This is a genomic window from Tersicoccus phoenicis (assembly GCF_001968835.1).
GTDB lineage: Bacteria > Actinomycetota > Actinomycetes > Actinomycetales > Micrococcaceae > Tersicoccus > Tersicoccus phoenicis.
The window spans coordinates 113,961-169,518 of the sequence record NZ_MRDE01000064.1; the positions used below are offsets into that span (position 1 = coordinate 113,961).

Annotated in this window: 57 protein-coding genes, 1 pseudogene and 1 riboswitch (1 of these 59 running past the window's edge); of the genes and pseudogenes, 11 read left to right on the forward strand and 47 right to left on the reverse strand. The window is 71.8% G+C overall.

All coding sequences use genetic code 11. The features are described 5' to 3' along the window. The 3 genes from BKD30_RS09685 to rpsO form a co-directional block, all read right to left on the reverse strand. Nucleotides 1–591, reverse strand: partial view of a M16 family metallopeptidase gene (locus BKD30_RS09685; RefSeq protein WP_076704271.1) — the 5' portion only. The gene continues 726 nt to the left of window position 1, outside the view; the window shows 591 of its 1,317 coding nt (coding positions 1–591); its start codon is at nt 589–591; its stop codon lies beyond the left edge, outside the window. A 148-nt stretch (nt 592–739) separates the two neighbouring features. Further along, complete coding sequence (locus BKD30_RS09690) at nt 740–3,034, reverse strand: polyribonucleotide nucleotidyltransferase (RefSeq protein WP_076704272.1); 2,295 nt, start codon at nt 3,032–3,034, stop codon at nt 740–742. Between the two features lie 323 nt (nt 3,035–3,357). Then, nucleotides 3,358–3,627, reverse strand: coding sequence for a 30S ribosomal protein S15 (gene rpsO / locus BKD30_RS09695; protein WP_076704274.1), 270 nt, complete (start codon nt 3,625–3,627; stop codon nt 3,358–3,360). A 249-nt stretch (nt 3,628–3,876) separates the two neighbouring features. Here rpsO and BKD30_RS09700 point away from each other — a divergent pair, with 249 nt between their 5' ends. Continuing rightward, nucleotides 3,877–5,040, forward strand: coding sequence for a ScyD/ScyE family protein (locus BKD30_RS09700; RefSeq protein WP_235861594.1), 1,164 nt, complete (start codon nt 3,877–3,879; stop codon nt 5,038–5,040). A gap of 45 nt (nt 5,041–5,085) precedes the next feature. Here BKD30_RS09700 and BKD30_RS09705 read toward each other — a convergent pair whose 3' ends face one another. Genes BKD30_RS09705 through truB form a run of 6 tightly spaced genes read right to left on the reverse strand, consistent with a single transcriptional unit; the run spans nt 5,086 to nt 9,283 of the window. Then, nucleotides 5,086–6,102 (reverse strand): bifunctional riboflavin kinase/FAD synthetase, encoded by a 1,017-nt coding sequence (locus BKD30_RS09705; protein WP_076704277.1) that lies wholly within the window; start codon nt 6,100–6,102, stop codon nt 5,086–5,088. A gap of 46 nt (nt 6,103–6,148) precedes the next feature. Continuing rightward, entirely contained in the window at nt 6,149–6,745 is a 597-nt protein-coding gene (locus BKD30_RS09710) for a DUF4345 domain-containing protein (protein ID WP_076704278.1), read from the reverse strand. Between the two features lie 49 nt (nt 6,746–6,794). Further along, a complete protein-coding gene (locus BKD30_RS09715) occupies nt 6,795–7,457 on the reverse strand; it encodes a GNAT family N-acetyltransferase (RefSeq protein WP_159440564.1) in 663 nt (220 codons plus the stop codon). Next, a complete protein-coding gene (locus BKD30_RS09720; protein ID WP_076704380.1) occupies nt 7,450–7,947 on the reverse strand; it encodes a hypothetical protein in 498 nt (165 codons plus the stop codon). The genes BKD30_RS09715 and BKD30_RS09720 overlap by 8 nt, the downstream gene beginning before the upstream one ends. Further along, nucleotides 7,923–8,291, reverse strand: coding sequence for a hypothetical protein (locus BKD30_RS09725; RefSeq protein ID WP_076704281.1), 369 nt, complete (start codon nt 8,289–8,291; stop codon nt 7,923–7,925). Before BKD30_RS09725 ends, BKD30_RS09720 begins: the two co-directional genes overlap by 25 nt. After that, nucleotides 8,288–9,283 (reverse strand): tRNA pseudouridine(55) synthase TruB, encoded by a 996-nt coding sequence (truB, locus tag BKD30_RS09730; RefSeq protein WP_083956236.1) that lies wholly within the window; start codon nt 9,281–9,283, stop codon nt 8,288–8,290. Before truB ends, BKD30_RS09725 begins: the two co-directional genes overlap by 4 nt. Nucleotides 9,284–9,322: 39 nt before the next feature. Between truB and BKD30_RS09735 the strand changes: the two genes are divergently transcribed. Beyond that, a complete protein-coding gene (locus BKD30_RS09735) occupies nt 9,323–10,465 on the forward strand; it encodes a pyridoxal phosphate-dependent aminotransferase (protein ID WP_076704284.1) in 1,143 nt (380 codons plus the stop codon). 25 nt (nt 10,466–10,490) lie between these two features. Here the strand turns inward: BKD30_RS09735 and rbfA are convergent, their stop codons facing one another. The 5 genes from rbfA to BKD30_RS09760 all read right to left on the reverse strand — a co-directional run bounded on the left by rbfA (nt 10,491) and on the right by BKD30_RS09760 (nt 16,137). Next, the gene (gene rbfA / locus BKD30_RS09740) at nt 10,491–10,922 is read right to left on the reverse strand and encodes a 30S ribosome-binding factor RbfA (protein WP_076704286.1); all 432 of its coding nucleotides are present in this window, start codon (nt 10,920–10,922) and stop codon (nt 10,491–10,493) included. 128 nt (nt 10,923–11,050) lie between these two features. Further along, nucleotides 11,051–13,957, reverse strand: coding sequence for a translation initiation factor IF-2 (gene infB / locus BKD30_RS09745; RefSeq protein WP_076704287.1), 2,907 nt, complete (start codon nt 13,955–13,957; stop codon nt 11,051–11,053). A 137-nt stretch (nt 13,958–14,094) separates the two neighbouring features. Next, nucleotides 14,095–14,346: a YlxR family protein gene (locus BKD30_RS09750; protein ID WP_235861597.1), complete on the reverse strand. Its 252-nt coding sequence runs from the start codon at nt 14,344–14,346 to the stop codon at nt 14,095–14,097. Nucleotides 14,347–14,462: 116 nt separating this feature from the next. Then, complete coding sequence (gene nusA / locus BKD30_RS09755) at nt 14,463–15,527, reverse strand: transcription termination factor NusA (RefSeq protein WP_083956237.1); 1,065 nt, start codon at nt 15,525–15,527, stop codon at nt 14,463–14,465. 1 nt (nt 15,528) lies between these two features. After that, the gene (locus BKD30_RS09760) at nt 15,529–16,137 is read right to left on the reverse strand and encodes a ribosome maturation factor RimP (RefSeq protein WP_159440565.1); all 609 of its coding nucleotides are present in this window, start codon (nt 16,135–16,137) and stop codon (nt 15,529–15,531) included. 143 nt (nt 16,138–16,280) lie between these two features. Between BKD30_RS09760 and BKD30_RS09765 the strand changes: the two genes are divergently transcribed. Further along, nucleotides 16,281–17,012, forward strand: coding sequence for a VIT1/CCC1 transporter family protein (locus tag BKD30_RS09765; protein ID WP_076704290.1), 732 nt, complete (start codon nt 16,281–16,283; stop codon nt 17,010–17,012). 18 nt (nt 17,013–17,030) lie between these two features. Here the strand turns inward: BKD30_RS09765 and BKD30_RS09770 are convergent, their stop codons facing one another. The 4 genes from BKD30_RS09770 to BKD30_RS09785 form a co-directional block, all read right to left on the reverse strand. Continuing rightward, nucleotides 17,031–17,783 (reverse strand): TSUP family transporter, encoded by a 753-nt coding sequence (locus BKD30_RS09770; RefSeq protein ID WP_143588151.1) that lies wholly within the window; start codon nt 17,781–17,783, stop codon nt 17,031–17,033. A 108-nt stretch (nt 17,784–17,891) separates the two neighbouring features. Further along, nucleotides 17,892–19,694, reverse strand: a complete 1,803-nt coding sequence (locus BKD30_RS09775; protein WP_076704293.1) for a proline--tRNA ligase — start codon at nt 19,692–19,694, stop codon at nt 17,892–17,894. Between the two features lie 289 nt (nt 19,695–19,983). Continuing rightward, entirely contained in the window at nt 19,984–20,250 is a 267-nt protein-coding gene (locus BKD30_RS09780) for a type II toxin-antitoxin system RelE/ParE family toxin (protein ID WP_076704295.1), read from the reverse strand. Beyond that, nucleotides 20,247–20,546, reverse strand: coding sequence for a type II toxin-antitoxin system Phd/YefM family antitoxin (locus BKD30_RS09785; RefSeq protein ID WP_218189291.1), 300 nt, complete (start codon nt 20,544–20,546; stop codon nt 20,247–20,249). Before BKD30_RS09785 ends, BKD30_RS09780 begins: the two co-directional genes overlap by 4 nt. Before the next feature lie 103 nt (nt 20,547–20,649). Between BKD30_RS09785 and BKD30_RS09790 the strand changes: the two genes are divergently transcribed. Next, nucleotides 20,650–20,886 (forward strand): type II toxin-antitoxin system Phd/YefM family antitoxin, encoded by a 237-nt coding sequence (locus tag BKD30_RS09790; protein ID WP_076704296.1) that lies wholly within the window; start codon nt 20,650–20,652, stop codon nt 20,884–20,886. Next, a complete protein-coding gene (locus BKD30_RS09795; protein WP_076704298.1) occupies nt 20,883–21,308 on the forward strand; it encodes a type II toxin-antitoxin system VapC family toxin in 426 nt (141 codons plus the stop codon). The genes BKD30_RS09790 and BKD30_RS09795 overlap by 4 nt, the downstream gene beginning before the upstream one ends. A gap of 102 nt (nt 21,309–21,410) precedes the next feature. Here BKD30_RS09795 and BKD30_RS09800 read toward each other — a convergent pair whose 3' ends face one another. The 5 genes from BKD30_RS09800 to BKD30_RS09820 all read right to left on the reverse strand — a co-directional run bounded on the left by BKD30_RS09800 (nt 21,411) and on the right by BKD30_RS09820 (nt 23,708). Next, nucleotides 21,411–21,926 (reverse strand): RES domain-containing protein, encoded by a 516-nt coding sequence (locus BKD30_RS09800; RefSeq protein ID WP_076704299.1) that lies wholly within the window; start codon nt 21,924–21,926, stop codon nt 21,411–21,413. A 61-nt stretch (nt 21,927–21,987) separates the two neighbouring features. After that, a complete protein-coding gene (locus BKD30_RS09805; RefSeq protein ID WP_235861600.1) occupies nt 21,988–22,443 on the reverse strand; it encodes a GNAT family N-acetyltransferase in 456 nt (151 codons plus the stop codon). Between the two features lie 182 nt (nt 22,444–22,625). Then, nucleotides 22,626–22,958 (reverse strand): AAA family ATPase, encoded by a 333-nt coding sequence (locus BKD30_RS09810; RefSeq protein WP_328586904.1) that lies wholly within the window; start codon nt 22,956–22,958, stop codon nt 22,626–22,628. Between the two features lie 34 nt (nt 22,959–22,992). Beyond that, complete coding sequence (locus tag BKD30_RS09815; RefSeq protein ID WP_328586905.1) at nt 22,993–23,385, reverse strand: VOC family protein; 393 nt, start codon at nt 23,383–23,385, stop codon at nt 22,993–22,995. Between the two features lie 2 nt (nt 23,386–23,387). Next, nucleotides 23,388–23,708: an ArsR/SmtB family transcription factor gene (locus BKD30_RS09820; protein WP_076704303.1), complete on the reverse strand. Its 321-nt coding sequence runs from the start codon at nt 23,706–23,708 to the stop codon at nt 23,388–23,390. 139 nt (nt 23,709–23,847) lie between these two features. After that, a riboswitch (SAM riboswitch) is annotated at nt 23,848–23,944 on the forward strand. Between the two features lie 10 nt (nt 23,945–23,954). Here BKD30_RS09820 and BKD30_RS09825 point away from each other — a divergent pair. Together BKD30_RS09825 and BKD30_RS09830 are read left to right on the forward strand one after the other, a co-directional pair. Further along, nucleotides 23,955–25,241 (forward strand): acyl-CoA dehydrogenase family protein, encoded by a 1,287-nt coding sequence (locus tag BKD30_RS09825; RefSeq protein ID WP_076704304.1) that lies wholly within the window; start codon nt 23,955–23,957, stop codon nt 25,239–25,241. Between the two features lie 48 nt (nt 25,242–25,289). After that, nucleotides 25,290–25,784, forward strand: coding sequence for a hypothetical protein (locus BKD30_RS09830; RefSeq protein WP_076704305.1), 495 nt, complete (start codon nt 25,290–25,292; stop codon nt 25,782–25,784). 208 nt (nt 25,785–25,992) lie between these two features. On the opposite strand, the gene BKD30_RS09835 is transcribed toward BKD30_RS09830, so the two are convergent. The 5 genes from BKD30_RS09835 to BKD30_RS09855 all read right to left on the reverse strand — a co-directional run bounded on the left by BKD30_RS09835 (nt 25,993) and on the right by BKD30_RS09855 (nt 31,649). Next, nucleotides 25,993–26,889 (reverse strand): GNAT family N-acetyltransferase, encoded by an 897-nt coding sequence (locus BKD30_RS09835; protein WP_076704306.1) that lies wholly within the window; start codon nt 26,887–26,889, stop codon nt 25,993–25,995. Further along, a complete protein-coding gene (gene ispG, locus BKD30_RS09840; protein ID WP_076704307.1) occupies nt 26,843–28,009 on the reverse strand; it encodes a flavodoxin-dependent (E)-4-hydroxy-3-methylbut-2-enyl-diphosphate synthase in 1,167 nt (388 codons plus the stop codon). Before ispG ends, BKD30_RS09835 begins: the two co-directional genes overlap by 47 nt. 110 nt (nt 28,010–28,119) lie before the next feature. Next, nucleotides 28,120–29,457: a M50 family metallopeptidase gene (locus BKD30_RS09845; protein WP_076704308.1), complete on the reverse strand. Its 1,338-nt coding sequence runs from the start codon at nt 29,455–29,457 to the stop codon at nt 28,120–28,122. A 36-nt stretch (nt 29,458–29,493) separates the two neighbouring features. After that, nucleotides 29,494–30,675 carry a 1-deoxy-D-xylulose-5-phosphate reductoisomerase gene (gene dxr / locus BKD30_RS09850; protein ID WP_076704386.1) on the reverse strand — a complete coding sequence of 394 codons (1,182 nt, stop codon included), beginning with the start codon at nt 30,673–30,675 and terminating at the stop codon, nt 29,494–29,496. 236 nt (nt 30,676–30,911) lie between these two features. Next, the gene (locus BKD30_RS09855; protein ID WP_076704388.1) at nt 30,912–31,649 is read right to left on the reverse strand and encodes a sulfite exporter TauE/SafE family protein; all 738 of its coding nucleotides are present in this window, start codon (nt 31,647–31,649) and stop codon (nt 30,912–30,914) included. A 218-nt stretch (nt 31,650–31,867) separates the two neighbouring features. On the opposite strand from BKD30_RS09855, the pseudogene BKD30_RS16740 reads away from it, so the two are divergent. Then, nucleotides 31,868–32,035, forward strand: a pseudogene (locus BKD30_RS16740) (ClpP family protease); the annotation flags it as partial. A 24-nt stretch (nt 32,036–32,059) separates the two neighbouring features. Then, nucleotides 32,060–32,347: a ClpP family protease gene (locus BKD30_RS16745; RefSeq protein WP_328586907.1), complete on the forward strand. Its 288-nt coding sequence runs from the start codon at nt 32,060–32,062 to the stop codon at nt 32,345–32,347. A 75-nt stretch (nt 32,348–32,422) separates the two neighbouring features. Here BKD30_RS16745 and BKD30_RS09870 read toward each other — a convergent pair whose 3' ends face one another. The 10 genes from BKD30_RS09870 to pdhA are packed head-to-tail and all read right to left on the reverse strand — an operon-like array spanning nt 32,423 to nt 44,776. Beyond that, complete coding sequence (locus tag BKD30_RS09870; protein ID WP_076704313.1) at nt 32,423–33,376, reverse strand: sigma factor; 954 nt, start codon at nt 33,374–33,376, stop codon at nt 32,423–32,425. 16 nt (nt 33,377–33,392) lie between these two features. Next, complete coding sequence (locus BKD30_RS09875) at nt 33,393–34,193, reverse strand: HpcH/HpaI aldolase/citrate lyase family protein (protein WP_076704389.1); 801 nt, start codon at nt 34,191–34,193, stop codon at nt 33,393–33,395. 25 nt (nt 34,194–34,218) lie between these two features. After that, nucleotides 34,219–35,286, reverse strand: a complete 1,068-nt coding sequence (locus BKD30_RS09880; protein WP_076704314.1) for an NADP-dependent oxidoreductase — start codon at nt 35,284–35,286, stop codon at nt 34,219–34,221. Then, nucleotides 35,283–35,849, reverse strand: a complete 567-nt coding sequence (locus tag BKD30_RS09885) for a MaoC family dehydratase (protein ID WP_083956241.1) — start codon at nt 35,847–35,849, stop codon at nt 35,283–35,285. The genes BKD30_RS09880 and BKD30_RS09885 overlap by 4 nt, the downstream gene beginning before the upstream one ends. A gap of 2 nt (nt 35,850–35,851) precedes the next feature. Beyond that, entirely contained in the window at nt 35,852–37,045 is a 1,194-nt protein-coding gene (locus BKD30_RS09890; protein WP_076704316.1) for an acyl-CoA dehydrogenase family protein, read from the reverse strand. Continuing rightward, entirely contained in the window at nt 37,038–39,302 is a 2,265-nt protein-coding gene (locus tag BKD30_RS09895; RefSeq protein ID WP_076704317.1) for an acetyl/propionyl/methylcrotonyl-CoA carboxylase subunit alpha, read from the reverse strand. The genes BKD30_RS09890 and BKD30_RS09895 overlap by 8 nt, the downstream gene beginning before the upstream one ends. A gap of 5 nt (nt 39,303–39,307) precedes the next feature. Then, nucleotides 39,308–40,930 (reverse strand): carboxyl transferase domain-containing protein, encoded by a 1,623-nt coding sequence (locus tag BKD30_RS09900; RefSeq protein WP_076704318.1) that lies wholly within the window; start codon nt 40,928–40,930, stop codon nt 39,308–39,310. An 11-nt stretch (nt 40,931–40,941) separates the two neighbouring features. Next, complete coding sequence (locus tag BKD30_RS09905; RefSeq protein WP_076704319.1) at nt 40,942–42,558, reverse strand: dihydrolipoamide acetyltransferase family protein; 1,617 nt, start codon at nt 42,556–42,558, stop codon at nt 40,942–40,944. Then, a complete protein-coding gene (locus BKD30_RS09910) occupies nt 42,555–43,604 on the reverse strand; it encodes an alpha-ketoacid dehydrogenase subunit beta (RefSeq protein ID WP_076704320.1) in 1,050 nt (349 codons plus the stop codon). The genes BKD30_RS09905 and BKD30_RS09910 overlap by 4 nt, the downstream gene beginning before the upstream one ends. Beyond that, nucleotides 43,604–44,776, reverse strand: a complete 1,173-nt coding sequence (pdhA, locus tag BKD30_RS09915) for a pyruvate dehydrogenase (acetyl-transferring) E1 component subunit alpha (protein ID WP_235861602.1) — start codon at nt 44,774–44,776, stop codon at nt 43,604–43,606. Before pdhA ends, BKD30_RS09910 begins: the two co-directional genes overlap by 1 nt. Nucleotides 44,777–44,975: 199 nt before the next feature. On the opposite strand from pdhA, the gene BKD30_RS09920 reads away from it, so the two are divergent. Further along, complete coding sequence (locus BKD30_RS09920) at nt 44,976–45,455, forward strand: Lrp/AsnC family transcriptional regulator (protein ID WP_076704322.1); 480 nt, start codon at nt 44,976–44,978, stop codon at nt 45,453–45,455. Between the two features lie 77 nt (nt 45,456–45,532). On the opposite strand, the gene BKD30_RS09925 is transcribed toward BKD30_RS09920, so the two are convergent. The 8 genes from BKD30_RS09925 to rpsB form a co-directional block, all read right to left on the reverse strand. Beyond that, nucleotides 45,533–47,131, reverse strand: a complete 1,599-nt coding sequence (locus BKD30_RS09925; RefSeq protein WP_076704392.1) for a solute symporter family protein — start codon at nt 47,129–47,131, stop codon at nt 45,533–45,535. A gap of 32 nt (nt 47,132–47,163) precedes the next feature. After that, nucleotides 47,164–47,643 (reverse strand): DUF485 domain-containing protein, encoded by a 480-nt coding sequence (locus BKD30_RS15625; protein WP_408033373.1) that lies wholly within the window; start codon nt 47,641–47,643, stop codon nt 47,164–47,166. A gap of 344 nt (nt 47,644–47,987) precedes the next feature. Then, nucleotides 47,988–48,581 carry a DivIVA domain-containing protein gene (locus BKD30_RS09935; RefSeq protein WP_083956244.1) on the reverse strand — a complete coding sequence of 198 codons (594 nt, stop codon included), beginning with the start codon at nt 48,579–48,581 and terminating at the stop codon, nt 47,988–47,990. Between the two features lie 81 nt (nt 48,582–48,662). Beyond that, the gene (locus tag BKD30_RS09940) at nt 48,663–49,640 is read right to left on the reverse strand and encodes a phosphatidate cytidylyltransferase (protein WP_083956246.1); all 978 of its coding nucleotides are present in this window, start codon (nt 49,638–49,640) and stop codon (nt 48,663–48,665) included. Nucleotide 49,641: 1 nt separating this feature from the next. Further along, entirely contained in the window at nt 49,642–50,199 is a 558-nt protein-coding gene (gene frr, locus BKD30_RS09945) for a ribosome recycling factor (RefSeq protein ID WP_076704323.1), read from the reverse strand. Between the two features lie 90 nt (nt 50,200–50,289). Next, nucleotides 50,290–51,033 (reverse strand): UMP kinase, encoded by a 744-nt coding sequence (gene pyrH, locus BKD30_RS09950; RefSeq protein WP_076704324.1) that lies wholly within the window; start codon nt 51,031–51,033, stop codon nt 50,290–50,292. A 137-nt stretch (nt 51,034–51,170) separates the two neighbouring features. Beyond that, nucleotides 51,171–52,007 (reverse strand): translation elongation factor Ts, encoded by an 837-nt coding sequence (gene tsf / locus BKD30_RS09955; RefSeq protein ID WP_076704325.1) that lies wholly within the window; start codon nt 52,005–52,007, stop codon nt 51,171–51,173. A 146-nt stretch (nt 52,008–52,153) separates the two neighbouring features. Then, the gene (rpsB, locus tag BKD30_RS09960) at nt 52,154–53,098 is read right to left on the reverse strand and encodes a 30S ribosomal protein S2 (RefSeq protein ID WP_076704326.1); all 945 of its coding nucleotides are present in this window, start codon (nt 53,096–53,098) and stop codon (nt 52,154–52,156) included. A gap of 399 nt (nt 53,099–53,497) precedes the next feature. Between rpsB and BKD30_RS09965 the strand changes: the two genes are divergently transcribed. Further along, entirely contained in the window at nt 53,498–54,121 is a 624-nt protein-coding gene (locus BKD30_RS09965; protein WP_083956247.1) for a M23 family metallopeptidase, read from the forward strand. 75 nt (nt 54,122–54,196) lie between these two features. Here the strand turns inward: BKD30_RS09965 and BKD30_RS09970 are convergent, their stop codons facing one another. Next, nucleotides 54,197–55,384, reverse strand: coding sequence for an acyl-CoA dehydrogenase family protein (locus tag BKD30_RS09970; protein ID WP_076704329.1), 1,188 nt, complete (start codon nt 55,382–55,384; stop codon nt 54,197–54,199). Nucleotides 55,385–55,558 lie beyond the last annotated feature (174 nt).

Sequence of the window (55,558 nt, forward strand, 5' to 3'; positions counted from 1 at the left end):
CCGGTAGTAGCGCCGGTAGTGCGCGGCCACGGAGTCGCGGCCCACACCGCGGATGATCTCCGGCGTCCCGCCGATCGGCCGGCCCAGGGGGTGCTCCCCGAGCACGGCCGCGGCGAAGCGTTCGTGCGCGACGTCCCCGGGATCATCGCCCGCCATCGCCAGTTCCTCGAGGATGACGGTGCGTTCCTGCTCCAGCTCGTCGGGGTCGAGGGACGCGGAGGTGACCATGTCGGCCATCGTCTCGATCGCCATCGGCAGGTGCTCGTCCAGCACGTGCGCGTAGTAGCAGGTGCTCTCCTTCGCCGTCGCCGCGTTGGACTCACCGCCGACGGCGTCGAAGGCCGCGGCGATGTCCAGAGCGGACCGGGTCGGGGTGCCCTTGAAGAGCAGGTGCTCGAGGAAGTGGGTGGACCCGTACTCGCCGGGCGCCTCGTCCCGGGAGCCGACGGCGATCCAGAAGCCGACGGTGACGGCGCGCTGGCCGGGCATCGCCTCGGTCAGCACGCGCACGCCGCCGGGCAGCACGGATCGCCGCACCGGCGCGTCGGACGCGGTGGGCCAGCCGGGGCCGGAAGTCGAGGTGGTGGTCATGGTCGCTCCTGGGAATGGGTGGAGAGGGCTGGCAGGGATCCGGTCCGGTCCGGGCCTGCCCCGGCGGGAAAACGACGGGAGGCCCGCCGCACGTGGCGGCGGGCCTCCCGCACGGTGCCCTCGATCAGGGGGCGAGTCGGACGGCGGATCAGCCCTCGGCCGGAGCCTCCGCGTGGACCCGTTCGGCGGTGTTGCCGGACCCGGCGTCACCGGATCCCGCGCCGTCGTCGTCGACCACGGGCGCCAGGGACAGCTTGCCGCGATCGTCGACCTTGGTGATCTCGACCTGGACCTTCTGCCCGACGCCGACGACGTCGTCGACGTTGTCGACCCGCTTGCCGCCGGCCAGCTTGCGCAGCTCGGAGATGTGCAGCAGACCGTCCTTGCCCGGCGTCAGGGAGACGAACGCGCCGAACGTGGTGGTCTTGACCACGGTGCCCAGGTAGCGCTCCCCGATCTCCGGGACCTGCGGGTTGGCGATCGCGTTGATCGCCGACCGCGCAGCCTCCGCGGACGGGCCGTCGGTGGCGCCGATGTACACGGTGCCGTCGTCCTCGATGGAGATGTCCGTGCCGGTGTCGTCCTGGATCTGGTTGATCATCTTGCCCTTGGGCCCGATCACCTCGCCGATCTTGTCGACCGGGACGCGGACGCTGATCACGCGCGGCGCGAACTCGCTCATCTCGTCCGGGCCGTCGATCGCGGCGGCCAGCACGCTGAGGATGTGCAGGCGAGCCTCGCGGGCCTGCTTCAGGGCCGCGGCCAGCACCGAGGCGGGGATGCCGTCGAGCTTGGTGTCCAGCTGGATCGCGGTGACGAACTCACTCGTACCGGCGACCTTGAAGTCCATGTCGCCGAACGCGTCCTCGGCGCCGAGGATGTCGGTCAGGGCCGCGTACCGGGTCTGACCGTCGACCTCGTCGGACACCAGGCCCATGGCGATACCGGCCACCGGGGCGCGCAACGGCACACCGGCGTTCAGCAGCGACAGGGTCGAGGCGCACACGGACCCCATCGACGTCGAACCGTTGGAGCCGAGCGCCTCGGAGACCTGGCGGATCGCGTAGGGGAACTCCTCACGGGACGGCAGCACCGGCACGATCGCGCGCTCGGCGAGGGCGCCGTGCCCGATCTCGCGCCGCTTGGGCGAACCGACCCGGCCGGTCTCACCGACGGAGAACGGCGGGAAGTTGTAGTTGTGCATGTACCGCTTGCGCTTCACCGGGGACAGCGAGTCGATCTGCTGCTCCAGCTTGAGCATGTTCAGCGTGGTGACGCCCAGGATCTGGGTTTCGCCGCGCTCGAAGATCGCCGAGCCGTGCACCCGCGGGAGCACCTCGACCTCGGCGGTCAGGCTGCGGATGTCGGTCAGGCCGCGGCCGTCGATGCGGACCTGCTCGCGCAGGATCCGCTGCCGGACGACCTTCTTGGTCACCGCGTTGAACGCACCGGCCACCTCCTTGCCGCGGCCCTCGAACTGCGCACCCTCACCGGCCAGCCGGGCGACGGTGGACTGGACCAGCTCGTCCGAGGCCGCCTCCCGCTCCTGCTTGGCGGCGATGGCGAACACGCGGGCGACGTCGTCGGACGCCTCGGCGGCGACGACGTCGTACACGTCCTGCTCGTAGTCCGTGAAGATCGGCAGCTCGATCGCCGGCTTCTGGGCGCGACCGGCCAGATCGGACTGCGCATCGCACAGCGCGCGGATGAACGGCTTGGCCGCCTCCAGGCCCTCGGCCACGGTGTCCTCGGTGGGAGCGGGGGCGCCCTGCTCCTTGATCAGCGTCCAGGCGTTGTCGGTGGCCTCCGCCTCGACCATCATGATCGCGACGTCGTCACCCGCACCGTCGGAGACCATACGGCCCGCCACGACCATGGAGAACACGGCGTTCTCCAGTTCGGAGTGCTTCGGGAACGCGACCCACTGGGCGCCGCCGGAGCCGTCCGTCACCAGCGCCACGCGGACGCCGCCGATCGGGCCGGAGAACGGGGCACCGGTCAGCTGGGTGGACATGGACGCCGCGTTGATGGCCACGGCGTCGTACAGCTCGTCCGGGTTGACGGACATCACGGTGATGACGACCTGGACCTCGTTGCGCAGGCCCTTGGTGAAGGCGGGGCGCAGCGGGCGGTCGATCAGGCGGCAGGCCAGGACCGCGTCGGTGCTGGGCCGGCCCTCACGCCGGAAGAAGGAACCGGGGATGCGGCCGGCGGCGTACATCCGCTCCTCCACGTCCACGGTCAGGGGGAAGAAGTCGAAGCCCTCGCGTGGCGATTTGCCGATCGCGGTGGCCGACAGCATCGACGTGTCGTCGTCGATGTAGACCATCGCCGACCCGGCGGCCTGCTGGGCCAGCCGTCCGGTCTCGAAGCGGACCGTGCGCTTGCCGTAACGGCCGTTGTCGATGACCGCCTCGGCGTACTTGATCTCGGGACCCTCCATGAAGGAAAGTCACCTCCGTTTCTGTGATCGTGGCCGCGCCGCCGGCACACGCGGGAGTCCGCGCGTGTGGCACCCGGTCTTCGATCGAGATCCCCGGGGCTGATCCGCGTCGTGTGGACGCGGTGTGCCCGGAGATCACTACCGAGGACCGCAGCTGCCGTCCGGGAGCGCTGGCCGGGATGATTTCGGGTTCCCCCGATCCCGTGTCGGGATCGGAGTGGAACGGGAAAGGCGGCCGGCACCGGTTCCCGGACCGGCGGTGGAGCCGCCGGTCCGGACACGATGGTGTCCAGCCGCCTTCCAGTGTATCGGTGCGGACGCGCTCAGCGGCGCAGGCCGAGCCGTTCGATCAGGGACCGGTACCGCGTGATGTCGGTGTCGTGCAGGTAGGTCAGCAGCCGGCGACGCCGACCGACCAGGGCCATCAGACCACGGCGGGTGTGGTGGTCGTGCTTGTGCACCTTCAGGTGTTCGGTCAGATCCCGTATCCGCTTGGACAGCAGAGCCACCTGCACCTCCGGCGAACCGGTGTCGCCCTCGGCGGTGGCGTACTCCGTCATGATCTGCTGTTTGGTGGCGGCATCGAGTGCCATGGATAACTCCTGTCGAGTCAGTACCGTGTCAGGTCGGGTGCCGGGCCGGACGGCACGTCACCACGCGGGCGACGAAGCGGGCCGAGAACGGCGCGGGCCCGGCAACCACGGACTGCAGCCGGACCCAGCGAACCAGTCTACCAGCGCAGGGGTACCCGTCAGCACCGGTCCAGTCGGGAGAGCTTTGGGCACCGTTGCCTGTTGAAGGTCTCGTCGTCCTCGACCTCGGAGTCACTCATGCGCCGGACCATGACCATCCTTGCCACCACCCTGGCCCTCGCCCTGGCCGGCGGCGCAACCGCCGCCCCCGCCCAGGCCAGCACCCGTCATCCCGCCCCGGGCAGCCCCACGCCCGTCACCGCAGCGAACCTGCTCACCCCGCTGTCCGTCGCCACCGGACGCGGCTCATCGGTCCTGTTCAGCCAGAACTTCAGCGGCACACTGAGCCGGACGGACGCCCGCGGCACGGTACGCACCGTGTACCAGTCCCGCACCCCCGGCGCGGAGGTGGGGGCGGTGTCCTACCGCTTCGGAACCACCTTCTTCGCCGAGAACACGGGAGCCGGACCGGACCCGGCGCCCAACACCGGGCTGATCAGGTCGATCTCGGGGGACGGCAAGGTCCGCACCCTGGCCGACGTCGCGGTCCACGAGGCCAGACGCAATCCCGACGGCAACGTCAGGTACGGCTTCCGGGACGTGTCCGCCTCCTGCCGGGCCCAGCTGCCCGCCGCAGTGCCGGGCGCCTACCGGGGCGAGGTCGACTCCCACCCGTACGCCACCGAACCGGTCGGCGACGAGGTGTTCGTCGCCGACGCGGGCGGCAACGACATCGTCGCCGTCAACCGGTGGACCCACCGGGTTCGCACGGTCGCCGTGCTGCCGCCGTCGGTCACCCGGGTCACCGCGGCGATCGCCGCGGGCATCGGCCTGCCGGCCTGCACGATCGGTCACGACTACTACTTCGAGCCGGTGCCGACGGGCGTCAAGCGAGGCTGGGACGGCTGGCTCTACGTCTCCACCCTGCCGGGCGGCCCGGAAGGCCCGGCTCTGGGCGCCCGCGGCGTGGTGTATCGGGTCAACCCGTGGAACGGTCGCGTCCAGCGCTTCGCGGCCGGCCTGCTCTCGCCCACCGGCCTCGCGTTCAGCCCGCGCGGCGACCTGTACGTCGCGGAACTGTTCGCCGGGCGGGTCTCGGTGATCCCGCGCGGCTCGCACACCGCACGGCCGTACGCGTCGGTGCCGTTGCCGGCCGATGTGGCGGTGAAGGGCGGCACGCTGTACGTGAGCACCAACGCGCTGCCGGCCGAGGGCGCTCCTCCCGCCGGGCAGCTCGTCTCGTTCCGGCTCGGCCGGGACCGCGACGGCCATGACCAGGACGGCCAGGTCGGGCCGAACCAGGACGCCGACTGAGGCCCCGCCCCGCGCGGGGGCCCGGGTGATCGAGCAGCGCCCCGGTCACGCCCGCTGGGCGTGACCGGGCGTCCGCGCGCCGTGCAGCACCGTCCGGGTCGCCGCGATGTCCAGGTGCATCTGCTCGATCAGCGCGTCGACGCCGGCGTACGCGACCATCCCCCGCAGCCGGTGAACGAACTCGACGGCCACCCGCTGGTCGTAGAGGTCGAACACGTCGACGTCCTCGCCGGCCGGCCGGTCGATGACGTGCGCCTCCACCTGTCGGCTGACGCCCTCGAAGGTCGGGTTGGAGCCCACCGAGATCGCCGCGGGCCAGCGATCGCCCCGCGCATCGACGAGCCACCCCGCGTACACCCCGTCGGCGGGGATGTAGCCGACGGCGTCCGGGTCCAGGTTCGCGGTCGGGAAGCCGAGCGCCCGGCCGCGCGCGGCACCGTGCACCACCAGCCCCCGCACGCGATGCGGCCGACCCAGCACGGTGGCAGCCGTGCGGACGTCGCCCGCGTCCAGGGCCTCCCGGATCCAGGTCGAGGAGCAGCGTCGTTCCCGGCCCGCGTCGGCCGGGTCGTCCGGGTCGCCGATACCGAACTGGTACTCCTCGATGACGGTGACGTCGACGTCGTGGGCGGCACCGAGCCGCTCCATCAGCGCCCGGTCCCCGGCGTTCCCCCGGCCCCACCGCACGTCGTGCCCGACGACGACGGCCCGCGCGCCCAGCGTGTCGAGGAAGACGCCGGTGACGAAATCCTCGGCGGTGGTCTGCGCCAGCTCGGCCGTGTAGTGCATCACCAGCACGGCGTCGACGCCGAGATCGGCCAGCGCCTCCAGCCGGTCGGCCAGGCCCATGATCAGGGTCGGCGCACTCTCGGGACGGTGCACGGTGGCCGGGTGCGGATCGAAGGTGACGACGACGGCGGGCAGCCCCCGGTCACGGGCCTGCCGCACCAGTTCCGCGATCACCTGCTGATGGCCGCGGTGCACGCCGTCGAAGTTGCCGATGGTCACCACGCTGGGTCCGAACCCGGCGGGAACCTCGGCGAGGCCAGGGAAATACTGCACGCGTGTGTTCTCCTTCGGGCGCCCCCGATCCGGGGGCGCAGGGCGGTCAGCGGCCGGCGGCCAGGGACCGTTTCAGGTCGACGGTCTTGGTGATCCACCGGTGCCAGACCAGCAGGGCCGCGGGGAACGCCAGCTCGAGGATCATCAGGACGATCATCAGCCAGTGCGGCGTCGCCCCGACGATCGCCCACGAGATCACCCGGCCGACACCGCCGAAGAAGACCATCATGCAGACCAGCCAGAGCACCGTGACCCACTGGAACTTCACGGCGATGGCGATGAACGCGGCGCCGACCCCGATCTGCTGGGCGGCGAAGAACCGGAACTGGCTCTCCAGGGTGGGATCGAAAGGACCGGTCGCCGCGTTCGGCAGGCCGTGCGTGCCGGCCAGGAGGAACCAGGCGCCGACCACCACCAGCACCACGCCCACGCCGATGACGACGGCGCGGAAGGTGCCCCAGTCCGAGCCCGGACGGTTCTCGCCGGCGCGGCCCGGTGTCCTGTCACCCGGTGTCCGGCCGCGGGTGTCACGCCCTCGGGTGTCGCGGCCCCGGGTGTCGCGGCCCCGACGCTCCCCCGCGCCCGGGCCGGCGCCGCCCTGCGGTTCCTCGATCGGTCCGGGACGGGCCTGGTTCTCACTCACGCTGCTGCCTCGATTCGTGGCCGGGAGGGGCCCGTCGGAACTGGTGCGCTCACAGTTTCTCACGTGGCGCTTCGCCGGGCGCCGCGGGACGAGCCGGCCCGCCGTCAGCGCCGTCACCGGCGGCACCGCCGTCACCGGCGGCACCGGGGTCAGCGCCGTCACCGGCACGGAGGCTGAGCAGCCACACGTCGACCGGATCCCCGCGCAGGCTCGCGAAGTCGGGCAGTTCGGCCCGGAAGGTGAAGCCCAGCCGCCGAGCCAGGGCCAGGCTGGCGTGGTTGCCGACGTAGGCCTGCCAGTAGAGGGTGCGCATGCCGAGGCCCTCGACCGCGTAGTCGATCAGCAGGAGGCAGGCCGCGGTGCCGATGCCTCGGCCGCGGGCGGCGGGCCCAATGTTGATCCCGACGTCCGCGGTGGTGGCCCGGAAGGCGTGCAGGCCCACGGTGCCGAGCAGCGCGTCGTCGTCCGTGTCGGCCACGGCGAACACGTGGTTGGTGCCGTCCCGCCAACCGTCCGGCACGGTGTGGTGCAGATACGTCAGGGCGTCGTCGGGGGTGTAATCCAGCGGGACCGGGACGAATCGGCGCGTGGCCTCGTCGCGGCAGTTCTCCACCAGTGCCGGGACGTCGTCCTCCCGCAAGGCGCGCAGCCGCACGGTCGGCCCCTCGATCAGGGGCGCCACCGGGGCGGGTCGCGGGGAGGTCTCAGGCACCGTCGCCACCCCGCCGCGGCTCCGTCGTCGTCCCCCGGGCCGTCCCGCTCTCCGCGCGCCGGGCCCGGCCGGGCCGGTTCCGGTGCAGCCACCACAGCCCGACGATCGGCAGCACCAGCGGCACGAAACCGTAGCCGCGGCCGAAGGCGGACCACACGGTGTCGTGCGGCAGTGCGGTCGGGTCGAGCACGCTGAGCAGCCCGACCGCGAGTACCCCGACCAGCTCGATGCCGACCGCGACGACGGCCGCGGTCCAGGAACCAGGCCGGCGGGAGGCCAGGCACACGGTGGCGACGATGTACACGGCCGCGGCGAAGGCGGACAGCAGGTAGGCCAGCGGCGCGTCCGCGAATTTCGTGGCGATCTGGAAAGTGGCACGCGCGGAGGCGGCGAGGGCGAAGATCGCGTAGACGGCGATGACCAGCCGCCCGGGCCCGGACGCTTTCGAAGTGCGGGGTGCTTCGTTCACAGGCCGCCCCGTCCTTCCCAGATCTGCAGCATGCGGGCCATCATGACGAACACGGTCACGCCCACGGCGGCGAGCACGAGGGTGCTCCACCGGGTGCGCTCGACCAACGACCAGTACACCGCCGCGGGCGGGATGAGGGCGGCGGTGATCAGGTAGCCCCAGTACTCCCAGGGGGCACCGCGCGGGCCGGCGCCGAGGACCGAGCCGATGATCGCGGCGACGACGACGACGAGCAGCACCAGTTCGACGGCCAGCACGGAGAAGACGGTCAGGTTGTCCGGGATGCGGCCGCGGACCCCCTCGACTACGCACACGGCCGTGGAGAACAGGCCCACCACGGTGGTCAGCCAGAACAGGACGCTCATCGCGGTCCGGATTCCGGGGAGATGCGCGGGCCGTTCGTGCTCCCGTCGTCCTTCGGTGCGGCCGGGTCCGGATCGACGAGGACGAGCGCCGGGCGGGCGGATCGCCCGTCGTCCTGCACGACGGCGGCGAGCCGGCCGTCCTCGGTCCGTGCGGCCACGGTCCCGGGAACCGGCCCGGGCCCGAGCCGACGCCCGTGCGCCAGTTCGGTGACCTCGGCGGCGCCCACGGTGCGGCTCGGCAGCACGGCGGCGGCAGCGGCACCGGCGTCGATCAGTCGCAGCGTCCCGTCGAGCGCCCGGTCCGCCTCGAGCTGGTCGAGGGTGGCGGCGTCCTCGATCCGGAACGGTCCGACGGCCAGGCGGCGCAACCGGGTCAGGTGGCCCCCCACACCCAGTGCCGCGCCGAGGTCCCGGGCGAGGGCTCGCACGTACGTTCCCGAAGAGCAGTCCACCTCGACGTCGACGTCGAGAACGGGGACCCCGTCCGCCTCGGTCGCGTGCAGCCGCTCGACCGTGAACCGGGAGACGGTGACCGGGCGGGCGGCCAACGTGACCTCCTCACCGTCGCGCACCCGCTTGTAGGCGCGCTGCCCGTTGACCTTGATGGCGCTGACGGCGCTGGGGACCTGCTCGATGGCGCCGGTCAGGGCAGCCACCCCGGCACGAACGGCCGCTTCGGTGACCCCGTCGGTCCCGACCGCGGCGACGATCTCGCCCTCGGCGTCGTCGGTCACGGTCGCCTGGCCGAGCCGGATGGTCGCCGCGTAGCTCTTCGGGGTTCCGACGACGTAGGTGAGCAGTTTCGTAGCCCGGTTCACGCCCAGCACGAGCACGCCGGTGGCCATGGGGTCCAGGGTGCCGGCGTGGCCGACCCGGCGGGTGCCGGCGAGGCGGCGCATCCGGCCGACGACGTCGTGGCTGGTCCAGCCGTCCGGCTTGTCCACCAGCACGAATCCGTCACGGGACTCGTGGGGGTTTCCGGGCGCTGGCACGCAGACGATCCTACCGCCACGTCACCCTAGACTGGCCGCATGCCCGCCCTGGCCGCGCATGTGCGCACCGTTCCACCGAACCTGATCCGCGAGATCACGCAGGCCGCCTGGGCCACCGGAGACGCCGTCGTCCTCTCGATCGGGGAACCGGGTTTCCCGACCGACGAGCACGTGCTGCGGGCGGCCATCGAGACGTACGAACGGGACGAGACCTTCTACACCCCGAACGCGGGGCTGCTCCCGCTGCGGCAGGCCTTCGCCGACCGGGTCAACGCGCAGCAGGGCCTGCACCTGGACCCGTCCCGCATCTACGTCGTCACCGGGGCTCAGCAGGGTCTGCACCTGGCGATGAGCCTGACCCTGGACGCCGGCGACGAGGTGCTGGTCCCCGACCCCGGTTACCCGACGTTCATGATGACCGCGTCGCTGGTGCACGCGGTGCCGGTGCGGTACCGGCTGCGGCCCGAGGACGGGTTCGCGCCGCGGGTGGCGGATCTTGAGGCGCTGGTGACGCCGGCGACCCGGGCGATCGTGCTGAACTCCCCGTCGAACCCGCTGGGCGCGGTGTTCGACCCGCCGACGGTGCGGGCGTTGATGGACTTCGCGGTCGAGCACGACCTGTGGGTGATCTCGGACGAGTGCTACGAGGCGTTCACGTACGACGGCGTCGAGCACGTCAGCCCGCTGCGGTACGACACCGACCACCGCGTGATCGTCTGCCACACCCTGTCCAAGACGTACGGGCTGACCGGGCTGCGGATCGGGGCGCTGGTCGTACCGCCCGGGACGGCGGCCCGGATCGACCCGGTGATGGAGGCCGTCGTCTCGTGCGTGAACCCGGCGGTCCAGCACGCGGCCGTCGCGGCCCTGACCGGGCCACAACGGTACATCGACACCGTCCGTGCCCACTACCGGGTCAACCGGGACACCGCGCAACGACTGCTGGCGGCGCGGGGGTACCCGTTCCTGCCGGCCACCGGCGCGTTCTACCTGTGGGTCGACGTGAGCGCCGTCAGCGGGGGCGACGTGCGGGCGTGGTGCCACCGGCTCCTCGCCGAGCACCGGGTCGCCCTGGCCCCGGGCACGGCGTTCGGGCCGAGCGGTGAGGGCTGGGCGAGGGTCGCGCTGTGCGGCTCGACGGACGCCCTCGTCGAAGGCCTCTCCCGCCTGCCCGCGCCGTGACGCTCGCCGGCGAGGAACGACGGGCTCAGTCCTCGGGATCGGCGGGTTTGCGGTAGGGGTCCTCCTCGCCCGCGTAGACGGCGCCGGAGGCCTGGGCGGCCAGCGCGGCGTCCCGCTCACGGGCGGTGCGCAGCAGATCCTCCACGTGAGAGGCGTTGACCGGCACCTCATCGGCGACGAACGTCAAGGTCGGCGTGAGCCGGGCGGTGATGTTCCGACCGACCTCGGAGCGCAGCACGCCCTTGGCCGACTCGAGCGCGGCTCGCGTGGACGCCTGCTGCTCCTCCTCGCCGAACACCGTGTAGTACAGGGTTGCGTGCTGCAGGTCGTTGGTCACCCGGCAGTCGGTGATCGTGATGAATCCGAGTCGGGGGTCCTTCACCCGCCGCTCCAGTGCCTGCGCGACGATGACCTTGATCCGGTCACCGAGCCGGGCGGCCCGTGCTGCGTCGGCCATGGTGGGTACTCCTTCGTGAGGTCTGACGGGGTCGACGCGGCGAGGGCGGCGCCGGCGGGACGGACGACGGCGCACCGTGCCCGCACCGGTGAGGTGCCGGGCGTGGTGCGCCGTCGGGTCGAGACCGGTCAGACGCGCGGCTTCTCGCGCATCTCGAAGGTCTCGATGGTGTCCGCTTCCCTGATGTCGTTGAACGAACCGAGGCCGATACCGCACTCGAAGCCCTCGCGGACCTCGGTGGCGTCGTCCTTGAACCGTCGCAGCGACTCGATGGTGAGGTTGTCCCCGACCACGACGCCGTCGCGCACCAGGCGGGCCTTGGTGTTGCGGCGGATGGTGCCGCTGCGCACCAGCGAACCGGCGATGTTGCCGAACTTCGAGGAGCGGAACACCTCGCGCACCTCGGCGGTGCCGAGCTGCACCTCCTCGTACTCCGGCTTGAGCATGCCCTTGAGCGCGTTCTCGATGTCGTCGATCGCGGCGTAGATGACCGAGTAGAAGCGCATGTCCACGCCCTCCCGCTCGGCCAGTTCGGCGACCCGCTCGGCCGGGCGGACGTTGAACCCGATGATGATCGCGTTGTCCACCGTGGCGAGGTTGACGTCGTTCTGGGTGATCGCGCCGACGCCGCGGTGGATGACCCGCAGTTGGACGTCGTCGTCGCCCACGTCGATCTTGAGCAGCGCGTCCTCCAGCGCCTCCACGGCACCGGACACGTCGCCCTTGAGGATGAGGTTGAGGGTGTCGATCTTGCCCTCGGCCACGGCCTTGTCGAAGTCCTCGAGGCTGATCCGCTTGCGCCGCTTGGCCAGCTGCGCGTTGCGGTCCGCGGCCTCCCGCTTCTCGGCGATCTGCCGGGCGGTGCGCTCGTCGTCGGTGACCAGGAAGCTGTCACCGGCACGCGGCACCGAGGACAGGCCGAGCACCTGGACCGGCCGGGACGGCAGCGCCGCGGCGACCTGCTCGCCGTCGTCACCGAACATCGCCCGGACCCGGCCGTGCGCGGTGCCGGCGACGATCGTGTCGCCGACGTGCAGGGTGCCGGAGTTGACCAGCACCGTCGCGACGGCGCCACGGCCGCGGTCGAGGTTGGCCTCGATGGCGACGCCGCGAGCGTCCTTGTCCGGGTTGGCCCGCAGGTCCAGCGCCGCGTCGGCGGTCAGCAGGATCGCCTCGAGCAACGCGTCGATGTTCAGGTTCTGCCGCGCGGAGACGTCGATGAACATGGTGTCCCCGCCGTACTCCTCCGGCACCAGACCGTACTCGGTGAGCTGACCGCGGATCTTGTCCGGGTTCGCACCCTCCTTGTCGATCTTGTTGACGGCGACGACGATCGGCACGCCGGCGGCCTGCGCGTGGTTGAGCGCCTCGACCGTCTGCGGCATCACGCCGTCGTCGGCGGCGACCACCAGCACCGCGATGTCGGTGACCTTCGCACCGCGGGCACGCATGGCGGTGAACGCCTCGTGACCCGGCGTGTCGATGAACGTGATCGCCCGGTCGACGCCCTCGTGCTCGTGCCGCACCTGGTACGCACCGATGTGCTGCGTGATGCCGCCGGACTCACCGGAGACGACGTCGGAGTGCCGGATCGCGTCCAGCAGGCGGGTCTTGCCGTGGTCGACGTGACCCATCACGGTGACCACCGGCGGCCGGGCCTGCAGTTCGTCGTCGCCCTCGGCCTCGAGCTCCGCGTCCAGGTCGATGTCGAAGGAGTCGAGCAGCTCGCGCTCCTCGTCCTCCGGGGACACGATCTCGATCTTGTAGCCGAGCTCACCGCCCAGCAGCGCGAAGGTGTCCTCGTCGAGGGACTGCGTGGCCGTGGCCATCTCGCCGAGGTGGAACAGCACGGTCACCAGCGAGGCGGGGTTCGCATCGATCTTCTCGGCGAAGTCGGTCAGCGAAGCACCGCGACGCAGCCGCAGGACGGTGTTGCCGTCGCCCCGGCGGACGGAGACGCCGCCCACCGACGGGGCCTGCATCTGCTCCAGTTCCGCCCGCTTCGCGCGCTTCGACTTGCGCTGTTTGCCGCGGTTGGCGCCGCCCTTGCCGAACGCGCCCTGCGTGCCGCCGCGTCCACGGCCGCCCTTGCCGAAGCCACCGCCGGCGGGACCCGAACCGGGGCCGCCACCGGGTCCGCGGCGCGGACCCGCGCCGGCTCCGGGCCGTCCTGCACCGGCGCCCGGGCGCTCGGTGGAGCGCTTGGGCATCATCGCCGGGTTGGGCCGGGGACCACCGGTACCGCCCGGACGCGGGGCACCCGGACGGGGACCGCCGGTGCCACCGGGTCGCGGGGCAACCGGGCGGGGTCCACCGGCGCCGGCCGGTGGGCGCGGACCCGCCGCGCCGGCGGCGCCGCCACGGGTACCACCCGGACGCGGCATGCCCTGCGACGGGGCGAAGGGGTTGTTGCCGGGACGGCCACCCTGGCGGGGCATGCCCTGCGACGGCGCGAACGGGTTGTTGCCCGGGCGGGGGGCACCGGGCCGGGGACCGGGCCTCTGACCCGGTGCCGGCGCCTGACGTCGACCGTCGTCCGGACGGGCACTGTCTCGGCGGGGCTCCTCGCTGCGAGCCGGGGCCTCCGGCGTGGGGCCGGGTCGGGCGCTGGACGGCGTGGCGGTCGTGGGACGCGCGGCCGGGGCCTGCGCATCCGCGTCCGCACGCGGCGCCACGGGCTGCGGGGCCGCGCTGCTCGGGGCGTCGGCCGCCGGAGCCGCCGGAGCCGGCGTCTGCGCCGGAGCGGACGGCGTCGCCGGGGCGGCGGGTCCGGGCTTCGGCGCGGTGGGACCGGGGCGGGCAGCGCCACGGGCCGGGGAGTTCCCGGACCCTGCGGTCTGCTGGCCCGTGGGTCGGGCGGCGCCGTTGCCGGCGGGTGCCGACGGGTACGCCGAGCGCAACTTGCGCGCGACGGGCGGTTCGATGGTCGAGGACGCCGACCGGACGAACTCCCCCAGCTCCTGCAGTTTGGCGAGGGCGTCCTTCGACGTGATGTTGAGCTCCTTGGCGAGCTCGTGAACGCGGACCTTAGCCACATTTCTCCTGTCTCGGTCCGCGCCGGACAGGGCCGGACCGTCTATTCCGTACTGCCGCTTTCGTTGCGCGAGGCACGGTCAGCGGCGATGAGAGAGCACGGTGACGTACTCATCGGGAGGCACTCATCGGGTTTCCATCAGTGTTCTGACCCGCTTTCAGGTTGACGGTCGTCCCGGGCCTGGTGCTGACCCGGGACGTGCTGTGCGATCCAGGACTCGACGTCGGTGGCGTCGACCGGAGCCCGGAAGGCCCGGTCGAACGCTCGACGTGAGAGCGCCCGGTGCAGGCACTGCGGCTCGGGATGGAGCCACGCCCCGCGACCGGGCAGGTGGTGCCGCACGTCCACCTGCAGCCGAGAACTGGAGGCGGAGGAGCGGACCACACGCACGAGCAGATGTTGGGAATCCCGGCGACGGCAGCCGACGCAGGTGCGCACGGGCCCCGCACGGAGATCCCCACCGTCCAAGTCTAGCTCCTGTTCCCGGCCCTGCGAACCGGGGCGTGTCAGCGCGCCCCGGCAGCGTCGTCGGCGATGTCGGGGGAATCGGCGGCTGCGGTGTCGGGGCCCGCGGTCTCGGCGGCCGCGGTGTCGGCGGTCCCGGCAGCCGTGGTGTCCGCTGCAATGTCGATGTGCCAGCCGGTCAGCTTGGACGCCAGTCGCGCGTTCTGTCCCTCCTTGCCGATGGCCAGGGAGAGCTGCGCTTCCGGGACCACGACCTTCGCGGACCGGCTCGCCTGGTCGATGATCGACACGGAGGTGACCCGGGCCGGTGACAGGGCATGCTTGATGAACACCGCGGGGTCCTCCGCCCAGTCGACGATGTCGATCTTCTCGCCCGCGAGCTCGCTCATCACCGCCCGGACGCGTGAACCCATCTCCCCGATGCAGGCGCCCTTCGCGTTGACGCCGGGCACCCGAGCCACGACGGCCATCTTGGTCCGGTGCCCCGCCTCCCGGGCGAGGGCGACGATCTCGACGCTGCCGTCGGCGATCTCGGGGACCTCGAGTCCGAAGAGCTTGCGGACCATGCCGGGGTGTGACCGGGACAGCAGGATCGAGGGCCCCTTCATGCCGCGATGCACGTCGAGCACATAGGCACGGATCCGGTTGCCGTGCCGGTACTCCTCACCCGGGACCTGCTCGGTCGGCGGCAGCACGCCCTCGACCGTGCCGAGGTCCACCTGCACCATGTGGGCACGGTGCCCCTGCTGGATCACCCCGGAGACCAACTCGCCCTCCTTGGCGCGGAACTCGCCGATGACGGCGTCGTCCTCGACGTCCCGCAACCGCTGCAGGATGATCTGCCGGGCGGTGCTCGCCGCGATCCGGCCGAACCCCGCGGGGGTGTCGTCGTACTCGCCGACCCGATTGCCGTCGTCGTCGGTCTCGACCGCGTAGATGGTCACGTGCCCGGTCTTGCGGTCCAGCTCGGCGCGGGCCTGGTGGGTGTGGCCGGTGCCCTTCTGGTAGGCGACGACCAGGGCCTGTTCGATCGCGGGGATCAGCCGGTCGAGCGGGATCTCGCGCTCCTGCTCGAGGAGTCGCAGGGCGCTCATGTCGATGTCCATCTCAGGCCTCCTCATCTCCGGCGGTGTCGTCCTGCTCAAGACGGCGGTCGTCCGGGTCGGTGAATTCGACCTGGACACGCGCGGAGGTCACCGTCTCGTAGGCGATCCGGACCGGCTCCCCGTCCCGGGCTCGGGTACCCTTGGGACCCTCGATGCGCGGAACGATCGTCACCTCGGTGTCACCGGTCTCCGTCAAGCGCCCCACGATCGTCGACCCGGTCGTCGTGACCACCTTGACCAGACGGCCGCGGGAGCGCCGCCAGTGGCGCGGCTCCGTCAGCTTCCGCTCGGCTCCCGGGGAGGAGACCTCCAGATTCACCGGCCCGGGGACGACGTCCGGGTCCTTGTCCAGGGCGTCGGAGAGCCGGCGGGCCAGCTCGGCGACCTCGTCGAGACCGAGCGATCCGATCCGCTCCTCCGGCAGGTCGACGATGACGCTGAGGGTGCGCAGCGCGGCGGGTCCGTGCAGCCGGACCTGCTCCAGGTGCAGACCCGCATCGGCCACCAGGGGCGCGAACAGAGTTTCGACCCGCCCGGTGTCGGCCGCCGTCGGTTGCCCGTTCCGCCGTGGCGCCGGCGCGTGCTTCTGGCCGGACCTGGCCGCCATCATGACCTCCTGCTGCGTGGTTGTGTTCCAGCCTAACGACATTACCGTGTCCCGGTCGGGCACCGGCACACGGGCAGGCCGCGGGCGGAGAGAAGGCAAGCCGAACCTTGCTGGCGGTATCGTCGCGTCGGGGGTTTGATGCCTGCATGGACCAGCCGCAGTCTCGTCTCCACGACCGTCCCGAGCCGCACGCCGACTCCGGCCTCTCCCAGCGGTTGAATCGACTCCGCGCCGGGGTGCTGGGCGCGAACGACGGCATCGTCTCGGTTGCCGCGGTCGTCGTCGGCGTCGCCGGCGTCACCACCGATCCGGGACCCATCGCCGTCGCCGGCACCGCCGCTCTGGTGGGTGGTGCCGTGTCCATGGCGCTGGGCGAGTACGTCTCGGTCAGCAGCCAGCGCGACACCGAGCGGGCACTGATCGCCAAGGAGACCGCCGAACTGCGGGACGACCCGGTGGGCGAGCTCGCCGAGCTGACCGAGCTCTATCGGCAGCAGGGTCTGCGCGAGGAGACCGCCCGGCAGGTCGCCCTCGAGCTGACCGAGCGGAACGCCCTGGGCGCGCACCTGGCCATGGAACTGAACATCGACCAGGACGACGTCGTCAGCCCCTGGCACGCCGCTTTCGCCTCGTTCGGGGCGTTCCTCGTGGGCGCGCTGCTGCCGATGATCGCGATCCTGCTGCCGCCGGCCGCCTGGCGCGTACCGGTCACCGGCGTCGTCACGCTGCTCGCCCTCGCCGTCACCGGCGCCGTGGCCGCGCGGTTGGGCAACGCTCCCCTGCTGCGGGCGACGATCCGCGTCGTGCTCGGCGGGGCGCTGGCCCTGGCCGCCACCTTCCTGATCGGCCGGCTGCTCGGTGTTTCCGGCGTCGGCTGAGCACGCCGCGAGGCTGCGTCAGGCGCGCAGGTCCGTGATGATGTCGGACCCGAGTTTGAGCACGAGCAGGCCGACGACGACGAGGAACACCACCCGGATGAACCGGCTGCCGCGGGCGACGGCGGTGCGGGCTCCGAGGTAGCCGCCCACCATGTTCGCCGCGCCGAGGATCAGGCCGAGTCCCCACAGCACCGAACCGTGCGGGACGAAGAACAGCAGGGCCCCGACGTTGGTGGCGACGTTGACGATCTTCGCCTTCGCGCTGGCCTGCAGGAACGCGTAACCGAGCACCGTGACCAGCGCGATCACCAGGAACGAGCCGGTGCCCGGGCCGAGCAGTCCGTCGTAGAAGCCGATCACCACCCCGATCAGCCCGGCCAGGCCGTGGTGGCGCCGGCCCCGGTGCCGCAGCTGCGTGACCTGACCGGCGGACGGTTTGAGCGCGGTGAAGACCGCGACCGCGATCAGCGCGATCAGGATCACCGGTTTGAACACCTCTTGCGGCAGGCTGGCCGCGACGACGGCCCCGCACACGCTGCCCACCAGGGCGAAACCGGCCATCGGCAGCGCGGTGCGCAGGTCCGGCCGGACGCGGCCGAAGTAGGTCACGGCACTGGTGGTGGTGCCGAACACCGAGCCCATCTTGTTCGTCGCGAGCGCCTGCACCGGGGTGATCCCGGGCACCAGCAGCATCGCGGGCAGCTGCAACAGGCCCCCTCCCCCGACGACGGCGTCGACCCAGCCCGCGGCGAGGCCGGCGACGATCACCATCACGATGATGGCCGGGTCGGCGGCCTCCAGGCCAGTGGTCACGAGGTGATCTTCACGGGGTGGTCGTCATGCGCCGGTCGTCGCTTGCCAGTCGTCAGTTGCCGGCCCTCACGAGCCACGGACGACGCCGCGCAGGTGCCCGACCGCGTCGGCCACGGGCACGTCGACGCTGTCCCCGGTGCGTCGGTCGCGGACCTCCACAACCCCGTCGGCCAGCCCGCGCCCGACGACGACCGTCGTGGGCACGCCGATCAGTTCGGCGTCCCCGAATTTCACGCCCGGGGAGGTGCGGGGCCGGTCGTCGTAGAGCACGTCCAGGCCGGCGGCCTGAAGGTCGGCGGCCAGTTGCTCGGCGGCGGCGAAGATCTTCTCACCCTTGCCGGTGGCCATCAGGTGCACGTCGAACGGTGCGACGTTCCGCGGCCAGATCAGGCCCCTCTCGTCGTGGTTGCCCTCGGCGAGCGCGGCGACGGCGCGGCTGACGCCGATGCCGTAGGAGCCCATGGTCACGGTGACCCGCTTGCCGTTGGCGTCGAGCACCTGCAGGTCGAGGGCCTCGGCGTACTTGCGGCCGAGCTGGAAGATGTGTCCCATCTCGATGCCGCGGGCCAGTTCCAGCGGGCCGGACCCGTCGGGCGCCTCGTCCCCGGCGCGCACCTCGCTGGCCTCGATCCCGCCGTCGGCGGCGAAGTCGCGGCCGGCGGTCAGGTCGAACACGTGCCGGCCCGGCTGGTTGGCCCCGGTGATCCACCGGGTCCCGTCGACGACGCGCGGGTCGAGCAGGTACAGCAGCCCGGTCGCCGATTCCGTCCCCAGGACCGGTTCGTCCAGAGCGATGCCCGGACCGATGTAGCCCTTGACCAGGCCGGGGTGGGCCGCCAGGTCCGCCTCGGTGGCGGCCTCGACGGCCACCTCGCCGGCGACGCCCAGGTGGGCGCCGATGGTGGCCTCGACCCGCTTCAGGTCGACGGCGCGGTCGCCGGGCAGGCCGATGACGACGATGCGCCGCTGCCCGGTCGGCAGGTCGACGGCGAGGACGACGTTCTTCAGGGTGTCCGCCGCGGCCCACGGCCGGTCCTCGCGCGGGAAGCGAGCATTGGCATCGGCGACCAGCGTGTCGATGGTCGGCGTGTCCGGGGTGGCCTCGACGTGGGCGGCGGGGGCGCCGGCGTGGTCGAGGGCCGGCGGCACGACCGTGGTGACCGCTTCGACGTTGGCGGCGTACCCGCCGGCGGAGCGGACGAACGTGTCCTCGCCGACGTCGGTCGGGTGCAGGAACTCCTCGCTGCGGGAGCCACCCATGGCACCGGAGACGGCGTTGACGGCGACGACCTCCAGGCCCAGCCGGTCGAAGATCCGCAGGTAGGCGCCGCGATGGGCGTCGTACGCGCGCTGCAGGCCGTCGTCGTCGGCGTCGAACGAGTAGGAGTCCTTCATGATGAACTCACGCCCGCGCAGCAGCCCGGCCCGGGGCCGGGCTTCGTCCCGGTACTTGGTCTGGATCTGGTACAGGTAGACCGGCAGGTCCTTGTAGGACGTGTACATGTCCTTGACCAGGAGGGTGAACATCTCCTCGTGCGTGGGGGCCAGCAGGTAGTCCGCCTCCCGGCGGTCCTGCAGCCGGAACAGGTTCTCGCCGTACTCCGTCCAGCGGTTCGTCACCTCGTAGGGCTCCCGCGGCAGCAGCGCCGGGAAGTGCACCTCCTGGGCGCCGATGGCGTTCATCTCCTCGCGCACGATCGCCTCGACCCTGCCCAGCACCTTCAGCCCGAGCGGCAGCCACGAGTATATCCCCGGGGCGGCGCGGCGGATGTACCCGGCCCGGACCAGCAGCCGGTGGCTGGCGACGTCGGCGTCGGCGGGGTCCTCCCGCAGGGTGCGGAGGAAGAGCTGGCTGAGGCGCGTGACCACGGGTGCGGAATCCGTTCGTCGGGGCGGGAAGATGGGCCGGTCCGGCCCCCAGCGAGTGTATTACGTCGCTGCTCGCACTCGTTCTACCCGGTCGGCGTTGCCCTCGTCGGCGGCCGCCTCGTCGCTGCTTGCACTCCAGCCCGAACAGTGACCGCCTTGTTCGGGCTCTAGCGCTCCGGCCCGAACAGCGACCCGATTGTTCGGGCTCCCGTGCACCGCCCGACGATCAGCCGAACGTTTCTCGGCCACCCCGAGTCGGCGTCGTCGCGTGCTCTCCTCGTTGCGGCGCTCAGCCGCGGTACGCGTCGGTTCGTCCGCGAATGTCGAGCACCACGACGACGCGCCGCTTGTCGTCGATGCGGTATCGAACCCGATAACTGCTGCGTCGAGCGACCCGGTCGCCGGCAAAGGGGGCGCGGAGCGGCATGCCCAGCCGTTGTGGATTGTCCCGAAGCGGACCGTCGATGAGTACCCATGCTGCGGCGGCCACCGCCGGGGGAAGCTCGTCCGTCAGAGCCCGGCGTGCGGGCCGGGCGACGTCGATGCCGTATTTCAAGCGGTCCCGGTCTCACGCTGCCGTCGTCTTGCGAGCAGACTCGCCATCTCCTCGCCGGTGGTCACATCGCCCTTCGCGATCGATTCATCCGCCTCGGCAAGGCGTTCCCGGTCAGTCGGATCGTTGAGCAGTGCGAGGGTCTCCATGATGGAGTCATAGTCCTCGACGGAGAGAACAACGGCAGCCGGTGTGCCGTTCCTGGTGATGGTCAGCGTGTCATGTGTCCGGGCCACGTCGTCCACCAGGGCAGACAGGCGATCCCGGACGGTAGCGAGGGGTAACGTCGTCATAGCCATGATTGTAGCCAACCGGTGGAGAAGGGAGATGAGCCGACAAGAACTCGGCATCACGCGATTCGGACAGTAAAGTAGGTATGTACCCACATTCTGGAGGGGACCGGTGAAGACGATAAGTGCGCGCGACTTCAATCGAGATGTCAGCGCCGCCAAGCGAGCAGCCGATGATGGCCCCGTGGTCATCACCGATCGGGGTCGAGCGGCCTACGTGCTGCTGTCGGCACCAGCCTACGAAAAACTCACCGACAAACGCAGCATCGTTGAGTGGCTGCAGACCGATGACGACCTCGACTTCGAGCCGGGCCGGCTGACGTCCCTGCCGCGGGCCGCGCAGCTTTGAGCTTTCTCCTCGACACGAACGTCGTCAGCGAGTTGCGAAAGCCGCCCGGCGTCGTCGACCCTCGGGTGTTGGACTGGGCGCAGCGGCATCCTGCACGGGGCCTGTACATCAGCGTCGTCACCGTATTGGAGGTCGAGTTGGGCGTCGCGCGAGTGGAGCGCCGCGATCGCCGGCAAGGGGCTGCGCTCAGGGCCTGGATGGACGCAGGGGTACTGGCCGGGTTCGCCGGTCGCATCCTCCCGGTGGACATCGACGTAGCCCTGCGAGCGGCGCATCTCCACGTACCAGACCCTCGTCCCGAACGTGACGCGTTCATTGCTGCGACCGCCGCCATCCATGGCCTGACGGTCGTGACGCGGAACGTGAGGGACTTCGAGCCGACCGGGGTCGCAGTGCTGGATCCGTGGTCGTCGGGCTCGTAGTCGGCGCACTCCCCGTCCGGTCGCGGGCCGTCCAAGAGCGATCTGGATCGACAACCTTTCGCTAGGTGAGGACCCCGCCGCCTCCCCGTCGTCATGTGGGGTCTAGGGCGTCGCCAGCTGAACCGTGGGCGCCCCTTCGACGTTCCACTCGAACAGGGCCAGATGCCACAGGCCCGGCGCTTTGCAGGAGGGATCGATGAGACCCGTTGCGCCGATCCGCTCAAGCGCTCGGCGCACCCGCCAGGACCGTGCGGTGCCGGTTTCGGCGGTCTCGCGCTGCCAGTCGCCGGCCGCGTCCTTCGGGTCGACGCCCAGTCGGCGCATCGCTGCGACGTCGCGAAGGTCCGCGATCCGCTGCGCCGTCACGGTGAAGGTCAGGACCTCCAGTTCGGCGGCTCGATCACCGCCGTGCTTGATCAGGGCCGCCGCGACACCGGAGCGCGACGCACTCAGGTAGAGCGTCGGCATGTTCGCTGGGGCGTAGCGCGTCGCTGATCGAGATCCTGCGAGCGCCGACTCCCGGTACGCCGGGTCGACAGCGCGAAAGAACGTGCCTTGAACGGTCACGAGCGGCGAGCCGTCCGAGGTGACGGCGGGGACCGTCGGGTTCTGCGGCATACCCGATCAGTACCACGTCCCCGTCACTCGTACCGAGCGCTGTCACGCCGCGAAGCGGGTTTCAGATCGGCTTGACCATGAACAGGCACGGGTTGTCCTCGCCCCACAGATCGGTCTCCTCCAGTGGCAGGAATCCACGCCGTTCGTAGAAGTGCCGCGTGCGGCCGTAGCCGAGGTCGGGGTGCGACGGGCCGAGGGTCTTCACCTCGAGCAAGCGAAGACCACGGGCCCGTGCGTCCGCTTCGACAGCGTCGACCAGAGCGGTGCCGACGCCGGATCCGTGGTGCGCGCGGTCCACGGCCATCAGATGCAGTTCGGCGACATGAGGGAAGTGCCGATCGACGAGAGCGATCCCGACGACGACGCCGGTGCGGTCCCGCACGGCCCACGTCTCCTTCACGCGAGCGGCGTCGATGTAGTCCTGGTTGGCCTCCGGCAGGCCGAACCAGTCGGGCAGCGTCTCCAGGATCCGCGCGACGTCGTCGGGAACGTGCTGGTCTGCTGCGGCTGTCCACACGCAGCTATCGTCACACGTCATCCCGTGGTGGTGCGCGAGGCCCGCGAATGTCGAACACCACGAGGCCTGCCACGTCGCTGTGCGCACCCCAGCCCGAACAGTGACCGCCTTGTTCGGGCTCTGACGCTCTGGCCCGAACAGTGACCCCGTTGTTCGGGCTCCCGTGCGAGGTGGCCAACCTGTCACCCCGCCCGCAGGAAGAATCCGCGCCGCGATCCACCGGGGGCTCGCACCAGGGACAGGTGCCGCCACAGCTCGGCCTCCGAGCGCCGCGTGTGCAGGTTCGCGCCGGTCGATCCGCCTTCGGATGTCAGGCCGAACGCCCCGGCGATGGCTTCGACGATCGTGGACTTGCCCGCTCCGTTCTCACCGACCAGGTCGGTCGCCGGCCCGAGGTCCAGGCCTTCATCGAGCAGCTGATCCACCGCGGGAAGGGTCGCGGGCCATCCACGCCGCGGCATCGGCTCCTCGGCCAGCTCCGCGACCCGGCGGATCGACAACCGATCACCGAACACGGTCACACATCCCTCGCACGGTCCCTCAGGCCCCTCACTCCTCCATCGCCGCGAGCTGGATGAGGTTGCCGCAGGTGTCGTCGAGGACGGCGGTGGTCAACGGCCCCTGCTGCAGCGGCTCCTGGGTGAACACGACCCCGAGATCGCGCAGCCGCTGGTACTCGGCACCCACGTCCGCGACGGTGAAACTGGTGAACGGGATGCCGTCGGCCACCAGTGCGTCCCGGAAGGGTGCGACGGCGGGATGCTCGGCCGGCTCGAGCGAGATCTGCACGCCGTCGGGATGCTCGGGCGAGGAGACGGTCAGCCAGCGGTACGGGCCGCCGAGCGGGATGTCCTGCTGCGGCACGAAGCCGAGCGGACCGGTGTAGAAGTCGAGCGCGCGCTGCTGGTCGTCGACGAAGATGCTCATGGTGCTGATGATCACGACTACTCCTGGGTGGTGTCGGAACGGGGGTCGGGAGGGTGCGGCTCGGTCCCCGGCAGCCGGGCGAGCCAGTCACGGACGGGCGCCAGCGCGTCCGTGTGCAGGTGATGGACGGTGGTCCGGCCGCGCGTGCTCACCGTGAGCAGGCCGGCCTCGCGCAGGACGACGATGTGCTTGGCCACCGCCTGCCGGGTCAGGGGCAGGTCGTACCGTTCGAGCAGCCGGATGGTCAGCTCGAACAGTGTCTGGTCGTTCCGCTCGGCCAGCTCGCCGATCACGGCTCGCCGCGCCGGATGAGCGATGGCGGTGAAACCGTCGTCCATCCTGACAGCATAAGCAACTTCTCGGTTGCGTGTCACGTGCGGCGTATGACGTCGCGTGTCACGTCGACGGCAGCATCGACTTGCGCCGGACCGGCCCGATCGCGTGGGCTGGTGCCGTTCAGTCCGGTCCGGACCGGACACCCCATCCCGAGCGGCCGAGAGACCTGGCTCCACGACGCCGCAGCAACCACCCCGTGCGCACACGGGGCCGGTGCTCACGCCAGGAACGATGGAGCTGATGCACCGATGACCACGACCCTGCCGACCGACACGGCCGCCTCGACCGGGTCCACCCCCGGCGGACCCGACGCCGAGTACGAGCGGGTGCATGCCCGGTTCGCCCCGATCCTCGCCCGCATCGCCGAGGACGCCCTGGCCCGTGACCAGGACCGCACCCTGCCGCACGAGCCCGTGCGCTGGCTCGACGAGGCCGGGTTCGGCGCCCTGCGCGTACCCGTGGAGTACGGCGGAGCGGGGGTGTCCGTGGAGACGGTGACGCGGTTGCTCATCGACCTCGCGGCGGCGGACTCGAACGTCGCCCACCTGTACCGCTCGCACCTGGGCTTCACCGAGTCCCTGCGGTGGCAGCCGACGCCGGTGCGGGAACGCTGGTACGGCCGGATCGCCGCCGGCCAGACGGTGGGAAACGCGTCCACGGAGCGCGGCGGCAACGCCCTGGGCACGCTGAACACAACGCTGAGCCGCGACGCGGACGGCGGCTGGCGGTTGAACGGCACCAAGTACTACACGACCGGCACGATCTTCTCCGACCACACCCGCGTCAGCGCTGCGCTCGAGGGTGCCGACGGACGCCGCTTCGCCGTCGTGCCCGTGACGGCCGACGGCGTGCGGGTCGAGGACGACTGGGACGGGTTCGGGCAGAAGCTGACCGGCACCGGGACGGCCGTCTTCACCGACGTGCTCGTCGACGACCAGGACGTGCTCGAGCGGGTGGTCGGGTCCGCGGAGGCGGTCCACGAGGCGGCCTTCTTCCAGTTGGTGCTGCTGGCCGTGCTCGCCGGTATCGCCCGAGCCGCCCGTGACGACGCCGCGACGATCGTCGCCGGTCGCACCCGCACCTTCAACACCGGCTCCGGCCAGCTGTTCCGGGACGACCCGCTGATCCAGCAGGTGGTGGGCCGCATCGCGGCCCGCGCCTTCGCGGCGGAGGCCACCGTGCTGGCCGCCGCCCGCAGCCTGGACCGCTCCCTCGCGGACGCACCTGCGGCGGTCGACGTCGGTGGGGAGCCGGAGCCGGCGACCCGCGCGCAGCTGGTGGCCGAGGTCGACGTCGAGCAGGCGCAGGTGACGGTGCCGGAGCTCGCGCTGGCCGCGGCGCAGCAGTTGTTCGAGGCGTCCGGCGCCTCCGCGACCAGCACGCGCAAAGGCCTGGACCGGCACTGGCGCAACGCGCAGACCGTGGCCACGCACAACCCCGCCGTGTTCCGGGCCCGCGCCATCGGCGACTGGTTCGTCAACGGCACCCCGCCGGAGGGGCTGAACGCGATCGGCGACGCCCGCCCGTCGAGCTGAGCCGGTGATCGCCGGTCGGCCCGCTCGCGCCGGGTGGACAATGAGACCATGACTCACCGGTTGAACGACGACGAATTCGCGCCGTACCTGGTGCACCACCTGCTCGCCGCGTCCGCCGGGGTGCAACTGTTCCGGGCTGCGTCCCGGACGTGGCGGGATACCAAGCACGGTCCCGACCTGCGTCGGGTGACGGAGGCGGTCGACGCCGACCGGCGGGAACTGGCCGCTCTGGTGCGCCGGCTGGGCTACCGGGTGCCACCCGTCCGCCGCGTGGTCGGCGTCGTCGGTGCCGTCGCCACCCGGATCGATCCGATCAACCCGCTGCGGCGCCGCGGCTCGCAGGCGACCGAACTGGAGCTGGAGGCGCTGGAGTCCGCGGTGGACGCGAAGGAGTCCCTGTGGGACACGCTGCTGTCGCTGCCGCCCACACCCGGGCTGGACCGGGCGGCACTGCAGCGCCTGCAGAAGCGGGCCGGTGAGCAGCGGGAGCGGCTGACGGCGATCCGTCGGGCCACCGTCGCCGCCCGTTTCCTGCGGAGCTGAGCGGGTCACCGACGCGTCCCCACCGCGATCGACACCGTCGCCGCCGTCGTTGACACCGCGCCGCCGTCGTTGACTATTGAATTTCGGGGCTCCGGCCCCGGGCTGGAGCCCCGAAATTCAATAGTCAACGCAGGGCGGGCTTTCGACCCACGCCGAGTCGACGCAGTGCGGACGCTCGACCCGCGCCGAGCCGAGATGGCCGCCGACGTCAGAACAGGACGGTCGCGAACCGGCCGACCGGGGTGAAGCCCACGTGCTCGTAGACGGCGCGGGCCCGGGTGTTGAAGTCGTTGACGTAGAGGCTGACGACGGGTGCCCGGAGCCGGGCGAGAGCGACGACGTCGGCCATGAAACCGGTCGCCAGGCCCTGCCCGCGGTGTCGCGGGTTGACCCACACGCCCTGCACCTGACTCGCGTGGGCGCTGATCGTGCCCAGATCGGCCTTGAACACGATGTCGCCGTGCCGGTCCCGGTGGATCAGGCACTGCCCGGCGGCGATGAAGCCGCGCACGCGTTCCCGGTAGGACTGTTCCCCCGCCTGCAGCGGGCTGTACCCGACCTCCTCGGTGAACATGTCCACGGAGGCGGGCAGCACGACGTCGAAGTCGGCCTGCTCCGCGACCCGGACCAGCCCCGGATCGTCCACGGGCACGTCCGGTCCGATGGCCAGCAGCGGCTGGTCGGGGCGGACGTCGAACGGGTGCGGGCTGTGCCCCTTGATCGCCTCCCACAGCGGTAGCACCGACTCGGCCGGGCCGAAGATGGAGGAGAACCGGCGACGCATCGCCAACAACGCCTCCGCGACGGGCGCCGCCACCTCCTCGGTGGTGCCGACCGGGACGATGTTGGCCCCGGCCCAGCAGGCGGCGGTCAGCCGACCCGCCACGAAGAGGCCGAGGATCCGGCCGGTTCCGGCGACGATGCCACGGGACCCGAGCTGGGCGTCGAGGAAGATGTTGGCGACCCGGTCGGCTGCGATCAGCTCCCGCAGCGCAGCCGTGTCCGCGGCACCCAGCTCGCGGACACCGTCGTCTCCGGCGGGGACGGGCCCGCGCTGGTCAGCCGACGGTGACCACGGGGTCGCCCTGGACGGCGTCCTCGCCATCGGCCTCACCCATCTCATCCGCGATCCGCATCGCCTCGTCGATCAGGGTCTCGACGATCTGGTCCTCGGGCACGGTCTTGACCACCTCGCCCTTGACGAAGATCTGGCCCTTGCCGTTGCCGGAGGCGACGCCGAGGTCGGCCTCCCGGGCCTCGCCCGGACCGTTGACGACGCAGCCCATGACGGCGACGCGCAGCGGCACCGTCAGGCCCTCCAGTCCGGCGGTCACCTTGTCCGCCAGGGTGTACACGTCGACCTGAGCCCGTCCGCAGGAGGGGCAGGAGACGATCTCGAGCTTGCGGGGCCGCAGGTTCAGCGACTGCAGGATCTGGTTGCCGACCTTGACCTCCTCCACGGGCGGGGCGGAGAGGGAGACCCGGATCGTGTCGCCGATGCCGCGGGACAGCAGCGCCCCGAACGCGGTGGCCGACTTGATGGTGCCCTGGAAGGCGGGTCCGGCCTCGGTCACGCCCAGGTGCAGCGGCCAGTCGCCGCGCTGGGCGAGCAGCTCGTAGGCCCGCACCATGACCACCGGGTCGTTGTGCTTGACGGAGATCTTGAAGTCGTGGAAGTCGTGCTCCTCGAACAGGGAAGCCTCCCAGACGGCCGACTCGACGAGCGCCTCGGGGGTGGCCTTGCCGTACTTGTCCATGATCCGCTTGTCGAGGGAGCCGGCGTTGACGCCGATCCGGATCGACGTGCCGTGGTCCTTCGCCGCCTGCGCGATCTCCTTGACCTGGTCGTCGAACTTGCGGATGTTGCCCGGATTGACCCGGACCGCGGCGCACCCGGCTTCGATCGCGGCGAACACGTACTTGGGCTGGAAGTGGATGTCGGCGATCACCGGGATCTGCGACTTCTTCGCGATGATCGGCAGCGCGTCGGCGTCGTCCTGACTCGGGCACGCGACGCGGACGATGTCGCAGCCCGACGCGGTGAGCTCGGCGATCTGCTGCAGGGTGGCGTTGATGTCGGTGGTCGGCGTCGTCGTCATCGACTGGACGCTCACCGGGTAGTCCGAACCGACCCCGACGCTGCCCACCTTGATCTGGCGGGTCTTCCGTCGCGGGGCGAGCACCGGCGGCGGTGATGCGGGCATTCCCAGGCTGACCGAGGTCAAGTTGTCTCCTCACGGATCGGTGGATCGACGTCCATTATCCTCCCCCACCTGTTCGTCACCGCGCCGCCTTCCGGATCGTTCGCCAGCAGCGTGGGCGGGACCGAGGAGGCTCAGAACAGCGTGATGGGTTTGACGATGTCGGCGAAGATCAACAGCGCCCCCATCACCAGCAGCAGTCCCGCCACCACGTAGGTGACCGGCATCAGCTTCGCGATGTCGACCGGGCCCGGGTCGCGCCGCCGGAACAGCCGGGCGAAACCGCGCCGCACGGCCTCCCACAAGGCGCCCGCGATGTGGCCGCCGTCCAGCGGCAGTAGGGGGATCAGGTTGAACACGAACAGGGCGATGTTGACGCTGGCGAGCAGCCCGACCAGTCCGGCGACCTTGGAGCGGACGTCGATCAGGTCGGTGGAGGCGACCTCGCCGGCGATCCGGCCGACGCCGACCACGCTCATCGGACCGTTGGGATCCCGCGGTGCGCTGCTGAACGCCGCCTGACCGACCTCGACCATGCGCTGCGGCAGGTTCAGCACGACGCCGACGACGGCGCCGACGTTCTGGGAGACCATGGGCGGCACCGCGGTGATCGGCTGCGGCACCATCTGCTGGGTGGGGCCGACGCCGATGAACCCGGCCGGCGTCGTCTGCACGGTGCCGTTCGCGTCCCGCACGGGGTTGCCCTTCGCGTCCAGGACGGCGACGTCGTTGGTCACAGGCGTGATGGTCGAGGTGACCCAGGTGCCGTCGCGGTCCACGACGACGGGCACGGAGCGGCCCGCGCTCTGCCGGATCAGGGTGGTGAGCTGGTTCCAGGACGTCACGTCGGTCCCGGCGAAGGACACGATCGTGTCACCGGGCTGCAACTTCGCGGCGACCGCGGGAGACGGCTTGTCCGTGGCCCGGCAGGAGGTCTGCCCGGTGCGCTGCTGCTGCGCGGCGGTGACGACGCACTGGCTGAGGGAGCCGACCGTCGTCGTCGGCTGCGCGGTGCCGAAGCCCATCAGCAGGACACCGATCAACACGACGCCGATGGCCAGGTTCATGAACGGGCCACCGAGCATGATGATGATCCGCTTCCACACCGGCAGCCGGTAGAACATCCGGTTCTCGTCGCCCGGTTGCAGCTCGGCGGCGGAGGCGCGGCGGGCGTCGTCTGCCATGGTCTGGAACATTCCGGTGGTCGACGCGCGGACCCGGCCGTCCTGCCGGGCCGGCGGGTACATGCCGATCATGGCGATGTATCCGCCCGCCGGGATGGCCTTGAGCCCGTACTCGGTCTCGCCGCGGCGCACGGAGAACAGGGTCCGACCGAAGCCGATCATGTACTGGGTCACGCGCACGCCGAACAGCTTGGCGGGCACCAGGTGTCCCACTTCGTGCAGCGCGATCGAGACGATGATGCCGACGACCACGACGAGCACGCCGAGGATGAAGAGCACTACTGTCATGGCCGTCCTGCCGAGTCGTTCACGTCGATGAGTGGGTCAGTTGGTGGTTTCGAGGGGGGTGCCGAGGAGCTGGTGCGTCCGGGCCCGCGCCCAGCGTTCGGCCTCGAGAACAGTATCCACGCTCAGCTGCCCGTCCGCCCGGTGTTCGCTGAGTACCCGCTCGATGGTCTCGCCGATGCCGAGGAAACCGAGTCGGCCGGCGTGGAACGCCTCGACGCACTCCTCGTTCGCGGCGTTGTAGACGGCGGGGTACGTGGCGCCCGCCGCGCCGGCGCGGCGGGCGAGCGCGACCGCCGGGAACGCGTCGTCGTCGAGCGGTTCGAACCGCCAGTCCGCGGCCCGGGACCAGTCGATCGGGGTCTCGGCGCCGGGCACCCGGTCCGGCCAGCCCAGACCCAGGGCGATGGGCACCGCCATGGTCGGCCGGCCGATCTGCGCGACCACGGCGCCGTCGACGAACTCGACCATCGAGTGGATGTACTGCTGCGGGTGGACGACGACGTCGATGGCGTCCAGCGGGACGTCGAAGAGCAGGTGCGCCTCGATCACCTCCAGCCCCTTGTTGACCAGGGTCGCGGAGTTGGTGGTGATCACCCGGCCCATGGCGAAATTGGGGTGGGCGAGTGCCTCGGCGGGGGTGACATCGCGCAGCTGCTCCCGGGTACGGCCCCGGAACGGTCCGCCGCTGGCGGTGAGGACCAGCCGGCGCACCTCCCCCGCGGTGCCGGCGCGCAGGCTCTGGGCGATGGCGCTGTGCTCGCTGTCCACGGGTACCAACTGGCCGGACGCGGCCTTGGCCGTGACCAGGGTCCCGCCGACGATGAGCGACTCCTTGTTGGCCAGGGCCAGGGTGGACCCCGCGTCGAGGGCGGCCAGGGTGGGGCGCAGCCCGATGGACCCGGTGATCCCGTTCAGGACGACGTCCGCCCCGATGGCGGCGATCCGGGTGGCGGCGTCGGGGCCGTGTTCGATCTGCGGCCGGTGCCGGCCGGGCTGCCCGGCGGAGCGGGCGGCGTCGTCGATCTCGTGCTGCAGTGCGGCGGGGTCGCCGGTGGCGATGCCGACGGCCTCGGCGCGGACGGCGACCACCTGCTCGGCCAGCAGCCGCAGGTCACGGCCCCCGGCGGCCAGCGCGGTGACCCGGAACCGGTCGGGGTTCGCGACGGCGACGGCGACGGCCTGGGTGCCGATGGATCCGGTGGCGCCGAGCAGGCTCACGGTCCGGCGACGCGGGCTCGTGTCCGCGCCGTGGCCGGTGCCGCTGTGGCTCGTGTCGGCGTGGCGGGGGTCGGTGTGGCCGGTGGGGGTGGACTCGTCCGTGGTGCGGGGGTCGTCAGGCGTGTCGGGCACCCGCCCAGTATGCCCCGAGCCGTTCCCGGGTCGATTATCGCGCTTCGGCGGGTAAGGCCCCACGAATGACCGCCGATCGGCGATAGTCGACGTGCAGGTCGCGGTCACCCGATCTCGGTGAGGCCTTTGACCAGCGTGGAGACGGCGCCCAGGTAGGCGATCACCACCACGGTCCGCCGGGCGACGGTGGCGGGCACGTGCGGGGCGATCCGCTGACCCAGCAGCAGTCCGCCGGCGGTGAACGCGACGATCGTGACCCACTGCCACGGATGCATCCCGGGCATCCGGCCGCCCGAGGCGATCCATTTGGCGGTCAGCGAGCAGAGGCCCAGGGTCAGGAAGTAGGGCTGCAGGGTGGCCGCGAAGGACCGGTGCGGCCAGCGGCTCAGCATCCCGTAGACACTGACCGCGGGGCCCCCGATCCCGGCGGCCGCGTTCATCGCCCCCGACAGGATGCCGCTCGTCGCCATCGTCACCGGCCCGGAAAGGACGAGGGAGGTGCGGGTCAGGAGAACCGAGACGGTCAGTGCGACGAGCAGCAGCACCCCGATGGAGATCTCGACGACCGGTCCGGGCAGGGAGGCGGCCAGCACGGCGCCGGGGACGATGCCGACCAGCGCAAAGCCGGCGAGCGCGCCGTACCGCCGCCAGTCGACGTCGCGCCGGACCAGGAACAACGCCATCGACGCCGACACGGCCGCGCACAGGTTGACGACCATGACGCCGTCGAACGCGCCGAGGCCGAGGACGAGGACCGGGGAGACGACGAGCGCGAACCCGAGCCCGGAGATGCGTTGGGCCACGGCCCCGACGACGACGGCGGCGAGGACGAGGGCGAACACCAGCGCCACTCTACCGACGCCATTGCCCGCTGACTGGTCACTCGATGTCGGTTCGGGGAGCGAACTGGCACGAGAACCGTCAGTTGGTGACCAGTCAACGGGTGGGTTCCGGTCACCTCGCCGAGGGCGGATCCGCTGGCAGCGGCGCGGCCTTCCCGCGTCGACCTTCGACGGTGACGCTTGACCCATGACATCGACAATCGACACGTGGCACCTGGACGAGGATCTGCAGCCAGCTGCTCCTCCTCTCCACGCAGGACCCGCGGCGGGAGATCAGCCTCTGGATCAACTCCCCCGGTGGATCCGTGCCGGCGATGCTCGCCATCCGCGACCTCATCCGGCTCCTGCCGATCCCCGTCTCCACCCTCGCCCTCGGGCTGGCCTGCGTGAGCAGCTACACCGTCCCCTACGTGACCCGGCAGGACAGCCGCGGAACCCAGACCCTGGACGTCTTCAGCAGCCCGCTCACCGACCGGATCGTCTACCTCGGCACCGGGATCGACGACGGCGTCGCCAACGTGCTCATCGCCCAGCTGTTGCACCTGCAGGCGGTGAATCCGGACGCGCCGATCGACCTCTACATCAACTCGCCGGGCGGGGCGATCCCCGCGATGCTCGCGGTCTACGACGCGATGCACCCTTCATCTCGTTGCGCGCCTGCTGATGGGCGGCGTCCCCGGCCTTCTCCGCCTCCTTGAGGTGGCGGTCCTGCGCCTTGATCACGTCATCGGCAGTCTCGCCGCGGTGCTCGAGGCCGGACGACGAAGACCGGGTCAGGCGAATCGCGCGCCGCGACGTCGCCGCACCCGGGCGAGCGCCACCGCGTCGGCGCGGAAGATGATCTCGACCACCTGGCCGTCGAACACGCTGAAGTCGAAGTAGACCGCGGCGCGGCCCCGCTGGTACCAGGCGGCGCCCGGCCCGTCACCGACGAACACCGGGAGCGCGGAGCGTGCGCTGCCGTTGAAGAAGGCCGCGACGGCGTCCCGCCCTTCGATCAGTTCCGGGGTGCCCGCGAGCACCGCGGCCCGATCGGCGCTGATCCGCACGTCGGGCGCCAGGAGACCGACCAACCGGTCGAGGTCACCCTCCCGCGCGGCGGCCAGGAAACCGTCGACCACCTCCCAGGGAGCAGAACGGTGAGAAGACGACGGCGGTGCATCGTCGGGTTGTTCGCCCGCCCGTTTCCCGGGCGCCGGTTTCCCGGGCGTTGGCGACTCGGGCGTTGGTTTCTCGGGCGTTGGTTTCTCGCCCGTTGGCGACTCGGCGGCCGGCTGCGCCACCTTGGCCCGAGCGCGGGAGGCCAGCTTGCGAGCTGCGGCTGGCGTGGTCTCGAGCATCCCGGCGATGGCCGTGAAGTCGACGGCGAACGAGTCGTGGAGCACGAACGCGACCCGCTCGGCCGGGCTCAGCCGGTCGAGCACCACACCGAGGGCGCCGCCGACGGCGTCCATCAGAGCGACGGCGTCCGCCGGGTCGGGTGCGGCTCCGCCCTCCTCGGTCGGCTCGACCGGGACCGGGACACGCGCCTTCAGTCGGTCCAGGCACAGCCGGGTGGTGACGGTCGTCAGCCACGCGGGCAGGCTCGCCACGGGGCCGTCGGTGGCGTGCATCCGCAGCCACGCCTGCTGCACGACGTCCTCGGCCTCAACCGGGTCGCTCAGCACGCGAGCAGCAAGTCGCAGCAGCCGGGGACGTTCCACCTCGAACTCGTCCGTCGCGTCCACCGTTGGCCTCGCTCGCCTACCCGGCGCCGCCCGCGCGGGCCAGCACGGACCGGGCGTGTCGGAGGATCGGCTCGTCGACCATGGTGCCGCGCCAAGTGAACACCCCGGGCCGGCGCTCGGCCTCCTCGAGCAGCTCCCGGGCGGCGGCCACCTCCTCGTCGTCCGGGGCGAACGCGGCTCTGACCGCGGTCACCTGCGACGGGTGGATGCACGCCTTGGCGGCGAACCCCGAGGCGGCGGCGTCCTCGCACTCGTCGGCCAGGCCCGCGGTGTCCTCGATCGCAGTGTAGACGGCGTCGATCGCGGCCTTCCCGTGCGCGCCGGCGGCCAACAGGGTCATCGACCGTGCGTGGGTGGCCACGGCCCGGTACCGCCCGTCCGCGGTGCGGCTGCCGGTGCCGCCGAGGGAGGCGACGAGGTCCTCGGCCCCCCACATCAGGGCGACGACGGTGGGCTCGGCGGCGATGGCACCGACCGCGAGGACGCCCGCGGCGGTCTCGATCAGGGCGATCACGTCGTGCCCGGCGAGTGCGCGCACCTGCGCGACGTCCTCGGTCTTGGCGAGCATGACGGTCCGGTACGGCAGGCCGGCCAGGGCGGCGACGTCGGCGGCGAAGTCGTCGGTCCCCGCCGCGTTGACCCGCACGATCGTCCGCGCCGGGTCCAGCGGGTGCGCGGCGAGGTTGGCACGGGCGGCGGCCTTGTCCGCGGGGGCGACGGCGTCCTCCAGGTCGAGGATGACGGCGTCGGCCCGGTCCGCGGCCTTGGCGTAACGGTCCGCGCGGTCGGCGGGGCAGAACAGCAGGGCCGGGCCCATCGAGAAGGTGGTCACGAGAGCGATGCTACGGGGCCGGATCCGGCGACCCTGCGACGGCAGTGTCGCCGGCTGGGGCAGGGTCGCCGGGGCGGGCAGCTCCGTCGTCGGCGCGGGTCGGGCGGTCGGCGGGGAGGGTGTCGACGGTCCGGGTGTCGGCGACCACCACGACGTTGCCGGCGGCGTGGCCGGTCTCGACCGCGGCGACGGCGTGCTCGGCCTGCGCGAGCGGCCAGGTGGCGGTGACGACCGGCGTGAACGTGCCCGCGGCGACGGCGTCGACGATGGCGGTGAACACCGCCGTGGTCCGCCGCCGGGTGACCCCTGACCCGCCGAGCGAGGCGGCCAGCTGCGGCTCGGCGACGCTGCGGATCTGCCGTGGGTCGCGCGCCAGGGCCGCCCCGTCCCACAGCACCTGACCGCCGACCAGGTCCATCACGCCGTCGACCGCACCGCCGACCCCGGAGGCAGCGGCCGCGCGAACCCGGTCGGACCAGCCGTCGCCGGACGCGACGTGCACGGCTCCGAGACCTTCGACCAGGTCGCGTTTGCCCGCGGACGCCACCCCGAGGACGGTGATCCCGCGGGCGGCGGCGAGTCCGCACACCGCCGTGCCGACGCCGCCGCCGGCGCCGAGCACCAGGAGTGCGGTTCCGGCGGGCAGGTCCAGCTCGGCCAGGGCGTCCCACGCGGTGCCGACCGAGACGGGGACGCAGGCGGCCTGCTCGGGCGGCACCGCCGGTGGTCGGCGGGCGACGCTGCCGGCGCTGAGCACGACCAGGTCGGCCAGGGCGCCGGTTCCCGCGGCGGCGGCGCCGAACACCGCGTCCCCGGGCCGCCAGCCGTCGACGTCGTCCCCGACGGCCACGATCTCGCCGGCGGCCTCCCGGCCCACCGCCATCGGGAACCGAACCGGGAACGCGTTCTGCCGCTGCCCGGACCGGACCTTGATGTCGGCCGGGTTGACTCCGGCGGCCGCCATCCGCACCAGCAGTTCACCGCGCCCGGGCACGGGTACCGGCACGTCGAGATGCTGCATCACCTCGGGGCCGCCGTACGCGGTGAAGCCGAAGGCGTGCATCGAGGTGACGGTCACCCGGCCTCCTGGTGCCGGCGGTGCGCCTCCTCGCACCAGACCAGCACCGACCGGGTGGCGACGGCGACAACGGCCCCCGACTGGTTGCGCGCGGTGTGCTTGAGCGTGACGATGCCCTGGCCCGGCCGACTCTGGGAGAGCCGCTTGCCGACGACGACGGTGGACGCGTACAGGGTGTCGCCGTGGAAGACGGGGGCCGGGAACTCCACCGCCTCGAACCCGAGATTCGCCACGATGGTGCCCTCCGTCAACTGCGCGACGGACAAACCGACCAGCATCGAGAGCGTGAACATGGAGTTGACCAACCGGCGCCCGAACGGTTGCCCGGAGGCGAAGTGCTCGTCCAGGTGCAGGGACTGGGTGTTGCCGGACAACGTGGTGAACAGTACGTCGTCGGCCTCGGTGATGGTCCGGCCCGGGCGGTGCTCGTAGACGACGCCGGTCCGGTACTCCTCGTAGTAGAGGCCGCGCTGGCGCACCGCCTCGGTGATGGGAATGGACCCGGTGCGCGGGCGATCCGCGGCACCCGAAGCCGCTCTGTGCGGGTCCGACGTCGTCGTCATGCTCACTCCAGTCCGAGCGAGCGGGCGATGAGCATCTGCTGCACCTCGGTGGTCCCCTCGCCGATCTCCAGGATCTTCGAGTCACGATAGTGCCGCGCGACGACGAACTCGTTGATGAAGCCGTAGCCGCCGAAGATCTGGGTCGCGTCCCGGGCGTTGTCCATGGCCGCCTCGCCCGCGACGATCTTGGCGATCGAGGCCTGCGTCTTGAACGGCTTGCCCGCGACCATCCGCGCGGCGGCGTCCCGCCAGGCCAGCCGGGCCGTGTGCACCCGCACCTGCATGCGCGCGATCTTGAACGCAATGGCCTGGTGCTGCCCGATCGCGGACCCGAACGCGCGCCGCTCCTTGGCGTACCGGACGGCGGCGTCCAGGCAGCCCTGCGCCGCCCCGGTGCCCAGCGCCGCGATGGCGATCCGCCCCTCGTCCAGGGTGTGGACGAAGTTGGCGTAGCCGCGGCCGCGCTCACCGAGCAGGTTCTTCTCCGGCACCCGCACGTCGGTCAACGTCAGCGGATGCGTGTCGGAGGAGTTCCAGCCGACCTTGTCGTACGCCTTCTCGGCGCGGAACCCCTCGGTGGGCACGGGCACTAGCAAGGTGGAGATCTCCTTCCGCTCCCGGCCGTGGCGGTCCTCCTGCGTGCCGGTGACGGCGGTGACGGTGACGAGGCGGGTGATGTCGGTGCCGGAGTTGGTGATGAACTCCTTGTTGCCGTTGATCACCCACGTCCCGTCCTCGAGCCGGGCGGTGGTGCGGGTGCCGGACGCGTCGGAGCCGGCCTCGGGCTCGGTCAGGCCGAACCCGGCGAGGGCGCGGCCGGCCGCGAGGTCGGGCACCCACGCACTCTTCTGTTCGTCGGTGCCGTAGTGCAGCAGCGGCGAGATGCCCAGCGACACCCCGGCCTCCAGGGTGATCGCGATGGACTGATCCACGCGGGCGAGCTCCTCGATGGCCACGCAGAGGGCCAGGTGGTCGCCGCCCATCCCGCCGTACTCCTCGGGCACGGGCAGCCCGAACAGGCCCAGCTCCCCCATCTGGGCGACGACCTCGTACGGGAACGTGTGGGCGGCGTCGTGGGTGACGGCGGCGGGCGCGACGACGGTGTCGGCGAAGTCCCGCACCATGGCGGCCAGGTCCGTCAGCTCCTCGCTCAGCCCGGTCGACGTGTACTCGGAACTGCTCAGGACGTCAGGCATCGGGGGTCTCCTTGCGCGGGGTGGTCTCGGGGTCGGGGGTGACGCCGGCGACGACGGTGCCGGCGGCGACCCGGTCGCCCACCGCCACGTGCACGGCGACGACGCCGTCGGCGGGGGCGGTCAGGGTGTGCTCCATCTTCATGGCCTCGACCACGACGAGCGGGGCGCCGGCCGTGACGGTGGCGCCGGCCGTGGCGGGCACGGCGACGACGGTGCCGGGCATGGGGGTGCGCACGTCGGGGTCGGCGCCGGTCGCGGCGCGCACGGCCCGCGCGCGGGCGGCGGCGAGGACGGCTGCCCGGTCGATCCGGTGCAGGGTCACCGTGTGCGGGTGGCCCGGGGACGGGTGCCCGGTGGACGGCTGCCCGGTGGCCGGGTGCGGGTTCGCGGGACGAGGGCCGTGGGCGTGGACCGCGTCGCCGTCGGCGAGCACCTCCCACGGGCCGGTCGGGGTGACCGGCTCGCCGTCGACCAGCACGGCCGGGCCCTGCGGCGACGCAGAAGTGCCCGAGCCGGGGGCGGCCTGCGTGACGGTGACGGCGCGGTCGTTCCCGGCACCGTCACGCAGGCGCAGGCGGTCGACCCGACCGCCCAGCCGGAACCCGGCGGCGCGGGCCCAGGCCCCCGCCGCCGGCGCGTCCGGCGTTCCCCCCAGTGCGCGGGACCGGGCCGGTGCGGCACCGGCCCCCGTCCCGAGGTCGAGCGCGGCGTCCGGGCTCGCGCCGCCCGCCGGCTGCCCGCCCGCCGCAATCAGTGCCACGGCGATGCCGGCGACATCCGCGTCGTCGGGTCGCCACCCGGTCAGCTCGTCCAGGCTCCGGTCGATCAGCCCCGTGTCCAGGTCGCCGGCCCGCACCGCCGGGTGAGCGACCAGGGCCTGCAGGGCGTCGACGTTGGTGCCGACGCCGAACACGACGGTCTGCGCGAGCGCGGCGGCGAGCCGGTCCAGGGCCTGGGCCCGGTCCTCTCCGTGGGCGATGATCTTGGCGAGCATCGGGTCGTAGTCGGTGCCGACGACGGCGCCCGGCAGGATCCCGCTGTCCACGCGGACGCCCGGGCCGGCCGGCTCGGTCAAGGCCACGACGGTGCCCGCGGTGGGCAGGAAACCCGCGGCGGGATCCTCCGCGTACAACCGCGCCTCGACGGCGTGGCCGGTCACGGTGACGTCGTCCTGGGTCAGGCGCAGCGGATGCCCGGCGGCGACGCGCACCTGCTCCTCGACCAGGTCCACGCCCGTGATCATCTCGGTGACCGGGTGCTCGACCTGTAGCCGGGTGTTCATCTCCAGGAAGTGGAACCGCTCGGGCTCGTCGGCGGAGACGATGAACTCGACCGTACCGGCGCCGCGGTAGTCCACGCTCGCCGCGGCCCGACAGGCGGCGGCGCCGAGCTCGGCGCGGGTGGCGGCCGAGATCAGCGGTGAGGGCGCCTCCTCGATCACCTTCTGGTGGCGGCGCTGCAGGGAGCACTCGCGTTCCCCGAGGTGGATCACCGTGCCGTGCTCGTCGGCGAGCACCTGCACCTCGATGTGGCGGGGCGAGGTGATCAGCCGTTCCAGCAGCACGGTGTCGTCCCCGAACGCCGCGGCGGCGGTGCGGCGGGCGGTGCGCAGGGCCGCGGGCAGGTCCCCGGGCGCGGTGACGGCGACCATTCCCTTGCCGCCGCCGCCCGCGGACGGTTTGACCAGCAGCGGGTAGCCGACCCGGTCCGCCGCGGCGATCAGCCGCGCGTCCCGGACACCCACACCGGCGCCGTCGTCGTCGGCCTCACTCTCGGCCTGCTCGCCGGCGAGGTCCGCGTCGTCGACGCCGGGGACGACGGGGACGCCGTGGGCGGCCACGTGGGCCTTGGCCCGGATCTTGTCGGCCATCGTCTCCAGCGCCCGTTTGCCGGGGCCGATCAGCACGATCCCGGCCCGGTCGCACGCCTCGGCGAGCTCCGGGTTCTCGGACAGGAACCCGTAGCCGGGGTGGATGGCCTCGGCGCCGGTGTCCTTCGCGGCGCGGATGACGGCGTCGACGTCCAGGTAGCTCAGCCGGGCCGCCGCCGGGCCGATCAGCACGGCGCGGTCGGCCTCGAGCACGTGCCGGGCGCCGACGTCGGCCTCGCTGTAGACGGCGATCGCCTCGATGCCGAGCCGGTGCAGGGTCGCGATCACCCGGCAGGCGATCTCACCGCGGTTGGCGACGAGCACCGTGGAGAAGAGCCGCTCGCTGCCGGGCACGGTCGCCAGGCTGGTGGTGGATTCGGTGGTCATGGGCCTCACATCCGGAACAGGCCGAAGCGGTGGTCGTCGGGCAGCGGGGTCCGGCTGACGACGTCGAGGGCGAGGCCGAGCACCGTCCGGGTGTCGGCCGGGTCGATCACGCCGTCGTCCCAGAGCCGGGCGGTCGAGTACCAGGGGCTGCCCTGGCGCTCGTACTGGTCGATCACCGGCTCGGTCAGCGCCCGCTCGTCCTCGGCGGTGAACTCCTCGCCCGCGGCGGTGGCGGCGTCGCGCCGGACGGTGGCCAGCACCGCGGCGGCCTGCGCGGAGCCCATCACGGAGATCCGCGCGTTCGGCCACATCCACAGGAACCGGGGACCGTACGCCCGCCCGCACATCGAGTAGTTGCCGGCACCGTACGAGCCGCCGATGATCACGGTCAGCTTCGGCACCCGGCAGGTGGCGACGGCGGTGACCATCTTCGCGCCGTGCTTGGCGATGCCGCCGGCCTCGGCGTCGGTCCCGACCATGAACCCGGTGATGTTCTGCAGGAAGATCAGCGGGATGCCGCGCTGGTCGCACAGTTCGATGAAGTGGGCGCCCTTGAGTGCGGACTCGCTGAACAGGACGCCGTTGTTGGCGACGATCCCCACGGGGTGCCCGTGCAGATGAGCGAACCCGGTGACCAGGGTGGCCCCGTAGTCCCGCTTGAACTCGCTGAACGCGCTGCCGTCGACGAGCCGGGCGATCACCTCGCGCACGTCGTACGGGGTGGTGGTGTCCGCGGGGACGACCGCGGTCAGTGTCGCCGGGTCGACGGCGGGTTCGACCGGCTCCCGGACGGTCCACGCGGGGGCGGCCGGCTCGGGCAGGGTCGCAACGATGTCGCGCAGGATCTGCAGGGCGTGCGTGTCGTCGTCGGCGAGGTGGTCGGCCACCCCGGACGTGCCGGTGTGCAGCCGGCCACCGCCGAGCTGCTCGGCGGTGATGTCCTCGCCGATCGCGGCCTTCACCAGCGGCGGGCCGCCGAGGAAGATGGTGCCCTGCTCGGCGACGATGACGGTCTCGTCGCTCATCGCAGGAACGTAGGCGCCGCCCGCGGTGCAGGAGCCGAGCACGGCGGAGAGCTGCGGGATCCGTGCGGCGGAGAGGTTCGCCTGGTTGAAGAAGATCCGCCCGAAGTGCTCCCGGTCCGGGAACACCTCGTCCTGCAGCGGCAGGAACGCGCCGCCGGAGTCGACGAGGTAGAGGCAGGGCAGCCGGTTCTCCAACGCCACCTGCTGGGCGCGCAGGTGCTTGGTCACGGTCATCGGGTAGTAGGTGCCGCCCTTGACGGTCGCGTCGTTGCACACGATCAGCACCGGCCGTCCGGCGACGAGCCCGATGCCGGTGATCAGACCGGCGCCGGGGCACGCGTCGTCGTACATGCCGGTCGCGGCCAGCGGGGAGAGCTCCAGGAACGGGCTGCCGTCGTCGAGGAGCTGTTCGACCCGCTCCCGGGGCAGCAGCTTGCCCCGGTCGCGGTGCCGCTGCCGGGCCGCGGCCGTTCCGCCCAGGGCGGCGACGCTCAACCGGTGTCGCAGTTCCGCCGCGAGCGCGGCGTGCGCGGCGGCGCGCCGCGTGCCGGCCTTCCCGGCGGTGTCGGGGGTGACGTCGAGGGTGCTGGTGAGGGTGTCCATCCGCCGTCCCGTCAGACCAGGGTCAGGGTCGCGCCGGGCGCCCGCAGGACGGCACCGACGTCGGCGAGGAACCGGGACCCGGCCTCCCCGTCGACGAGCCGGTGGTCGAAGGACAGGCTCAGCGTCATCACCTCGCGCAGGGCGACCTCGCCCCGGTGCTCCCACGGGATGCGCCGCACCTGGCCGGTGGCGAGGATGCCCGCCTCCCCCGGGTTGAGGATGGGGGTGCCCGCGTCGACGCCGAACACGCCCACGTTGGAGATGGTGAAGGTGCCGCCGCTCAGCGCCGCGGGGGCCGTCCGCCCGTCCCGCGCGGCGGCGGTCAACTCGCGCAGCGCCCGGCCCAGGGCGCGCAGGTCCATGGCGTCGGCGTCCTTGATGTTCGGCACCAGCAGACCGCGACCGGTGGCGGCGGCGATGCCGAGGTTGACGTAGCCGAAGCGAACGATCTGCCCGGCCGGTTCGTCCCACCGGGAGTTCAGCTCCGGGTGCCGGCGCAGGGCGACCAGGACGGCCTTGGCGACCAGGGCGGTCATCGTCGGTCGGTCCTCGGCCCACGACCGGTCGGCGCGCAACGCGTCCAGCAGGGCGACGCTCTCGGTCACGTCCACGGTGAGGAACTCGGTGACGTGCGGGGCGGTGAAGGCGCTGGCGACCATGGCGGCCGCGGTGTGCTTGCGGACCCCGCGGATGGGTTCGCGGGTCTCGCGGCCGGTCCGGGCCGGCCCCGCGCCGGCCGTCAGGGGTGCGGTGCCCGGCCCGTCCGTGCCCGGCCCGACCGGGCCGGTCGTCGGGCCGGTCGTCGGGCCGGTCGTCGTCGGGCCGGTCGTCACGGCCTCGGCCGCGTCGACGGTGCCGGTGGCCGTCTCCGCGGCGGCGACGACGTCGTCCCGCGTGACCAGGCCGCCGCGCCCGCTGCCGGTCAGCACGTCGATGTCGACGCCGAGGTCCCGGGCCAGTTTGCGGACGACCGGGGTGCACAGCCGGCGATCCTGCTGACGCCGGCCGTCCTGCGACGCGGTCGACACGGCGGCCGAGTCACCCGGTGGCACGGTCTCGGGGCCGCTCGGCGTCGGGATCTCCGGGCCGCCGGGCTGCAGCGGCTCGCTCGGTTCCGTCGGCACCGGCACGTCGGGCTGCGCGGGCTCGCCCGGCGGCGCCGGGACGTCGGGGGGCGAGGGCGTCCCCGGATCGGGCACCCCCGGTAGCGGCTCGCCCGGGACGGACGCCGCCGGCGAGCCGGCCCCGCCGGCCCCGGTGGTCCTGCCGCGGCGGCGGCGGGTGGGCCGGCCGGTTCCGGTGGGAGCGGCCCCGTAGCCGACCAGGGTCGGCTCGCGACGGGCCGCCCCCGAACCTTCGGCGCCGTCGCCGGCACCTGACCCGTCCGCGGCGGACACGTCGATCGCGAGGATGGGCGTGCCGACGTCGACCGTCGTCCCCTCCGCCTGCAGGAGCCGCTCGACAACACCGTCCCACGGGCTCGGCAGTTGGACGACGGCCTTGGCGGTCTCCACCTCGGCGATCACCTGGTTCAGGCTCACGCTCTGCCCCTCCGTGACCTTCCAGCTGACGATCTCGGACTCGGTCAGGCCCTCGCCGAGGTCCGGCAGCGCGAATTCACGGATCACGAAGCAGCTCCGATCAGGGAGGAGGTGGTGGACGGGCCGGCGAGGGCGTCGAAGCGGGAACCGGTCTGGGAGTTGTCGCGGCCGACGAGCCGGTCGACCGCGTCGAGGATCCGGTCCAGGTCCGGCAGGTGGTGATCCTCGAGCCGGGCCGGCGGGTACGGGATGTCGAAACCGGTGACCCGCTCGGGCGGGGCCTGCAGCGAGTAGAAGCAGCGGGTGGTCAGGACGGCCACGATCTCCGCGCCGAGGCCCCCGAACTCAGCGGCTTCGTGGGTGACGAGCAGCCGCCCGGTCTTCCGCACCGAGGCCTCGAGGGTGGCGAGGTCGAGCGGGTAGAGCGAGCGCAGGTCGATGACCTCCAGGTCGATACCCTCGTCCTCGGCGGCGGTCGCCGCGTCCCGGGCGGTGGCGACCAGGGGCCCGTAGGCGACGACGGTGGCGTCCGTGCCCGGGCGCACGACGGCGGCGCGGGTCAGGTCCGCGTCGCGGTCCGGGTCGACCTCACCCTTGCCCCAGTAGCGGCGCTTGGGTTCGAGGAACACGACCGGGTCGTCGCAGGCGATGGCCGCGCGCAGGGTGCTGTAGGCCTCCTGGGGGGTGGAGGCGCTGACCACGCGCAGTCCCGCGGTGTGCGCGAAGTAGGCCTCGGGGGACTCCGAGTGGTGTTCGGGGGAACCGATGCCGCCGCCGAACGGGATCCGGATGGTCACCGGCAGGCTGACGGCGCCCCGGGTGCGGTAGTGCAGCTTGGCCAGGTTGGAGACGATCTGATCGAAGGCCGGGTAGACGAAACCGTCGAACTGGACCTCGACGACGGGCCGGAAACCGCGCATCGCCAGTCCGATCGCCGTGCCGACGATGCCGGACTCCGCCAGCGGCGTGTCCATCACCCGGTGCTTGCCGAACCGGGCCTGCAGCCCGTCGGTCACCCGGAACACGCCGCCGAGGGCACCGATGTCCTCGCCCATCAGGACCGTCTTCTCGTCCCGGTCCATCTCGGCCGCCAGCGCCGCGTTCAGGGCGCCGGCCATCGTCATCGTGCTCATCACCTTGCCCCCGCAACCTGATCGGTTCCGGCGTGACCGGACCCGGCGTGGTCGGACCCGTGCAACGACGCCAGGTAGAGCAGGTAGCGCTCGCGCTGGTCCTCCAGCCACGCGTCCGGGCTGCCGAGCACGTGCTCGAACAGGCTCTCCGGATCCGGGTCGGCCATCGACGTGATACCGGAGCGCAGACCGCCGGCCGCGGTGTCGGCGGCGCGGGCCGCGCGGGCATCGAGCTCCTCGACGTCGTACCCGGTCGTCGCGAGCAACGCCCGGACCCGGGCGAGCGGGTCGCGCTGCTCCCACTCGGCGCGCAACTCGAGGTCCTCGTACCGCGTCGGGTCGTCGGCGGTGGTGTGGGGACCCATCCGGTAGGTGAGCGCCTCGATGTAGGAGGGGCCCTCCCCCGCCCGGGCCCTGGCCAGGGCCTTGCGGGTCACCGCGGTGACGGCGAGCACGTCGTTGCCGTCCACCCGCACCGACGGGATGCCGAAGCCGGGGGCGCGGTCGGCGAGATGGCCGCGCGCCTGCAGACCCACCGGCTCCGAGATCGCCCACTGGTTGTTCTGGCAGAAGAACACGACCGGCGCCCCGAAACTGGCCGCGAAGACCATGGCCTCGTTCACGTCGCCCTGGCTGGTGGCGCCGTCGCCGAAGTACACGATCGCCGCCTCCGGGCCGCCGTCGGCCTTGATACCCATCGCGTAACCCGTGGCGTGCAGGGTCTGGGCCCCGATCACGATCTGCGGGGTCGCCATGTGGGTGCGGGTCGGGTCCCAGCCGCAGGACGCAGCCCCACGCCAGAGGCTGAGGATGTCGACCGGGTCGACCCCGCGGCAGTAGGCGACGCCGTGCTCCCGGTAGCTGGGAAAGACCATGTCCGTACGCTCCAGCGCCCGGCCCGAGCCGATCTGCGCGGCTTCCTGGCCGGTGAGCGGGGCCCACAGGCCGAGCTCGCCCTGTCGCTGCAGGGCGGTCGCCTCCGCGTCGATCCGGCGGATGACGCTCATGTCGACGAAGAACGCGGCGAGCGCCTCGTCGTCGATGTCGTCGACGACGGCGTCGAAACCGGGGTTGGGCCGGCGTTCGCCGGTGGGGCTGATCAACTGGACGAGGTCGTCCACGAGCTGACCGCCCTGGTTGAGGGCATCGAGGATCACACTGTTCACGGACACGGCTGACACGCTGCTTTCGCATCAAGGGTCGGGCTCGACGCGGTGGCGTCCTCACCCGGGCGGGCTCCGTCGGCCGCCTGATTGTGAAAATACTCACATACGGCACCGAGCGCAACCGGACGGTCCGCCATTGAGCATGTCGCCAATGCGGCCGGTCATCTGCTTGGTGATTGTGTGCACCATGACTAGGTTCGAACGCATGATGCTTGTGGATTCAACGGACCTGCGGATCCTGCGGGACATGGTGTCGCACCCCCGCCGGACCGCGGTCGCGATCGCGTCGCGGTTGCGGCTCTCCCGGAACACGGTCCAGACCCGGCTGGGCCGGCTGGAGGAGGGCGGGGCGTTCCTGCCGTTCGCCCGCCTGGTGGCGCCGGCCGCCCTCGGCTATCCGCTCACCGCCTTCATGGCCGTGCAGGTGCAGCAGCCCGAGCTCGAGACGATCGCCGAGGCGTTCGAGCGGATCCCGGAGATCGTGGAGGCCCACGGGACGACGGGGACGGCGGATCTGCTGGTCCGCGTCGTCGGCGTCGACGCGGAGGACCTCTTCCGGATCCACCGGGCGATGCTGGCGTGCCGGGGAGTGGAGCGGATCGACACCTCGATCTCGATGCACGAGATCATCCCGTACCGGGTGCTGCCGCTGATCGATCAGCGGCTGGCACGCGGCGGGGGCTGAGCCCCGCGCCCGTCGCGTGCCCCGGGTCCGGCGGACGAGTCCCACCGGACCCGGGGCAGGCGACAGCGCCGGAACGGTCAGTGCTCGACGGCCTTCTCCGCGCCGACCCCGGTCAGGGAGCGCACCTCCATCTCCGCCTGCTTGCGCCGATTCTCCCCCGCCGAGTCGGTGACGGACCCGATCCAGCCGAGCAGGAACGCCAGCGGGATCGAGAACAGACCGGGGTTGGACAACGGGAAGACGGCGAAGTCCGCGCCCGGGATCATCGACGTCGGCGAGCCGGACACCACGGGTGAGAGGGCGATCAGCACGATCGCGGCCGCGAGACCGCCGTACATGCTCCACACCGCGCCACGCGTGGTGAACCGGGCCCAGAACAGGGAGTACAGGATGGTCGGCAGGTTGGCCGACGCCGCGACGGCGAACGCCAGCGCCACGAGGAACGCCACGTTCTGCCCCTGGGCGCCGATCCCGCCGAGGATCGAGACGATACCGATCACGACCACCGTGCGTCGGGCCACCTTGACCTCGCCGCCCGCCTCCACCGCGCCCTTGCGCACCACGTTCGCGTAGATGTCGTGGGCGAACGACGCGGCCGCGGTGATGGTCAGCCCGGCCACCACCGCCAGGATGGTCGCGAAGGCGACCGCGGAGATGAACCCGAGCAGCAGGGAGCCCCCGAGCTCGAAGGCCAGCAACGGGGCGGCGGAGTTGACGCCGCCCGGGGCTCCCTTGATCCGGTCGGCGCCGATCAGGGCACCGGCTCCGTACCCCAGCACGAGGGTGAACAGGTAGAACAGGCCGATCAGCCAGATCGCCCACACCACCGAACGGCGCGCCTCCTTGGCCGTCGGCACGGTGTAGAAGCGCATCAGCACGTGCGGGAGGGCCGCGGTGCCCAGCACCAGGGCCAGGGCGAGGGAGATGAAGTCCAGCCGGGACGTCCCCGTCTTGCCGTACTGCAGCCCCGGGTTCAGGATCGCCTCGTTGCCCCCCGCCGTCGTGACCGCCTGCCCGAGCAGTTCCGAGAGGTTGAAGCCGTGCAGGGCGAGCACCCACACGGTCATCACCGCGGCGCCGGCGATCAGCAGGCAGGCCTTGATGATCTGCACCCAGGTGGTCCCCTTCATGCCGCCGACCAGCACGTAGAGGATCATCAGCGCGCCGACGACGACGATGACGAGCGACTGACCGAGCCGGTCCGGGATGCCCAGCAGCAAGGACACCAGCGCCCCGGCGCCGGCCATCTGGGCGAGCAGGTAGAAGAAGCACACCGCGAGCGTCGTGATCGCGGCCGCGATCCGGATCGGGCGCTGCCGCAGCCGGAACGAGAGCACGTCGGCCATCGTGAACTTCCCGGTGTTGCGCAGCAGCTCGGCGACCAGCAGCAGCGCGACGAGCCAGGCGACGAGGAAGCCGATCGAGTAGAGGAAACCGTCGTAACCGTTGACGGCGATGGCGCCGACGATGCCGAGGAACGATGCCGCGGAGAGGTAGTCCCCGGCGATCGCGGTGCCGTTCTGCGAGCCGGTGAAGGATCGCCCCGCGGCGTAGTAGTCCGCCGCGGTCCGGTTGTTGCGGCTGGCGCGCAGCACGATCACCAGGGTCACGGCCACGAACAGCGCGAAGATCAGCATGTTGACCCAGGGCGTGCCCACCTGCTCGGTGGTGGCCATCGGGACGACGGTGGGCAGGGTCAGGGGTGCACTCACTTCTCGTCTCCTTCGGTGCTGGTGGCGGCGTCCCGACCGGCGAGCACGTCGACGTCGCCGTCGAACGTGTCGCCGGCCCTCTCCGGACGGTGGTGGAAGGCCGAGTCACCACCCTCGAGCTCGTCGCGCAGTTCGGCGGCCAGGGGGTCGAACCGGCGATTGGCGTGGGCGACGTACGCCATGGTGATCGCGAAGGTACTGACGAACTGCAGCAGGCCGAGGATCAGCCCGACGTTGATATTGCCGATGACCTTCGTCGACATGAACTCGTGGGCGTAGTCGGCCAGCAGGACGTAGAGGAAATACCAGATCAGGAAGGCGGCGGCCATGGGGAAGACGAAACTGCGGTGGGTGCGGCGCAACTGACGGAACCGCCCGTCCCGCTGCACCGCCTCGAAGTCGATCTGCCGGGTGATCCCCGGATCGGCATCCCCGGCCGGTGTACCGGCCGGGTGGGCACCGGGTCCGTGCGGCAGCTCGGTTCCGCCGGTGCCGGTCGTGCGGCGGCCGAGGGGTGGCCCGGGAGCGGGTCCGGTGCCCGGAGCGGGGTCGTCGTGAGAGCGGTGCTTGCCCATGGGTCCTCCTTGACGGACGGGCGGTGAACGCGGCGAGGAGACCGACGCCCGGGTTCGGGCATCGGTGGACCGACCGAGGTGCTGCATCGTTCCAGCCGGACCGGTGGAAGATCGTCACGAACCAGTGACCGGCCACGTCCGACGGCTGCGCCGCCGGGGGTGATCCACATCACTACGGGGAGCGTATCGGGTCGCACCGACGATCCCGGTGCAGGCCAGGCCGGCGTGTCGAGGACCGAGCGGGCTCAGGGGTGGATACGGAGCACGTCGATCACGCGGTCGAGGAACAGGTCCACCTGAGCGGCGTCATACGCCTCGGCGCCTCGCACCGCCGGGAACCGGGCCGCACGGACGTCCTGAACCCGCAGCGGCGCCTCCCCCGCCAGCCGGGCGTCGACGCGTTGGCACAGCGCGTCGACGTCGTGCCGCCGGTAGCCGGGCCGGCGTCCGGTCGGCGCCCGGAACCGGTTCCCGGGCGCGGCGCCGAGGCGGGCGCGGATGACGGCGAGCGCGTGATCGAGGTCGGCGCGGCGGGCGGCCTCGTCGTCGTGCTCGCGCCGGGCCAAGGCGTCCTCCCACCGGTCCAGCTCCGCGTCGACCGCCCGGGCGTCGTAGCCACCCCGGACCAGGTCGAAAACCGCGTCCCGGACGTGACCGCTGCTCATCGACGCGTCGGCGGACCCGGTCGCCCAGGCCTCGCGGACCCGGGCCAGCAACGCGTCCACCTGGGCCGGACGATAGCCGCGCAGGCGACGCGGCACGGTGGCGAACGCGCCCCGCTCGGTCGTTGGTCCATCCGCCGTGGTCGCGGCGACCCCGGAATCCCCCGTGGCGCTCATCGTCCGCGTCCTTTCCGAGCCGGGCCCAGCGGCCCCCGATACCGTCACCGTCCTGCTCCGTCCGGCATCACGTGCCGGACGTCACGACCGCGGCATCAGCAGTTCGAACATCAAGAATGCCACCGGCGCGGCGAGGACGATGGAATCGAGCCGATCCATGACGCCGCCGTGCCCCGGCAGGATCGTTCCCATGTCCTTGATCCCCACCTCGCGCTTGACCATGGATTCTGCCAGATCACCGACCGTGGCCGCACCGACCGTCGCCACGGCCAGGACGGCCCCGACCCACCAGGGCCGCCCGAGCAACACCGGAACGCAGATCAGGCCGATCCCGGCGGCGCCCAGGATGGACCCGGCGAACCCTTCCCAGGTCTTCTTGGGGCTGACCCGGGGCGCCATGGCGTGCCGGCCGAACAGCACGCCCACGACGTACCCGAACGTGTCGTTCGCCACCACCAGCAGCAGCATCGTGGTCAGCTTCAGGGCGCCCGCCTCGGTGCGCAGCAGCAGTAGCGCGAAGCTGACCATCAGCGGGATCCACGTCAGGGCGAGCACACCGGCCCGGGCGACAGCGGGAGCCCCCGGCCGCGGGTCGAGCGCCCGCCACAGCACCGTGAGCAGACACGCGCCGACGTACCCGAGCGTGAGCATTTCGGCACCGCCGAGATAGGCCGCGAACGGCAGCACCGCCGCGCCGATCGCAACCGGGATGCGGGGCAGCAGCAGCCGGCGGAAGGCCATCGCCCGGGCGAACTCGAGAACGCCGATCACCACGAAGACCGCCACGAAGCCGGTGAACAGCAGGGGCGAGAAGAACAGCCCGGCGATCAGCGCCCCGAGGAGCGCCAGGCCCACGCCGATCGCCGCCGGAAGGTTCCGGCCCGCACGCGACGGCGTGCGACGCGCCGTGCGATTGGCTCGGCCGTGGGCCGGCGGCAGCAGACCGAAGCGGCGGATCCCCCGCCCCGGCGTGGCCGTCATCGCGACCGGTACCGGCGACCCGGGCGGCGTCGGACGGGCCCGGTGGTCCGGTCCGTCCGACGTCGGGAGGTCGCTCATGTCAGACGTCCAGCAGCTCGGTCTCTTTGCGCTTGAGCAGCTCGTCGATCGAGTCGGTGTGCCGCTTGGTGGTGGAGTCGAGCTCCTTCTCGGCGCGGGCCCCCTCATCCTCACCGACGTCACCGTCCTTGACCAGCTTGTCCAGCTCGTCCTTGGCCCGGCGGCGGACGTTACGGACGGACACCTTCGCCTCCTCCGCCTTGGTGCGCACCAGCTTGATGTAGTCCCGACGGCGCTCCTCGGTCAACTCGGGCATCACGATCCGGATGACGTTGCCGTCGTTGGCGGGGTTCGCGCCGAGGTCCGAGGACCGCAGCGCCTTCTCGATGTCGGTGAGAGAACCCTTGTCGTACGGGGTGATCAGCAGGGTCCGTGCCTCGGGATTCTGGAACGACGCGAGCTGCTGCAGCGGGGTCGGCGCCCCGTAGTAGTCGACCGTCAGCTTGGCGAACAGCGAGGGATTCGCACGACCGGTGCGGACTGAGGCGAAGTCCTCCTTGGCCACCTCGACGGCCTTGTCCATCTTGTCCTCGGCTTCGAGCAGGGTGTCGTCGATCACGCGCGTCTCCTTGGCGTCGTTGGTCTCATCGTCTCGTTCGCCATCCTATCCAGCGGCGGGCGCGGACCCGGCCCGCTGCGCGCTGGACGGTCACGCGGTGATGATGGTGCCGATCTCCTCGCCGAGGATGGCGCGGGTGACGTTGCCGGCGCCCTGCATGCCGAACACCAGCATGGGCATGCCGTTGTCCTTGCACAGGCTGAACGCGGTCTGGTCCATCACCCGGATGTCGCGGCGCAACGCCTCGTCGTAGGTCAACCGGTCGAGCCGGACCGCGGTGGGATCCTTGCGCGGATCGGCGGTGTAGACGCCGTCGACCCCGTTCTTCGCGGCCAGCACGACGTCGGCGTGCACCTCGAGCGCGCGCTGGACGGCGACGGTGTCGGTGGAGAAGTAGGGCAGGCCGGCGCCGGCACCGAAGATGACCACCCGGTTCTTCTCCAGGTGGCGGATGGCCCGCCGCGGGATGTACGCCTCCGCGACCTGGCCCATCGTGATCGCCGACTGGACGCGGGTCTCGACGCCGGCCTGTTCGAGGAAGTCCTGCAGGGCCAGGCAGTTCATCACCGTGCCGAGCATGCCCATGTAGTCGGCGCGGGAGCGGTCCATTCCCTCCTGGGACAGTTCGGCGCCGCGGAAGAAGTTGCCGCCGCCGACGACGATGGCGACCTCGACCTGACCCATCGTCCGGGCGATCTGGTCGGCGACACCGCGCACGGTGGCCGGGTCAACGCCGAGTCGACCGCCGCCGAACACCTCGCCGGAGAGTTTGAGCAGCACCCGTCGACGGTGGGGGCCGGGCTCGTGGGCGAGGTCGGGGTTGTGGGTCTGCATGGGCGCCTGCCTTCCGATCACCGGGTGGACGCGACGACGGGGGTGGTCACCGTGTCGGTGACCACCCCCGTCGTCGCGTGGTCCGCTCCGCGGAGGAGCCGCGGAGCGGGTACTGCTGCTGGTGTGGGCCGTGGGTGCTAGGCCCCGACGCGGAAGCGGGCGAAGCCCACCGCCGTGGTGCCGGCCTCCTCGAGCACCTTACCAACGGTCTTCTTGCTGTCCTTGGCGAACGGCTGGTCCAGGAGGGCGACCTCCTTGAAGTAGCCGGTCAGGCGCCCTTCGACGATCTTGGTCAGCGCGGCCTCGGGCTTGCCCTCCGCACGAGCGGTCTCGTCGGCGATGCGCCGTTCGCTCTCGACCGTCTCGGCCGGCACGTCGTCCCGGCTCAGGTAGGTCGGCGCCATCGCGGCGGTGTGCACGGCGACGTCGTGGGCGACGGTCCGCGCGGCGTCGTCGGTGCCGTCGACGGCCACGAGCACACCCACCTGCGCGGGCAGGTCCTTGGAGGTCTTGTGCAGGTACGCGTCGACGGTGGCACCCTCGACGCGGACCATGCGGCGGACCTGGACCTTCTCACCCAGCAGCGCCCCGGCCTCGGTGACCTGCTCGGACACCGGCTTGCCGTCGATCTGGGCGGCGAGCAGGCTGTCCAGATCGGTGGCGCCCGAGGCGATGGCGGCGTCGAGCACCTTGGTGCCGAACTCGACGAACGGGCCGGCCTTGGCCACGAAGTCGGTCTCGCAGTTGACCTCGACCATGACGCCGACGTTGCGCTCGACGCGAGCGGCGATCAGGCCCTCGGCCGTCGAGCGGCCCTCGCGCTTGGTGACGCCCTTCAGGCCCTTGACGCGGATGATCTCCATCGCCTTGGCGGCGTCGCCGTCGGCCTCGTCCAGCGCCTTCTTGACGTCGAGCATGCCGGCGCCGGTGCGCTCGCGCAGTGCCTTGATATCGGCGGCGGTGTAGTTCGCCATGACATCTCCTCTTGTTCGGGCTCGGTGGGGTCGATCCGTGTCGGCCCCGGTCGTGACTGCGGACCGCGCTGAAGAAGTGCGGTCCGCAGTGGCGGCAACGCCGCCGGTGGATCGGTGGAGCGAACGCGGGCGTCGACCCGCGAGCGTCACTCGGTCGGGGTACCGGTCGCCTCGGGGGCGGCGTCGTCAGCGGTCGCTTCGGTGGCCTCGGCCGGCACGTCGGTCTGCGCCTGCGCGGCGTCGGCCGGATCGGCGACCGTGTTCTCGGCGACCTCGGTGTCCGCGGCGGCCTCGGTGGTGGTCTCGGACTGCTGCGCCTGAGCGCCCTCGAGCAGCTCGCGCTCCCACTCGGCCATGGGTTCCTCGGCGCTGCCGGCGCCGTCCCTGCCCGCCGCACGGTTGTTCCGCGCGATCAGGCCGTCGGCGACGGCGTCGGCGACCACGCGGGTCAACAGGTTGACGGACCGGATGGCGTCGTCGTTGCCCGGGATCGGGAAGTCGACCTCGTCGGGGTCGCAGTTGGTGTCCAGGATCGCGACGACCGGGATGCCCAGCTTCTTGGCCTCGTCGACCGCCAGGTGCTCCTTCTTGGTGTCGACGATCCAGATCGCGGACGGCGCCTTGGCCAGGTCCCGGATACCGCCGAGGGTCTTCTCCAGCTTGTCCTTCTCGCGGCCGAGGAGCAGCAGTTCCTTCTTCGTGTGACCGGAGGAGGCGACGTCGTCGAAGTCGATCTCCTCGAGCTCCTTCAGGCGGGAGATCCGCTTGGAGACGGTGGCGAAGTTGGTGAGCATGCCACCGAGCCAGCGCTGGTTGACCCAGGGCTGTCCGACGCGGGTGGCCTGCTCGGCGATGGCCTCCTGGGCCTGCTTCTTGGTGCCCACGAACAGGATGGTGCCGCCGTGCGCGACGGTCTCCTTGACGAACTCGAAGGCGCGGTCGATGTAGGACAGCGACTGCTGGAGATCGATGATGTAGATGCCGTTGCGCTCGGTGAAGATGAAGCGCTTCATCTTCGGGTTCCAGCGGCGGGTCTGGTGGCCGAAGTGGACGCCGCTGTCGAGCAGCTGGCGCATGGTGACGACGGGCATGCCGACACTCCTCCCGGCAGCGGCGGCTCTGTCGCCGGTCTCCGCTGCCTGTTGACGGTTGATAGCTTCCCGGACAGCTGCCCGGGCCGCCCGGCGGGCGGTGCTCCTGGTGTCCGGGACGGTGAATCACCGTGGACCTCCCGACCGGACTCACATCCGGACCGAGGGGAGGAACGGTCAGCCTGATGAACCGGAGAACCGGTTGTCGGCTTCTGCGCGCGGACACGCGTAGTCAGCCGAGGTCAGTCGGCTGCTGGATCCAGTCTAGCGCAGGCTCGGGTGCTCCCCGGCACCGGCTGGCACCGGCTTCTCCCTCCCCAGCCTCTGGTTCAGGGGGCCGTCGTCCACATTTCGCGGGTGCGCCGGACCGACGGTCCGTGATGCGGGCACGCTCGACCCATGACGACGTCGGCAGCACCTCGCCGAATACCGCAGGCTCTCTCGACCCGGGCGGTCGGCCGGCCATGTCGACGCCGAGCCGGGTTGGTCGCGCTCGTGCTCGCGGCGCTGCTGGGCGCTTCCCCGACCGTGGCACCCGCCGCCGACGGCCGTACGACCGGGATGCCGGTGGCCGTGCCGACGCCGGCGCCGCGCGGCTGGCAGTGGCCACTGCAGCCCCGTCCGCCGGTCGTCCGGCCGTTCGACGCGCCGGAGCAGCGGTGGTCGGCCGGCCATCGGGGCGTCGATCTCGCCGGGGCGCCGGGAACGGCCGTCCGGGCCCCGGCCGCGGGCACGGTCGTCTTCGTCGGCGTCGTCGTCGACCGTCCGGTGCTGACGATCGCGCACGGGGACGGACTGCGGACCAGCGTCGAACCGGTCACGGCGACGGTACGCCGGGGCGACCGGGTGTCGGCCGGTCAGGTCGTGGGTCGGCTGACAGGCGGGCGGTGGCACTGCGCCCCCGGATCCTGTCTGCACTGGGGCGTGCGGCTCGGGCAGGACTACGTCGACCCACTCGGCCTCATCCTGGACCGGCGGCCGTCGGTGCTGCTGCCGCTCTCCCCCACCGCCCGGCCGCCGTGACGGGCGGCGTTCACGGGCGGCGTCGTCCGCCCGGCGTAGATCCGGACCAGGCCCGGGATCCACGCCGGGCCCCGCTCACAGGAACGCGGAGATACCCGTCACCGCCCGGCCGGTGATCAACTTGTTGATCTCCTGGGTGCCCTCGTACGTGTAGATGGCCTCGGCGTCGGCGAAGATCTTCGCCATCTCGAAGTCGACGACGATGCCGTTGCCGCCGAGGAGGCTGCGACCCATCGCGACCGTCTCCCGCATCCGGGCGGAGGCGAAGGTCTTCGCCAGGGCGGCGTGCTCCTCGGTGGCCTGGTCGTTCGCCTCCAGCTGCGCGACCCGGACGAGCAGGCCCATCGAGGCCATGGCGTTGGCGAGCATCGTGGCGAGTTGATCCTGCACCATCTGGTTCGCGGCCAGCGGCCGGCCGAACTGGTGACGCTCGACGGCGTGCCGGCGGGCGACGTCGAAGGCGGCCAGCTGTTGACCGACAGCCTGCCAGGCGACCCCGATGCGGGTGGAACGGAGCACCTTGTTGGTGTCGCGGAAGCTGTTGGCGTGGGCGAGGTGGAACTCGTCGGCCACCACGAGGTTCTCGAGGGTGATGTCGGCGTTCTGCACGGTGCGCAGCGCGATCTTGTTCTCGATCTTCGTGGCCGTGTAGCCGGGAAGGGAGGTGTCGACGAGGAACGCCTTGACCTTGTTGTCGGCCACGTCCCTGGCGTAGATGACCACCCAGTCGCTGAAGGTGGCGTTGCCGATCCACCGCTTGGCGCCGTTGAGCACCCAGGTGTCGCCCTGCCGCTCGGCGGTGGTGCGGGTGCCGCCCGCGACGTCGGAGCCGCCCAGAGGTTCGGTCAACCCGAACGCACCGATCTTCTTCATGGAGTAGATGTCCGGCAGCCACGCCTGCTTCTGCTCCTCGGAGGCGAGCAGTTCGATGGAGCCGGTGAACAGGCCGTCGTGCACGCCCATGAAGGTGGCGATCGAGGTGTCCGCGCGGGTGAACTCGGCGTGAATGAACCCGGCCAGCAGGGGCGAGTAGCCGAGCCGACGCACGGGCGAGACGATGTCCAGTGCGGCGATCTTGGGGACCAACTCGTGCGGGAACTCCGCGGTGTTCCAGGCGTCCCGGGCGATCGGCCGCACCTCGGCATCGAGAAACTCGCGCACCTCCTTGAGACGGACCCGCTCCTGGGCACCGAGGAGATCCTCGAAGTGGAGGAAGTCCCCGTCCGCGTAGGGGAGGTTGTCTGGATCGACGTCGTGGGCCATCGAGTTCCCGCCTTGTTCGACTCGGGTGGTTCGCGGTGGCCGACGCCCTGGGGCCGGCCCGCGCGGATTAGTTACCGATCAGTAACTACCGTCGATTATGCCAGCTACGTCAGCAACGCGGAAGAACGATCGTGGGGATGAGGAGCGTCGAGTGCGAAGGTCATGCGCAAGCAG

Bases quoted from the DNA above. Each gene is read 5' to 3' on its own strand.
- BKD30_RS09690 (WP_076704272.1), bottom strand. From the start codon at position 3,034: ATGGAGGGTCCCGAGATCAAGTACGCCGAGGCGGTCATCGACAACGGC.
- rpsO (WP_076704274.1), bottom strand. From the start codon at position 3,627: ATGGCACTCGATGCCGCCACCAAACAGCAGATCATGACGGAGTACGCC.
- BKD30_RS09700 (WP_235861594.1), top strand. From the start codon at position 3,877: ATGACCATCCTTGCCACCACCCTGGCCCTCGCCCTGGCCGGCGGCGCA.
- BKD30_RS09725 (WP_076704281.1), bottom strand. From the start codon at position 8,291: ATGAGCGTCCTGTTCTGGCTGACCACCGTGGTGGGCCTGTTCTCCACG.
- BKD30_RS09735 (WP_076704284.1), top strand. From the start codon at position 9,323: ATGCCCGCCCTGGCCGCGCATGTGCGCACCGTTCCACCGAACCTGATC.
- rbfA (WP_076704286.1), bottom strand. From the start codon at position 10,922: ATGGCCGACGCAGCACGGGCCGCCCGGCTCGGTGACCGGATCAAGGTC.
- nusA (WP_083956237.1), bottom strand. From the start codon at position 15,527: ATGGACATCGACATGAGCGCCCTGCGACTCCTCGAGCAGGAGCGCGAG.
- BKD30_RS09760 (WP_159440565.1), bottom strand. From the start codon at position 16,137: ATGATGGCGGCCAGGTCCGGCCAGAAGCACGCGCCGGCGCCACGGCGG.
- BKD30_RS09765 (WP_076704290.1), top strand. From the start codon at position 16,281: ATGGACCAGCCGCAGTCTCGTCTCCACGACCGTCCCGAGCCGCACGCC.
- BKD30_RS09770 (WP_143588151.1), bottom strand. From the start codon at position 17,783: ATGGTGATCGTCGCCGGCCTCGCCGCGGGCTGGGTCGACGCCGTCGTC.
- BKD30_RS09785 (WP_218189291.1), bottom strand. From the start codon at position 20,546: ATGGCTATGACGACGTTACCCCTCGCTACCGTCCGGGATCGCCTGTCT.
- BKD30_RS09800 (WP_076704299.1), bottom strand. From the start codon at position 21,926: ATGCCGCAGAACCCGACGGTCCCCGCCGTCACCTCGGACGGCTCGCCG.
- BKD30_RS09820 (WP_076704303.1), bottom strand. From the start codon at position 23,708: ATGGACGACGGTTTCACCGCCATCGCTCATCCGGCGCGGCGAGCCGTG.
- BKD30_RS09825 (WP_076704304.1), top strand. From the start codon at position 23,955: ATGACCACGACCCTGCCGACCGACACGGCCGCCTCGACCGGGTCCACC.
- BKD30_RS09830 (WP_076704305.1), top strand. From the start codon at position 25,290: ATGACTCACCGGTTGAACGACGACGAATTCGCGCCGTACCTGGTGCAC.
- BKD30_RS09835 (WP_076704306.1), bottom strand. From the start codon at position 26,889: ATGGCGAGGACGCCGTCCAGGGCGACCCCGTGGTCACCGTCGGCTGAC.
- BKD30_RS09845 (WP_076704308.1), bottom strand. From the start codon at position 29,457: ATGACAGTAGTGCTCTTCATCCTCGGCGTGCTCGTCGTGGTCGTCGGC.
- BKD30_RS09875 (WP_076704389.1), bottom strand. From the start codon at position 34,193: ATGGGCCCGGCCCTGCTGTTCTGCCCCGCCGACCGCGCGGACCGTTAC.
- BKD30_RS09885 (WP_083956241.1), bottom strand. From the start codon at position 35,849: ATGACGACGACGTCGGACCCGCACAGAGCGGCTTCGGGTGCCGCGGAT.
- BKD30_RS09890 (WP_076704316.1), bottom strand. From the start codon at position 37,045: ATGCCTGACGTCCTGAGCAGTTCCGAGTACACGTCGACCGGGCTGAGC.
- BKD30_RS09895 (WP_076704317.1), bottom strand. From the start codon at position 39,302: ATGACCACCGAATCCACCACCAGCCTGGCGACCGTGCCCGGCAGCGAG.
- BKD30_RS09900 (WP_076704318.1), bottom strand. From the start codon at position 40,930: ATGGACACCCTCACCAGCACCCTCGACGTCACCCCCGACACCGCCGGG.
- BKD30_RS09910 (WP_076704320.1), bottom strand. From the start codon at position 43,604: ATGAGCACGATGACGATGGCCGGCGCCCTGAACGCGGCGCTGGCGGCC.
- BKD30_RS09920 (WP_076704322.1), top strand. From the start codon at position 44,976: ATGATGCTTGTGGATTCAACGGACCTGCGGATCCTGCGGGACATGGTG.
- BKD30_RS09925 (WP_076704392.1), bottom strand. From the start codon at position 47,131: ATGGCCACCACCGAGCAGGTGGGCACGCCCTGGGTCAACATGCTGATC.
- BKD30_RS09935 (WP_083956244.1), bottom strand. From the start codon at position 48,581: ATGAGCGCCACGGGGGATTCCGGGGTCGCCGCGACCACGGCGGATGGA.
- BKD30_RS09940 (WP_083956246.1), bottom strand. From the start codon at position 49,640: ATGAGCGACCTCCCGACGTCGGACGGACCGGACCACCGGGCCCGTCCG.
- pyrH (WP_076704324.1), bottom strand. From the start codon at position 51,033: ATGCAGACCCACAACCCCGACCTCGCCCACGAGCCCGGCCCCCACCGT.
- tsf (WP_076704325.1), bottom strand. From the start codon at position 52,007: ATGGCGAACTACACCGCCGCCGATATCAAGGCACTGCGCGAGCGCACC.
- rpsB (WP_076704326.1), bottom strand. From the start codon at position 53,098: ATGCCCGTCGTCACCATGCGCCAGCTGCTCGACAGCGGCGTCCACTTC.
- BKD30_RS09965 (WP_083956247.1), top strand. From the start codon at position 53,498: ATGACGACGTCGGCAGCACCTCGCCGAATACCGCAGGCTCTCTCGACC.
- BKD30_RS09970 (WP_076704329.1), bottom strand. From the start codon at position 55,384: ATGGCCCACGACGTCGATCCAGACAACCTCCCCTACGCGGACGGGGAC.